Origin of the sequence: Arcicella sp. LKC2W (assembly GCF_034931005.1) — a bacterium.
Taxonomy (GTDB): Bacteria; Bacteroidota; Bacteroidia; order Cytophagales; family Spirosomataceae; genus Arcicella.
The window spans coordinates 1-57,671 of sequence record NZ_JAYGIN010000012.1 but is presented as its reverse complement, the minus strand read 5'-3'; the positions used below and the strand labels follow the sequence as shown (position 1 = coordinate 57,671).

The 57,671-nt window shown below is 36.2% G+C and carries 44 protein-coding genes (1 of these 44 running past the window's edge); 32 read left to right on the top strand and 12 right to left on the bottom strand.

Going from position 1 to position 57,671, the window contains the following annotated elements:
- The 14 genes from upp to VB796_RS11015 form a co-directional block, all read left to right on the top strand.
- On the top strand, positions 1-146 hold the end of the coding sequence (upp, locus tag VB796_RS11080) for a uracil phosphoribosyltransferase (RefSeq protein ID WP_323346609.1). It extends 499 nt beyond the left edge of the window; the window shows 146 of its 645 coding nt (coding positions 500-645); its start codon lies off the left edge, out of view; the stop codon is at positions 144-146.
- Between the two features lie 81 nt (positions 147-227).
- Entirely contained in the window at positions 228-2,672 is a 2,445-nt protein-coding gene (locus VB796_RS11075; protein WP_323346608.1) for a helix-turn-helix domain-containing protein, read from the top strand.
- Between the two features lie 50 nt (positions 2,673-2,722).
- On the top strand, positions 2,723-3,541 hold the full coding sequence (gene mazG, locus VB796_RS11070; RefSeq protein ID WP_323346607.1) for a nucleoside triphosphate pyrophosphohydrolase: 819 nt from the start codon (positions 2,723-2,725) through the stop codon (positions 3,539-3,541).
- 287 nt (positions 3,542-3,828) lie between these two features.
- Entirely contained in the window at positions 3,829-4,962 is a 1,134-nt protein-coding gene (tgt, locus tag VB796_RS11065) for a tRNA guanosine(34) transglycosylase Tgt (protein WP_323346606.1), read from the top strand.
- A 97-nt stretch (positions 4,963-5,059) separates the two neighbouring features.
- On the top strand, positions 5,060-7,426 hold the full coding sequence (locus tag VB796_RS11060) for an SLBB domain-containing protein (RefSeq protein ID WP_323346605.1): 2,367 nt from the start codon (positions 5,060-5,062) through the stop codon (positions 7,424-7,426).
- Between the two features lie 11 nt (positions 7,427-7,437).
- Positions 7,438-8,517: a Wzz/FepE/Etk N-terminal domain-containing protein gene (locus VB796_RS11055; RefSeq protein WP_323346604.1), complete on the top strand. Its 1,080-nt coding sequence runs from the start codon at positions 7,438-7,440 to the stop codon at positions 8,515-8,517.
- Positions 8,518-8,547: 30 nt separating this feature from the next.
- A complete protein-coding gene (locus VB796_RS11050) occupies positions 8,548-9,852 on the top strand; it encodes an oligosaccharide flippase family protein (protein ID WP_323346603.1) in 1,305 nt (434 codons plus the stop codon).
- Complete coding sequence (locus VB796_RS11045) at positions 9,849-11,057, top strand: glycosyltransferase (protein WP_323346602.1); 1,209 nt, start codon at positions 9,849-9,851, stop codon at positions 11,055-11,057. Before VB796_RS11050 ends, VB796_RS11045 begins: the two co-directional genes overlap by 4 nt.
- Positions 11,058-11,173: 116 nt before the next feature.
- Entirely contained in the window at positions 11,174-12,472 is a 1,299-nt protein-coding gene (locus tag VB796_RS11040) for an O-antigen polymerase (protein WP_323346601.1), read from the top strand.
- Between the two features lie 43 nt (positions 12,473-12,515).
- Positions 12,516-13,628 carry a glycosyltransferase family 4 protein gene (locus VB796_RS11035; RefSeq protein WP_323346600.1) on the top strand — a complete coding sequence of 371 codons (1,113 nt, stop codon included), beginning with the start codon at positions 12,516-12,518 and terminating at the stop codon, positions 13,626-13,628.
- Positions 13,625-15,460: a glycosyltransferase gene (locus VB796_RS11030; RefSeq protein ID WP_323346599.1), complete on the top strand. Its 1,836-nt coding sequence runs from the start codon at positions 13,625-13,627 to the stop codon at positions 15,458-15,460. The genes VB796_RS11035 and VB796_RS11030 overlap by 4 nt, the downstream gene beginning before the upstream one ends.
- Position 15,461: 1 nt before the next feature.
- A complete protein-coding gene (wecB, locus tag VB796_RS11025; RefSeq protein WP_323346598.1) occupies positions 15,462-16,565 on the top strand; it encodes a non-hydrolyzing UDP-N-acetylglucosamine 2-epimerase in 1,104 nt (367 codons plus the stop codon).
- 163 nt (positions 16,566-16,728) lie between these two features.
- Positions 16,729-18,846 carry a bi-domain-containing oxidoreductase gene (locus tag VB796_RS11020; protein ID WP_323346597.1) on the top strand — a complete coding sequence of 706 codons (2,118 nt, stop codon included), beginning with the start codon at positions 16,729-16,731 and terminating at the stop codon, positions 18,844-18,846.
- 107 nt (positions 18,847-18,953) lie between these two features.
- The gene (locus VB796_RS11015; protein ID WP_323346596.1) at positions 18,954-21,839 is read left to right on the top strand and encodes a S8 family serine peptidase; all 2,886 of its coding nucleotides are present in this window, start codon (positions 18,954-18,956) and stop codon (positions 21,837-21,839) included.
- 52 nt (positions 21,840-21,891) lie between these two features.
- Here the strand turns inward: VB796_RS11015 and ettA are convergent, their stop codons facing one another.
- Both ettA and VB796_RS11005 read right to left on the bottom strand, forming a co-directional pair.
- The gene (ettA, locus tag VB796_RS11010; RefSeq protein ID WP_323346595.1) at positions 21,892-23,562 is read right to left on the bottom strand and encodes an energy-dependent translational throttle protein EttA; all 1,671 of its coding nucleotides are present in this window, start codon (positions 23,560-23,562) and stop codon (positions 21,892-21,894) included.
- Between the two features lie 87 nt (positions 23,563-23,649).
- The gene (locus tag VB796_RS11005; protein WP_323346594.1) at positions 23,650-24,606 is read right to left on the bottom strand and encodes a bifunctional helix-turn-helix transcriptional regulator/GNAT family N-acetyltransferase; all 957 of its coding nucleotides are present in this window, start codon (positions 24,604-24,606) and stop codon (positions 23,650-23,652) included.
- Positions 24,607-24,801: 195 nt separating this feature from the next.
- Here VB796_RS11005 and VB796_RS11000 point away from each other — a divergent pair, with 195 nt between their 5' ends.
- Positions 24,802-26,211 (top strand): DEAD/DEAH box helicase, encoded by a 1,410-nt coding sequence (locus VB796_RS11000; RefSeq protein ID WP_323346593.1) that lies wholly within the window; start codon positions 24,802-24,804, stop codon positions 26,209-26,211.
- 301 nt (positions 26,212-26,512) lie between these two features.
- Positions 26,513-27,358 (top strand): hypothetical protein, encoded by an 846-nt coding sequence (locus VB796_RS10995; RefSeq protein WP_323346592.1) that lies wholly within the window; start codon positions 26,513-26,515, stop codon positions 27,356-27,358.
- Between the two features lie 198 nt (positions 27,359-27,556).
- Here VB796_RS10995 and VB796_RS10990 read toward each other — a convergent pair whose 3' ends face one another.
- A complete protein-coding gene (locus tag VB796_RS10990) occupies positions 27,557-28,216 on the bottom strand; it encodes a phosphatidylserine decarboxylase family protein (protein WP_323346591.1) in 660 nt (219 codons plus the stop codon).
- Between the two features lie 265 nt (positions 28,217-28,481).
- Here VB796_RS10990 and VB796_RS10985 point away from each other — a divergent pair, with 265 nt between their 5' ends.
- Positions 28,482-29,030, top strand: a complete 549-nt coding sequence (locus VB796_RS10985) for a sigma-70 family RNA polymerase sigma factor (protein WP_323346590.1) — start codon at positions 28,482-28,484, stop codon at positions 29,028-29,030.
- A 99-nt stretch (positions 29,031-29,129) separates the two neighbouring features.
- The gene (locus tag VB796_RS10980; RefSeq protein ID WP_323346589.1) at positions 29,130-30,686 is read left to right on the top strand and encodes an outer membrane beta-barrel protein; all 1,557 of its coding nucleotides are present in this window, start codon (positions 29,130-29,132) and stop codon (positions 30,684-30,686) included.
- Here VB796_RS10980 and VB796_RS10975 read toward each other — a convergent pair.
- The 3 genes from VB796_RS10975 to VB796_RS10965 all read right to left on the bottom strand — a co-directional run bounded on the left by VB796_RS10975 (position 30,683) and on the right by VB796_RS10965 (position 34,425).
- Complete coding sequence (locus tag VB796_RS10975) at positions 30,683-31,771, bottom strand: type III polyketide synthase (protein ID WP_323346588.1); 1,089 nt, start codon at positions 31,769-31,771, stop codon at positions 30,683-30,685. The genes VB796_RS10980 and VB796_RS10975 overlap by 4 nt on opposite strands.
- 214 nt (positions 31,772-31,985) lie before the next feature.
- Positions 31,986-32,756 (bottom strand): alpha/beta hydrolase, encoded by a 771-nt coding sequence (locus VB796_RS10970; protein WP_323346587.1) that lies wholly within the window; start codon positions 32,754-32,756, stop codon positions 31,986-31,988.
- 67 nt (positions 32,757-32,823) lie between these two features.
- Positions 32,824-34,425 (bottom strand): MFS transporter, encoded by a 1,602-nt coding sequence (locus VB796_RS10965; protein ID WP_323346586.1) that lies wholly within the window; start codon positions 34,423-34,425, stop codon positions 32,824-32,826.
- A 168-nt stretch (positions 34,426-34,593) separates the two neighbouring features.
- On the opposite strand from VB796_RS10965, the gene uxuA reads away from it, so the two are divergent.
- Entirely contained in the window at positions 34,594-35,781 is a 1,188-nt protein-coding gene (gene uxuA, locus VB796_RS10960) for a mannonate dehydratase (protein WP_323346585.1), read from the top strand.
- 323 nt (positions 35,782-36,104) lie between these two features.
- Here uxuA and uvrA read toward each other — a convergent pair whose 3' ends face one another.
- Positions 36,105-39,008, bottom strand: a complete 2,904-nt coding sequence (gene uvrA, locus VB796_RS10955; protein WP_323346584.1) for an excinuclease ABC subunit UvrA — start codon at positions 39,006-39,008, stop codon at positions 36,105-36,107.
- Positions 39,009-39,253: 245 nt separating this feature from the next.
- Here uvrA and VB796_RS10950 point away from each other — a divergent pair, with 245 nt between their 5' ends.
- The 10 genes from VB796_RS10950 (at position 39,254) to trpB (ending at position 49,003) form a co-directional block, all read left to right on the top strand.
- The gene (locus tag VB796_RS10950) at positions 39,254-39,823 is read left to right on the top strand and encodes a hypothetical protein (RefSeq protein ID WP_323346583.1); all 570 of its coding nucleotides are present in this window, start codon (positions 39,254-39,256) and stop codon (positions 39,821-39,823) included.
- Positions 39,824-39,828: 5 nt separating this feature from the next.
- The gene (locus VB796_RS10945; protein ID WP_323346582.1) at positions 39,829-40,071 is read left to right on the top strand and encodes a hypothetical protein; all 243 of its coding nucleotides are present in this window, start codon (positions 39,829-39,831) and stop codon (positions 40,069-40,071) included.
- A gap of 64 nt (positions 40,072-40,135) precedes the next feature.
- On the top strand, positions 40,136-42,133 hold the full coding sequence (locus tag VB796_RS10940; RefSeq protein ID WP_323346581.1) for an OmpA family protein: 1,998 nt from the start codon (positions 40,136-40,138) through the stop codon (positions 42,131-42,133).
- 252 nt (positions 42,134-42,385) lie between these two features.
- Positions 42,386-43,798, top strand: coding sequence for an anthranilate synthase component I family protein (locus tag VB796_RS10935; RefSeq protein WP_323346580.1), 1,413 nt, complete (start codon positions 42,386-42,388; stop codon positions 43,796-43,798).
- Positions 43,799-43,961: 163 nt separating this feature from the next.
- Positions 43,962-44,528, top strand: a complete 567-nt coding sequence (locus tag VB796_RS10930; RefSeq protein WP_323346579.1) for an aminodeoxychorismate/anthranilate synthase component II — start codon at positions 43,962-43,964, stop codon at positions 44,526-44,528.
- Positions 44,529-44,633: 105 nt separating this feature from the next.
- On the top strand, positions 44,634-45,623 hold the full coding sequence (gene trpD, locus VB796_RS10925) for an anthranilate phosphoribosyltransferase (RefSeq protein ID WP_323346578.1): 990 nt from the start codon (positions 44,634-44,636) through the stop codon (positions 45,621-45,623).
- Positions 45,620-46,201 (top strand): Uma2 family endonuclease, encoded by a 582-nt coding sequence (locus tag VB796_RS10920; protein WP_323346577.1) that lies wholly within the window; start codon positions 45,620-45,622, stop codon positions 46,199-46,201. The genes trpD and VB796_RS10920 overlap by 4 nt, the downstream gene beginning before the upstream one ends.
- 73 nt (positions 46,202-46,274) lie before the next feature.
- Positions 46,275-47,063 (top strand): indole-3-glycerol phosphate synthase TrpC, encoded by a 789-nt coding sequence (gene trpC, locus VB796_RS10915; protein WP_323346576.1) that lies wholly within the window; start codon positions 46,275-46,277, stop codon positions 47,061-47,063.
- A 93-nt stretch (positions 47,064-47,156) separates the two neighbouring features.
- A complete protein-coding gene (locus VB796_RS10910) occupies positions 47,157-47,795 on the top strand; it encodes a phosphoribosylanthranilate isomerase (protein WP_323346575.1) in 639 nt (212 codons plus the stop codon).
- Between the two features lie 14 nt (positions 47,796-47,809).
- Positions 47,810-49,003, top strand: coding sequence for a tryptophan synthase subunit beta (trpB, locus tag VB796_RS10905; protein ID WP_323346574.1), 1,194 nt, complete (start codon positions 47,810-47,812; stop codon positions 49,001-49,003).
- Between the two features lie 190 nt (positions 49,004-49,193).
- Here trpB and VB796_RS10900 read toward each other — a convergent pair whose 3' ends face one another.
- From VB796_RS10900 to uvrB, 4 genes are all read right to left on the bottom strand, one after another.
- Positions 49,194-49,799, bottom strand: coding sequence for an HAD-IA family hydrolase (locus VB796_RS10900; protein WP_323346573.1), 606 nt, complete (start codon positions 49,797-49,799; stop codon positions 49,194-49,196).
- A 41-nt stretch (positions 49,800-49,840) separates the two neighbouring features.
- Positions 49,841-50,632, bottom strand: a complete 792-nt coding sequence (locus VB796_RS10895; protein ID WP_323346572.1) for a Rossmann-like and DUF2520 domain-containing protein — start codon at positions 50,630-50,632, stop codon at positions 49,841-49,843.
- A gap of 86 nt (positions 50,633-50,718) precedes the next feature.
- A complete protein-coding gene (locus VB796_RS10890; protein ID WP_323346571.1) occupies positions 50,719-51,060 on the bottom strand; it encodes an ArsC family reductase in 342 nt (113 codons plus the stop codon).
- A gap of 149 nt (positions 51,061-51,209) precedes the next feature.
- Complete coding sequence (gene uvrB, locus VB796_RS10885; protein WP_323346570.1) at positions 51,210-53,243, bottom strand: excinuclease ABC subunit UvrB; 2,034 nt, start codon at positions 53,241-53,243, stop codon at positions 51,210-51,212.
- Positions 53,244-53,370: 127 nt separating this feature from the next.
- Here uvrB and VB796_RS10880 point away from each other — a divergent pair, with 127 nt between their 5' ends.
- On the top strand, positions 53,371-54,207 hold the full coding sequence (locus VB796_RS10880; RefSeq protein WP_323346569.1) for a glycoside hydrolase family 16 protein: 837 nt from the start codon (positions 53,371-53,373) through the stop codon (positions 54,205-54,207).
- Between the two features lie 100 nt (positions 54,208-54,307).
- Here the strand turns inward: VB796_RS10880 and purB are convergent, their stop codons facing one another.
- A complete protein-coding gene (gene purB, locus VB796_RS10875; protein ID WP_323346568.1) occupies positions 54,308-55,654 on the bottom strand; it encodes an adenylosuccinate lyase in 1,347 nt (448 codons plus the stop codon).
- 186 nt (positions 55,655-55,840) lie between these two features.
- Between purB and VB796_RS10870 the strand changes: the two genes are divergently transcribed.
- Both VB796_RS10870 and VB796_RS10865 read left to right on the top strand, forming a co-directional pair.
- Positions 55,841-56,881: a sensor histidine kinase gene (locus VB796_RS10870; protein WP_323346567.1), complete on the top strand. Its 1,041-nt coding sequence runs from the start codon at positions 55,841-55,843 to the stop codon at positions 56,879-56,881.
- 106 nt (positions 56,882-56,987) lie between these two features.
- The gene (locus VB796_RS10865; protein ID WP_323346566.1) at positions 56,988-57,482 is read left to right on the top strand and encodes a lipocalin family protein; all 495 of its coding nucleotides are present in this window, start codon (positions 56,988-56,990) and stop codon (positions 57,480-57,482) included.
- Positions 57,483-57,671: the final 189 nt, after the last annotated feature.

Genomic DNA, 57,671 nt, shown 5'->3' with positions numbered 1-57,671 from the left:
CTCCTGAAGGCGTTAAATTCCTACAAGAAAACTTGCCAAATACTGAGTTATTTCTTGGAACAATTGACGAAAAACTAAATAGTAAATACTACATTGTTCCAGGTTTGGGAGATGCTGGTGATTTGGCTTATGGAGAGAAATTATAAAGTAACACAGACTTCAGTCTGTAAGTATTAAAGTACAGACTGAAGTCTGTGTTACTTATTCACATACATCTAAAACAAAAAATGAAACCCACATTTCAATCAAATTCTCGCCTTGAACTTGCAGACCAGTACGTTCGTTTTACTAACAAAAATGTATTTCTGACGGGTAAAGCAGGAACTGGCAAAACGACTTTTCTCAAAAATATCAAGGCAAAATCGCCCAAACGCATTGTAATTGTTGCCCCAACGGGCGTAGCAGCCATTAATGCTGGAGGTGTGACGATTCACTCGTTTTTTCAACTTTCTTTTGGCCCTAATATTCCCGACAACAAACCCGCCGAGAGAAGAATTAGTAATGAAAAAATCAAAGCAATAAAAGCCATTGACCTTTTGGTAATTGATGAAATTAGTATGGTGCGAGCCGACGTTTTGGATGCCATTGATGAAGTGCTTCGTCGATACCGAAACCGTAATTTGCCCTTTGGCGGTGTTCAACTACTCATGATTGGCGACTTGCACCAACTTTCGCCTGTGATAAAAGAAGATGAATGGGACTTACTCCGCCCTTATTATCAAAGCGTATATTTCTTTGAAAGTAAGGCACTTGCACAGAGTCAGTTCATTACTATTGAGCTAACGCATATTTTCCGACAAGCCGATGAACAATTTATCGACCTCCTCAATAAAGTTCGTGATAAGAAATTGGATGCTGACAGTACACGCTTGTTGAACTCTCGGTACATTCCAAATTTTCAATACCCAGATGATGAAAAGTACATTACGCTGACCAGTCACAACCGAGCCGCAGCCAATATCAATGCGATAAAATTGAGTGAATTGAAGGGAAAAACATATACTTTCACGGCTGAAATTACCGACGATTTTCCAGAAAGTATGTATCCAAACGAACTGAATTTGGAGCTAAAAGTAGGTGCTCAAGTCATGTTTGTAAAAAACGATTCCAATCTTGAAAAACGATATTTTAACGGAAAATTAGGCGAAATAACCGATATTGACGAAGAGTTAATTTGGGTAAAATGCCCCAATGAAAAGGAATTAATCATTGTTTCAAAAGTCAGTTGGGACAATATCAAATACGTTTTGGACGATTCCAAAACCATGCAAGAACACACGATTGGTACATTTAGTCAATTTCCTATCAAAACCGCATGGGCAATTACCATTCATAAAAGTCAAGGCTTAACCTTTGATAGAGCCATTATTGATGCCGCTTCGTCATTCGCACACGGGCAAGTTTATGTGGCATTGAGTCGTTGCAAAACCTTTGAAGGTTTGGTTCTTAGCACGCCCATCACACCCGAAAGCGTAAAATCAGATAGTACCATTGCCGTTTTTGACCAAGAAGCGGACAAACAAGATTTATCAGATTTAGCTTTGGTAGAAGCCAAAAAACGCACGCAAAGCGACTGGATTTTGGATTTATTTGATTTCAAGGCTGTTAAAATTGGCTTGCATTATCTTCACCAAAATCTCGAACCAGTCAAAGACCAATTTGCCAATAGCACTTTTGAAAATGTTACATCTATTTTAGAAAATTACAACGTTGAAATTGATACCATAATTGAAAAATTCAGAAGGCAGTTAGAATTTTTGATGGCACAAACTGACTTGCCCGAAGAAAATGAAGAATTGCAAGAAAGAATCAAAAAAGGAAGCGTTTACATTGCCAATAAATTACAAGAATCGGCTTATAACACCCTCAAAAACATTGATTTAGCTTGCGACAACAAAGAAACAAGAAACAATGTTTCAAAGCTTTGGGAGCAGAGTTTAAAGAATACTTTTGAGAAATTAATGCTCTTAAAAAGCAATCAACAGGGCTTTGATTCAACCCTTTATTTAACCACAAAAGCCAATATTACCCTTGATTTTGAAGCAGAAAAAGCAAGATTATTTAGAAGTCAAAAAACAACTGAAACGAGTGGAAGCAGTACCGATTTATTCAATCTGTTGAGAGTTTGGCGAGATAGCGTTGCCAACGACAAAAACATTGAAAAATACATGGTTTTAGCACAAAAAGCCCTGCAAAGTTTAGCAGATGAAATGCCCAGAAATAAGGCTAATTTAGCTAAAATCAGCGGTTTAGGAAAAATAAAAGTACAACAATTTGGCGATGAAATTTTAGACATCATCAACGAGTTTTGTGAGACAAACGGCATTGAAACCAGTAACATTGTAAGAGAAAATAAACCAGTCAAGAAAGCTATCGTAAAAGGTTCGACGCATGAGTTGAGTTACAATTATTTCAAAGAAGGAAAAACCATTACACAAATTGCCGAAATACGGAATTTGTCCGCATCCACGATTGAAGGGCATCTTGGAGAATTCGTTAAAAAAGGACTTTTGGAAGTGAGTGATATTATGGATAATCAAAAAATTAAAACTATTCGAGAATTCATGTTGGAAAATCCCGACTTGAAAGGTTCTGCTTTAAAAGAGGCTTTAGGAGCAGATTATAGCTACGGAGAAATCCGTTTGGTGGGTGCTTCAATCGGTGCTGACTGAGTTAAAATGCTTGATTTTTAGCTTTATATTTGTGAAATAACAACAAGAAAATGAACGAAACTTTCAATAATTTACCCGAAAAACGCCAGTCACAATTAATGGCTTTTGACCGCCTTCTGACTATCATGGATGAACTCCGTGAGCAATGTCCGTGGGATAAAAAACAGACCATCGAAAGTCTAAGACACCTAACCATTGAAGAAACTTACGAGCTTTCGGATGCCATTATGGAAGGCGATATGCAGGAAATCAAGAAGGAAATTGGCGATATTATGCTCCATTTGGTGTTTTATTCAAAGATTGCTTCGGAGACAAATACTTTTGACGTTGCCGATGTGTTGAATGCCATTTGCGAAAAACTCATCCACCGTCACCCGCACATATACGGCGATGTGAAAGTTGAAAACGAGCAAGAAGTTAAGCAAAATTGGGAAGCCATTAAACTTAAAGAAGGTGGCGGGAATAAATCAGTTTTGGGAGGCGTGCCTGCTTCTTTGCCAGCTTTGGTAAAAGCCATGCGAATTCAAGAAAAAGCTCGTGGTGCGGGTTTTGACTGGGAAGAAAAATCGCAAGTTTGGGAGAAAGTAGAGGAAGAAATGGAGGAATTCAAAAATGAATTTAATGTTGTGGATAACGAAGCCATCAATGTGGAAAAAGCCGAAGGAGAATTTGGGGATTTACTGTTTTCATTGGTCAATTATGCCCGTTTTATCAACATCAACGTAGAAACGGCTTTAGAACGCACCAATAAAAAATTCATCAAACGCTTCAATCATTTAGAATCAAGAGCAAAAGAATTAGGCAAAACCCTACCCGAAATGACTTTGGCTGAAATGGATGTGTATTGGGAAGAGGCGAAGCGGTTGTAGTTTTTTATACAATAAGAGAATTACTACGACAACGATAATACATTGAAGAGCTATGCGTATGAAAACAATACAAAAATTACGACAAAACATTCTTAAATTAAAGAGGTAAGTAAGAATAACAAATTAATTAATAATATTAAATATTGTCATCATGACGTAGGGGCGTATCGCATACGCCCAAAAAGTCGAGATGTGGGCGTATGCGATACGCCCCTACACAATATCAATTTATTTATTCCAAATACTTAACAACCAATAACTGATAACCAATAACGAATAACTGAAGCATGACTTTCGATATACAAACAACTGACCCCAATTCTAAAGCAAGAGTAGGAGTTATCACTACCGACCACGGACAAATTCAAACACCAATCTTTATGCCTGTGGGAACAGCAGGTTCTGTAAAAGCGGTACATCAAAGAGAACTTAAAGAGGATATTAATGCCCAAATTATTTTAGGGAATACTTACCATTTATACCTTCGTCCGACACTGGATATTATTGAAAAAGCTGGTGGATTACATAAATTCAATGGTTGGGATAGACCCATTTTAACGGATTCGGGAGGTTATCAAGTTTATTCATTGGCAGGCACTGGGCGTAAGATTAAAGAAGAAGGCGTTACTTTCAAATCTCATATTGACGGCTCGACACACTTTTTTACTCCCGAAGGGGTTATGGATATTCAGCGAACCATTGGAGCTGATATTATGATGGCATTTGATGAATGTACACCTTATCCTTGTGAATATGGATACGCTCGTGAATCCATGGAAATGACTCACCGTTGGCTTAAGCGTTGTTGCGACCATTTCGATAAAACTGAACCTAAATACGGTTATAGCCAGACGCTCTTTCCAATTGTGCAAGGTAGTGTCTATAAGGACTTAAGAGTAAAATCGGCCGAAGTTATCGCCAGTTTTGAAAGAGAGGGAAATGCTATCGGAGGTTTATCCGTTGGTGAACCCGCCGAAATGATGTATGAAATGACCGATATGGTAACGGATATTTTACCGAAAGATAAACCACGCTATCTGATGGGCGTTGGTACACCTGCAAATATTTTAGAAGGAATTGCTTTAGGTATTGATATGTTTGACTGTGTAATGCCAACCCGTAATGCCCGTAATGGAATGTTGTTTACCACTGAAGGTACAATTAATATGAAAAACGAGAAATGGAAAGACGACTATTCTTCAATCGACTCAGGATTAAATAGTTACGTTAGCAATTTTTATACAAAAGCTTATGTAAGGCACCTGTTAAAAGCTGACGAAATGCTTGGAGCAATGATTTGTAGTGTTCATAATTTAACTTTTTATCTATGGTTAGTTCAACAAGCAAGAGAACAAATTATAGCAGGTACTTTCAGAGTTTGGAAAGACAAAATGGTTATAAAGCTGATGCAAAGACTGTAACCGCTTGATAACTCAATATTGTATAAAACCAAGAATTATCCCTACTTTTGCATATAATTTTTAACAAACTTAATCATTCAGAAAATTAAACCTGAAAATGACCCGTTTCAAAAAAAATACTCCGAAGATATTTTTATCTTTCCCCAAATTAGCATTCTTCCTATTATTGTCATTAACTACAATAAATGCTTTCTCACAGAAAACAAAAGTTGACGATTTAACTGACGAACAAGTTTCTGCATTTTTACAAAAGGCAAAAGATAGCGGCATGAGCGAAGCTCAAATAGAAAAAGCTGCCATTATGCAAGGATATACTCCTGCCGACGTAGCCAAAATGCGAGAAAGACTCAGTACTGTTCTCACAAACAAAGGTAAAATGACAAACGAGTCTGATATTTCGGTTGCTCGTAAAACTACTAAAACAAATGTTTATTCAGATAGTACCAATGCAGATAGCTTAAAAGTTATTCATAAAGCATCAAAAGTATTTGGTATGTCTATGTTTGCTGCTGGAAGTTTATCGTTTGAACCCGATTTAAGAATTGCAACTCCACGCAACTATCAATTAGGTCCAGATGATGAATTGAATATTGATATTTTCGGTAATGCCTTAGATAACTATAAAGTAAAAGTTAGTCCAGAAGGTACTGTAAGAATTCTGAATTTAAGTCCAATTTATGTCAATGGATTAACCATTGAATCGGCATCTGAAAGAATAGTGGGAAGACTTCGTCAACTTTATCAAGGTATCAATATGCCTGGAAGTGGCGTTTCTGCTCAAATTACATTAGGAAATGTTAGAAGTATTAAGGTAACGATTACTGGAGAAGTAGTCAAACCTGGCACATACACTGTTTCTTCTTTAGCGACCGTATTTAATGCTCTTTATGCTGCTGGTGGACCTTCCGAAAATGGTTCATTTCGTAATATTAGAGTGATTAGAGATAATAAAGTAGTTAGGATTTTAGATTTGTATGATTTTCTTCTACGTGCTGACCAAAAAGATAATATTCGTCTTCAAGACCAAGACATAATCAGAATTGCAGATTATGAAACTCGTGTTGAAATAGTAGGAGAAGTTAAACGTCCAATGATTTTTGAGGTTGAAAAAACAGAAACACTAAAAGACGTTTTACGTTTTGCAGGAGGTTTTACTGATAAAGCATATACCTACACAATTGGTTTGAGAAGAAATACAGCCAAAGAATTGAAGCTACTTAATATTACACAAGACGAAGTTGCAACCTTCATCCCTCAAAGAGGAGACAAATATACTATTGGTGAAATTTTGGAACGTTTTGAAAACAGAGTTCAAATTAATGGAGCGATTTTTAGAAGTGGAGAGTATGCTTTAGAATCAGGAGTTACTACAGTGAAGGAGCTTATCAAAAAAGCAGAAGGGCTAAAAGAAGATGCTTTCATGAATCGTGCAACGATAAATCGTCAAAAAGGAGATAGTGACCCACTTATCATCGCATTTGATTTAGGAAAACTTATGAAAGGCGAAATTGATGATATTCCATTAAAAAGAGAAGATGTAATTTTCATCAAAAGTATTAAAAACTTACGTGAAAAAAGACTAATCTCTATCAGTGGAGAAGTAAATAAACAAGGTAAATATGACTACGTTGATGGACTAACGCTTGCCGATGTAATTGTATTAGCTAATGGTTTTAATGATGGAGCAAGCTATGCAAAAATAGAATTAGCTCGCAGAGTAAAAGATGACACGTTAGGACTTGAACCCAATCAAGATGTAATCATAAAGTCATTTGATATTGATAAAGACCTTAAAATTAGCCCTTTAGATGCACAAACTATCATTCAGCCTTTTGATAAAATTTACGTCAGAAAAGCACCAAGATATGTAAATCAAAAAACAGTAGTTGTCGAGGGAGAAGTGAAGTTTCCTGGAGCTTTTACGATTAAAGATAAGAAACAAAGAATTACTGACTTAATCGAATTGGCGGGTGGACTAAAAGATGGTGCATTTGCTAAAGGAGCGAGTTTTAGTAGAGATAGCACAAAAATTGCCATCGACTTATCTATAATTCTAAAAAACCCAGAGGTTAAAGAAAATTTATTATTAATACAAGGTGATAAACTCTTTATCCCAAGAGAGTTAGAAACAATAAAACTTACAGGGGAATTATTAAATCCAGTATCAGTCCCTTTTCGTTCTAATTTAAGTATTCGAGATTATGTATCACAAGCAGGAGGTTTTACAGAGAATGCAGCCAAACGTAGAGTATTTGTAAAATATGCCAATGGATTTTCAGATAGAACAAAGACATTTTTATTTTTCACTACTTATCCAAAAGTAGAGCAAGGAGCAGAAATCATCGTTCCTTCTGTTGATAAAAGCGTTAATGAAAAACTATCTACCGCAGAAAAAGTAGCCATTTTAGGAGGAATATCTTCTATTTCTTTAATTGTCATCAACATTCTTAATGCTTTAAAATAATTACTAATCAATTGGAAACGAATCAACTACAAAATAATGACGCTGAAATGACCATTGATATTAGTAAAATATTCAATGTCATTTCAAGGAAAAAGTGGACAATTTTAATTGTCACAATTATATCCGCATTACTCGGAATATTTATTGCCATTAATATTCCAAATGAATATTCTTCGCAGGTACAAATACTTCCAGAATTGGAGTCTAAAGATGGTGCTGGTGGACTTAGCAAATTTAAGTCTTTGGCAGGTTTAGCAGGCGTTGATTTAGGTAGTTTAAGCTCAACAGAAGCTGTTCGTCCAGATTTATATCCAAATATTATCCAAAGTACACCTTTTCTAATGGATGTATTAAATCTTGAGATTTTCGTTTCAAAATATAAACGAAAAATGACAATGAGTGCCTTCTTGGAAGAGAATAAAAAACAGGAATTGGCAACTAAAATCTTTGGAGAATCCGAAGATAGCGATAAAGATATGCCAGTGATTAATTCAAAAAACATTCCTCTCGAAACAATTCACCTTAATAAAAAACAAGATAATCTTATTAAGGATTTACAAAAACGAGTAGGTGCTACTTTAGACAAAAAAACAGGTGTAATCAGTATTTCTGCGAAAATGCAAGACCCAGTTATTGCAGCTACTATTGTTCGTTATTGCCAAGATTATTTGACTGATTATGTGGTGAATTATCGTACAGAGAAGACGTTAAAAGATATTAAGTTTTTAGAAGAAAGGTTAAATGAAGCTAAAAGAAGATATGACAATGCTCTATTCTCTTACTCAAGTTATCAAGACCGCAATAAAAGTTTGTTCTTGAATATTGCTAAAGACGAAGGGAAAAAGCTTCAATATGAAGTAGATTTATCGTATAATCTTTACTCTGAACTGGCAAAACAGTTGGAAGAAGCAAAAATTAAAGTTCATCGTGAAACACCAATCTTTAAAGTACTTGAACCAGCCCAAATCCCAGTAAAGAAGAGCGAACCTAAGCGTTCGGTTATGGTTTTAGGATTTGCGTTTTTAGGATTAATTCTTTCTATATTTGTTGTTTTGGCAAGAAATTATAAGGAATTAGGTTTCTTAGGATAATTCAAAAGAAAGCGTTTTCTACCACCTTTCGTGAAGTTTAAAAATATCATACAAAATATTGGAGCCAACCTTCTGACTGCTATACTCGGACTGGTTGGCTCTATTATTTTAGCCCGTTGGTTAGGTCCAAGCCAACGTGGAGTCTTTGCAGCAATCATTCTCATTCCAGCTATCTTACAGTATTTTGTTAATTTCGGACTTTCATCAGCTACGGTATATTTCTCGGCAAAACCCAACATCAACAAACATAGTCTTTGGAATAGTCTCATCATTATTGGCTCAGTTCAGAGTCTTATCGGGATGTTACTGGGTTGGGAAATTATTGAAATTTATCTTCAAAAATATCCTCCCAACATCATTCAATTAGGACATCTGTATTTACTAACAATTCCATTGGGCTTGGTGGGAATGTATGCCAACTATATGCTTCAAGGAGGAGCGTTTTTTAGGATAACCAATATGTTGAAATGTATTGTTCCAACAGGATATTGTTTGGGCATTATTGTCTTAAAAATTGGCAATGTATTGTCTATTACAAATCTCGTTTATCTACAAATCTTATTCCAATCTTGTTTTTTCGTCATTACTTTTTACTTTCTGTATCGGTTAATTCTTCATCATTTCTCGGTTCAATACGAATCTCAACATACTCGTGAATTACTAAAATATGGTGCAAAAGTCTGGTTTGGTGATGTGGCCCAATTAGCCAACTCCAGAATTGACCAGTTCTTAATTGGTGGTTTTTTCAACAGCCATGATTTAGGTATTTACACCGTAGCATCAAGCGTAGCAGGTTTTACAGGAGTTTTTGCCAATGCAGTCAGAACGATTATTGTTCCAACAGTAACAGGAAAAGAAACGCTAAAAGAACAAATTAAAAGTACACTTATCTTATTTAAACCATACTGGATTTTTAGTCTAACTTTTCACATCCTATTTGCTTTGAGCCTCGACGTTGTAATACCTTTTGTCTTTGGTTCTGTATATGCTGAATCAATCACTATTTGTCAACTATTAATTATTGGCAGTATATTTATTAATGCCAAAACTGTTTTGGCAGGAGGTATTCAGGGCATGGGATTTCCAGAAGTCATTAGCATTGTAGAACTTTCAGGAATGCTTATTTCTTTGATTTCAAGCTACTTACTCATAGAATCAATGAGGTTAATTGGTATATCAATCGCTATCTCTTTTGCCTATTTTGGGCAATTTATAGGGCTTGTTTTCTTCTGTAATAAAAAAGGAATTCATTATAAAAATTTATTATTTACTTCTAAAAAGGAAATAAACTATTATCTTAGAAGATTGAAAAATATCATTCTACGAATACAATGAAAACTTTATTATTAGCTCGACCAGACCATTCTATTAATTTATATAGCCGTCTTAGTCAACAATCTGACCTTCATATACAATATCATACCTTTGGCGTTTTCAAAAAGAATTCCTTGCTCAACAAATGGAAGCCTTACGTAAAAACGGTTGATTCCAGCGTTGATATTTCATACCAATTTACAGCTTTTCATAGGCTTTTACATTTCCTTCAAAAACGTTTTCCATTTGATTATTACAAAATAGAAAACCAAATCTCTGAATATTTTTATCGTAATATCCTTGAAAAACAAACGGATAAAGTTGACATCATTCATTATTGGCCTGTTTACTGTTATAGAGCTATTGAATCCTTCAAAACGTCAAACCCGCAAACGAAACTACTTGCTGACGTGTATGCCACTCACCCTGACTATGCTTGTGAACTTCTTGAACCTGAGTATAATCAACTGGGATTATCATTCAAACAATCACATTTTTACAAGAGTAGAGAACGAGATATAGCCTCTCTCGAAACTGCCGAAAACATTGTTGTTCCATCTGAATATTTGGCTCAAATTTATAGGCAATATTTACCTCAAGCAAATGTTTTTATAGCAAGTTTTGGACTTCAAATTACTCCTCAAACAAAAGAAAGAAGAGGATATTTCAGGGCATTTGGCGAACCACTAAAACTTGTTTTTACAGGAAAAATTTCTATTGAAAAGGGCTGTACATACCTTTTTGAAGCAATGAAACAATTACCTTCAAAGAATTTTTCATTGGATGTAATCGGTGAAATAGAGCCTTCTCAATATTCGATTTTCAAGAAATATCGACACGTTTCCAATATCCGTTTTTTAGGAAAAATCCCAAATACAGAACTATTAGCTATTTTGTCGAGCTACCATGTTTTTATAATGCCAAGCCTCAGCGATGCTTACTCATTGGCGGTTTCAGAAGCATTGTCAAGCAATATTCCAGTTATTGTGACAGAAAATGTGGGCAATAAAGATGATGTTCTAAAATATAAAGTTGGAGAAGTTTGTAAAGCAAAGTGTACCGAGTCTCTTTTAAAATCCATCATTTCAATGTGTTATGAAGAATACAGACAATTATTAAAGTCGAATATTAAACACTTTTTACAAGAAAATGAAAGATATGGATATGCTCAACAAGTCTTGAATATTTACCAAACACTTGTTTCAAACACGCAAATCATGTCTTGAAAATCAAAGTTTTAGCATAAAACACGTTTAAAATTTACGTTTTAGTTCTCTCCTACAATTATTACTTTTTTCTAATAATTGCCTTTAAAAATTATCCACTACGCAATTAACCACTAATGAAAGAGAGTTTATTTTTTGCTTTTAGCATAGATATAACCGTACTGTTGGTATGCTCATTTTTGCTTTTCCGATATGCAAAATTGTCGATATATCACCCCGCTCCTACCTATTTAGTTTTTCATTTCTTTACTTTTTCTGCTCGACTTTTCTTTCTAATTAATGGTGCAAACGTATTTTTAGGCGAACAAAGCGACTATTTCTCTGTCATAGAAAGTCATGAAATTGTGAGAGCAACTATATTAGCAGATATTGGTTTTGTGTCTATGACTGTCGCTTGGATTATAGAAGCCAATCGCATCCCAAAGGGTTTTTCTGAGAAATCTGCCATTTTAATAGATAAACTTGTCTTAAAAACTATACTAAGTTTTACCATTCCAATAGGTATTTGGGGGATTTTCTCCCAACTCTACATTCCATTTTTAGGCAAAGCTCAATTAGATTTTGGGCTTTGGCAAGACTCTTCGTATATCGCTAATACCCAAAATTGGGTAATTTTAAGTTGCTTGATTTTAGTGTTTTATTACGGTTTTCAGAAGCCATTTTTGTACATAATTGGCGTTTGTTTATTTATTCTTGCTTTCCAAGGACAACATCGTTATCGAATTTTAACACCTTGTATATTTCTCCTTTTTTTGTATTTATATCGTCAAAAACGAAATTGGATTTCTCTAAGATTCGCCATTTTGATTTTAGTTGGAGTTGTCATTTTCTTACCCCTCAAATACGTTGGCAAACTCATTCAACAAGGAGCAAATCTGAGCGACTTAATCGAGTTTTCTTTGGAATATCAGGAGAGTTTTGGCATTGGAGCAAATGCTGACTTTTCGTTTTTAGATATGTATTCGTCTATTCTGACATTGATAGACCAGCACGATAGTTTTTATTATGGCTCAACGTATTTTACGCTATTATTAGCTCCAATTCCACGACCATTTTGGGAAGATAAACCGTCTTTAATGCAATGGATGACAGATATTTCTACACCATCCAGAAATCTTAGAGAATTAGGAGCTGTCGCTACCATTTATGGCGAATCTTACGCAAATTTTGGGTATTTAGGCATTCTTATCATTCCATTTTTATTCGCCAAATGCTCTGCTCGTTGGTACAATAGTATTAAAAAAGCTCATTATCAATCAGTTAGCTTATTCCTCTATTTATATTTCATGGCAATTTTAGTTCAAGTTTATCGAGACGGAATAAACGCCATTTTCATGTTTTTATCAGTCTATAATATGCCTGGATTTTTTGTTTGTGCTTTAAGTTTCACTAAAAAGATTTCTATAACCACCTAATTATTAAACAACCGCTATTATCAAAACGTCTCTACATATTTGGATGAATATGCCAAGCCATTATCAAAATGATTTATTCACTGAGCTATCAAAATACTATGATGAGTTCGAGGTTATTTATGCTGATACACATGATGATTCACGCAAAAATCTCGGCTGGAATTTTGAAAATGAACAGATTTTTAACTCAAAAACCATCGGGCGAGATTTAGCCATTTGGCAAATTATTCCATATATTTTCAAAAATCGTAAATCAACACATATCGTAAATGGCATTTGGGCAGAAAGTCTTTTCTTCTTTGTTATTATCCTACTGAATCTGTTTCAAGCCAATTTTTTGATATATTCCGAAGCTCCCAATCCTTTTAAAAGTCGAAGTTTTTTGAAGAAAATCATTCTCTGCTTTGGGTTCATTCCAATTTCTAAACGCTTGATTTTTAAAGCAAAAGGAATTTTAGCCATTTCCATTTTTGCCTCAAACTATTATAAAAATTTGGGAATTAATGACCCAAGAATATATCGTTTTGGATATTTTCAGAAACACAAAACGTCGCTAAAATTAAACGCCAAAAAGTCTTATTTCTCATTGATTTTTATAGGACAATTAATTGAAAGAAAAGGTATTTTCACTTTGTTAGAAGCAATTGAAAAGCTTTTTGAAACACACCAATCGTTTCATCTTTCAATAATTGGAAGTGGGATTTTGAAAGGCGATATTCAGCATTTCATCAAGACAAAAAACTTACAAAATGTAGTTGAACTTTTGGGCGTAATTGACTACCAAAATGTACCAAAACACATTGCTAAAGCAGATTTATTGATTCTTCCATCTATTTTTGACGGTTGGGGAATTGTGGTAAATGAAGCATTGCAAAGCGGCATTCCAGCATTAGTTTCTGACCAATGTGGAGCTAAAGAATTAATTATAAATGAGAAAAATGGACTAATCTTCGAGGCAAATAATGTGAATGACCTTGCAGAAAAATTGGCAAGATTCTTCGAATTATCTGCTCTCAAAAAGTTGGAAATGACAGAAGAAGTACGAAAAATAAATCAAAATATTAACATTCAAATCGTCACGAAATATTTAGTTACGTGTATCGCCCATTCTTTAAATCAAAATTCTATAAAACCTACTGCACCTTGGCTCAAATGAATGATAAAGAAATTTTATTAATTGGTATTCTTCCGCCACCCATCAATGGACAAACTATTGCTTTTCAGAGTCTTAGCAGTCAATTACCTTGCGAAATTTTAACATTAAGTGGCAAAAGACATGAAAATTTCATTGGCGTTTTAGGCAAAATTTGGATTTATATTGGGCTTTTAGCAAGGTTATTTTTAAAACTTATTCAGAAAAAGTATGTGGTTTATCATACCATTTCACAGTCGAAAGAAGGTTTTTTAAGAGATTTTCCCATCGTGATTTTATCAAAAATATTTGGAAGTAAGGTTGTATTACACATTCACGGAGGGAATTATGATAATTTTTACAACACTCAAAATATTATTATTCAAAAGCTGATTCTTAAAATGTTGGATTCGGCAAACTGTATTATTGTCCTCTCGGAAGGACTCAGAAAAATGCTTGACTTCGCTCCAACTTTAAATTCTAAAATCAAAGTTGTATTGAATGGATTATCATGGAGTACCAAAGGCAAACACCTGAATATCAAAACTTTGCCTTCAAATCCTAAAACACCCATTAAAATTTTATTTCTATCCAATCTTATCGAATCAAAAGGATATTGGAGTGTTTTAGAAACCATTGAAATCTTAATAAATCAATTCAAAATCAACATTCATGCTGATTTTTGTGGTGAATTTATCCATTATGACGATGCCATTCGCTTTGAAAATGCAAGCGATGCTGAACGCCATTTTTTTGATTTTATTTCAAAACATAAATTAACTAATCATGTAAAATATCATGGTATTGTTGGGGAGAAAACTAAAAAAGAATTACTCAAAAATGCTCATTTTTTCATTCTTCCAACTCACTATAAAAATGAAGGACAACCCATTGCAATCATTGAAGCGATGGCGTATAGTTGTGTGGTTTTAACGACAAATTATCGTGGAATTTCTGAAATGATTGAGCATAATGAATCGGGCGTTTTTGTAGCATATAACGACCCAAACTCTATCGTAAAGCAATTAAAAAACTTGATTGATTCTCCAAAAAAATTTAAAGAAATATCCTGTAATTCTTTACAAAATTTTCAAGAAAGATATACAAAAGAACATCATTTGAAACTACTCATTGATGTGATAAAACGCTATGCAAAACCCCAAAATGCCATTGACTTTCACTCTGAAACGGCTTTACAATTCCAAGAAAAGTACAAAAAGTCAGCACAATTCAAAGAGCGTTATAAAGTCTGGACAAAACTCTTTAACAAGTATATTCACCCTGATATGAGCGTATTAGATGTGGGTTGTGGCTCAGGGATTTTTAGTCATTATTTAGCCACTAAAAATTGTATAGTAACTGGAATTGATGGCTCTGAAAAAATGGTTAAAATATGCCGAAACAATTACGGTCAAGAGAATTACACACTTTCATTTCTACAAGATAATTTACCTTTTCAAAACCATTTAAAATATGCTAAAAAAGAGGTAATTATTTGCTCAAGTGTATTAGAATATTTATGTGATTATAAGAACGTTATCGCTCAATTTCCTCAAATATTAAACGACAATGGCATTCTGATTATATCCATGCCAAATCAAGATTGTTGGTATCGAAAAATTGAAAAATATATCTTTAAAACTACGGGGAAACCAGACTATTTCCCACATCTCAAACAGGTTGTCAAGGCAGATATTTTCTCAAAAGAATTACTTGAATTAGGCTTTGAATTAAAAGAATTGCAATATTATCCAAACACCCATTTTTACACCAAACTCTTCCATTATATAGGCATACACAAAAAATATACGCACACCATTTTTGTGGGAGTATATCAATTAAACTCAAATCACTAATATGATAAAAATCCTAAACATTGTCGGTGTCAGACCCAATTTCATGAAGGTTGCTCCGCTACATCGTGCTTTTGAAAACTACCCCAAAATAATTTCCAAAATCGTTCACACAGGTCAGCATTATGACAACAATATGAGCGATGTCTTTTTTGAACAATTACAAATTCCTAAACCCGACTATTATTTGGGCATCGGCAGCGGTTCACATACGGAAGTTACAGCTAAAACCATGCTCGAATTTGAAAAGGTAATCTTAAGTGAAAAACCTGATTTGGTGGTAGTTGTGGGCGATGTAAGTGCAACGCTTGCCTGTGCATTGGTGGCTAAAAAATCACATATCCCAGTAGCTCATGTTGAGGCTGGTTTACGTAGTGGAGACAGTCTTATGCCTGAGGAAGTTAATAGAATGGTGGTGGACAAAATGGCTGATTATTTGTTTGTTACTGAAAAATCGGGGCTTGAAAATCTGAAACGTGATGGAATTTGCGACAAGAAAGTATTTTTTGTGGGCAATGTCATGATTGATTCTCTAAAATATTACCTCAAAAAAGCGAATCAAACTTCCATTTTGCAAGATTTAGGCATTCTGCGAAACAATTTCGTAATCGTAACCATGCACCGACCCACTAATGTAGATTCTGAAAAAGGACTAAATGCCATTTTGACAATCCTTGAAAATACGGTAAAACATCAAAAAGTCGTCTTCCCTATTCACCCAAGAACGGCTAAAAACATCAAAACTTTTGGACTTGAAACACGCCTAAATGCTATCAAAAACCTCATTTTAACCAAACCACAGGGATATTTAGAGTTTTTGCAGTTAATGAAAAATGCTTCGTTAATCATCACAGATTCGGGTGGAGTACAGGAAGAAACTACTTTTTTGCAAGTGCCATGTTTGACTTTTAGAGATACGACAGAACGCCCTGTAACCGTAGAAATGGGTACAAATCAGCTTTTGGATGACTTAAATCCACAGACGGTTCATGAAAAATTGATGGATATTTTGAAAGGAAAAACCTCAAAAGGACAAATTCCACCGCTTTGGGACGGTAAAACGGCTGAACGAATCGCTGAGATTTTAGTATCGAAATTTACGAAATAATAATTGGCACGCAGATAACGCAGATACCTTCGGCAACGCAGATTTTAATAGATTTTTTCTCAGAAATTTATTTTTTGAAGTTTTGAAAATCTGCAAAAATCTGCGTTGCCGAAGGCATCTGCGTCATCTGCGTGCTATTATCCTCCACTAACCAAATCATAAAATGAAACAACTCATTCAAAACCTAAGAACTGGCGAAACGAGTTTAGAAGAAATACCGATTCCGCAAGTAAAAAAAGGTTGTGTGTTGATAAAAACGCATCGAAGTTTGGTTTCATTAGGGACTGAAAAAATGCTTGTGGAGTTTGGAAAAGCTAATTTTATCAAAAAAGCACGCCAACAACCCGAGAAAGTCAAACAGGTTTTCGATAAAATAAAAACCGATGGTTTTCGTCCAACGGCTGAGTCAATTTTTAGAAAATTATCCGAACCTTTGCCTTTGGGATATTGTAACGTTGGTGAAATTATTGCTATTGGCGAAGGTGTAAATGAGTTCAATATTGGCGACCGTGTGGCTTCAAACGGGCATCATGCGGAAGTCGTTTGTGTGCCTAAAAATTTGGTTGCTAAAATTCCTCAAAATGTTACGGACGACGAAGCCACTTTTACCGTTGTCGGGGCAATTGCTTTGCAAGGAATTCGGCTCGTAAACCCAACTTTTGGCGAAACTGTTGCCGTAATTGGCTTAGGGTTAATCGGGCAACTCACCGCCGAATTATTACAAGCCAATGGTTGTGAGGTCATTGCGTTTGATATTGACCTCGAAAAGGTAGCTATCGCAACCGCCAGAGGAATCCAGGCTTTTATAGTTTCTGATGAAATCAATTCTGTAAAAATTACTCAAGAATTTACACAAAATATAGGGGTTGATGCCGTCATTATCACTGCTTCAACGCCTTCAAATGAGCTTATTTCTCAAGCCGCACAAATGTCTCGCAAACGTGGGCGTATTGTGCTGGTAGGCGTAGTTGGTTTAAATCTTCAACGAGCAGATTTTTACCAAAAAGAACTTTCATTTCAAGTTTCATGCTCGTATGGAGCAGGACGTTATGATGATAATTATGAGCAAAATGGGCAAGATTATCCCATTGGTTTTGTACGTTGGACGGTGAAACGAAATTTTGAAACCGTTTTAAATGCCATTTCAAAAAGAAGTTTAAATGTCAAATCATTGATTTCAGAAGCAATTGATTTTCAAGACTATAAACAAATTTACAACCATATTAGCAAGTCAAAATCTATTGCTTCAATTTTGAAATATCCAGAAAATATTGACCTTTCACAAACCAGTATTTGTTTACAAAACCACTCATTTCAACCTACTCAAAATGTTTTAGCAATTATCGGTTCTGGAAATTTCACAAAGGCGACAATTCTACCCAATTTAACCAAACTCAAAGCTAATATTAAGTATCTATCTTCCGCTTCGGGATTGTCGGGAACGTTGTTGGCGAAGAAATTTAGCGTTCATTATTCCACGACCAATAACAAAGATATTTTTAGAGATTCAGAAGTTTCTGCCGTCATCATCGCTACTCGCCACGATATGCACGCTCGTATGTGTATTGACGCTCTACGAGCAGAAAAACACGTTTTTGTCGAGAAACCTTTGGCTCTAAATCACGCAGAATTAGAAGAAATTATTGAGGCTTATCAACTATCTAACAAGACTTTAACGGTTGGTTTTAATCGTAGATTTTCGCCATTTTCTGTGGATTTAAAGACACAATTGGGCAATTCAAATATGCCAATAAACGTGATTATTACGGTGAATGCGGGGGAAATTCCAAAAAATCATTGGACACAAAATATGGGCGTTGGCGGTGGCAGAATCATCGGAGAAGCCTGCCATTTTATTGACTTAATCACTTATTTTTCAGGCAGTTTAGTGGAAAGTGTTATGATAAATTCAATGGGACAAAATCCTAAAGAAAATACCGATAATGCTACCATTTTGTTGAAATACAGCAACGGTTCAACAGGGGCAATTAACTATTTTGCAAATGGAAATAAGGCTTATTCCAAAGAAAGAATTGAGGTTTACTCGCAAGGAAAAACGTTGATTATTGATAATTTTCGGAAGTCAGAATACTTCGGAACAAAGGCTTCGGGAATGTCTCGCAGTCAAGATAAAGGTCATTTCAGCCAATTTGAGCTATTTTTAGAGCGAATTAACAACGGAGGCAAAGCCATTATTCCTATCGAAGAAATCATTAATACCTCAAAGGCAAGTCTGGCGGCAATAGAATCACTCAAACTTGGGACATGGGTAAAAATTTAATTTTTGACAAATACCGTTCACGCAATAAACTCTTCAAAATAAGCTACTAAGGCACATTTTTTGCTATAAATACGGGACAAGTATTTTAAAATCTAAATCAAATAGAAATGAATATCTTTCCGCCAAAGGATTGTTCATGGATTAAAGATTCTTTTAGGAAAAAAGCCGTGATTTTCGCCTCTTTTTTAGTGCTAATCAATCTTTCTGACATTGTAGCCCAATCATCAAACGAAGCAACATCGTTTGAAAAATCACTTATTTCAACTTCCGAAAAAAAATCAGAGAAGGCTCTTCGCAAATTGACAAAAGTCCTCAAATCTGATGCCAAAAGCAATTTCAATAAAACTTTACTTTTGGCAACAAAAAATAATTGGACTTTGCAGAAAACATTATCCGATGGCAGAACAATGGCTTTGCAGGGAATTGACGATGCTGAAAACCCCATTTATTATATCACACACGGACAAATTTCACCCTCCGCTTGTACTCGGACAAATTCACTTTACGCAGGCGGAAGTTTGGGCGTAAGTTTGAGTGGTGCAACTTCGGTAGTCAAAAATAAATTAGGGCTTTGGGATGGCGGATTGGTCAGAAGCACTCACCAAGAATTAGGTTTTAGCAGAATAACCCAAGTTGATTCACCTCCGTATTTAAACGAACACACAACCCATCTTGCGGGTATTCTTATCGGGACGGGCGTAAATAAACAAGCACGGGGCATGGCTTATGGTGGTAGCTTGAAAGTGTGGGACTTTGGCGATGATGTTTCAGAAATGGCTTTTGCTGCTAAAAGTCTATTGGTTTCAAATCATTCTTATGGCGTTTTGGCGGGATGGGTTTTTAATCCCGACCGCAACGGTATTGTTTTTAGAGACGACAATCTAAAATGGGAATGGTGGGGAGACACAACTATCTCAAAAACAGAGGATTATCGTTTTGGATTTTATGATAAAAAATCAAGCGACATTGATAAAATTGCATACAATGCTCCTTATTATCTCATCGTGAAATCGGCAGATAATAAACGAACAGAAAATGGCCCTCCCGCAGGAACGCCCTATTATTTCAGAAATACGAATGTAAAAAGTACCGTTTCGAGAAATAAAAATGACAGTTTTGATACCATTCCGATGGATGGAAATGCGAAAAATATCATTACCGTTGGAGCAATTGATGGGGGCGATGTTGTGCCAACCAAACCGACGGACATCAAAATGTCGGCATATAGTAGTTGGGGGCCAACCGACGACGGACGAATAAAACCCGATATTGTGGGTACAGGCGATGGGATTTTGTCAGCCTCTTCCAACAGTGACGATGCTTATACAACACTAAGTGGCACGTCGGTAGCCGCACCAAATGTTGCGGGTTCTTTGTTGCTTTTACAAGAATTTTACGCTCGTAAAAACTACGGATTTACGATGCGTTCTTCTACTTTGAAAGGTTTGGCTTTACATTCTGCTAATGAAGCAGGAACAACACAAGGCCCTGATTATCAATTTGGTTGGGGACTTTTAAATACTGAAAGAGCAGCTCAAATCATTGATAACAAAGACCAAAATCATTTTATTTCTGAAAGTCTTTTATATCAAAATTCTACAAATACCGTTCAAGTGATTGCTTCTGGAAAAAGTCCAATTACGGCTACTATTTGTTGGACAGACCCCGAAGCAACCGCAACAGAAGCCAAAGCTATAAATCTTAACAATCGTAAACCTAAGTTAATCAATGATTTAGATATTAGAATAAGTGATGGAACGACAATAAGTTACCCTTGGGTTTTGAATCCCGATGCACCGAGTCTGGGAGCAACACAAGGCGATAATTTTAGAGATAATATTGAGCAAATCTATATTGAAAAACCAGTAATTGGCAAAATTTATACTATTACCGTCAATCATAAAGGCTCATTACTAAAAGGTGACATTCAATATTATGCCCTGATTATCAGCGGAGTAAGCAGTACACCTTGTCAACTTTCAGCCTCAATTGCCTCCGCAGGTAATACTTCATTGTGTAAAGGTGCTGTAAAATTATTAACCAATTCTGGAACAAACCTTTCTTATGTTTGGAGTTGGAATGGACAAAAAATTCCTTTATCCAATGCCAATTCTTATCATCCAAAGGTGGCAGGAAACTATACGGTCACTATTACGCAAGGAAAATGTTCGGCAACATCACCTGCTATGATTGTGGAAAATGCCCAAACGCCAATTATATCCTCAGATAATGGCTCTAATATTTGTAATGCCAACATTAATCTAAGCGTAAAAAACCTTACGGGTACAGGCATCAAATATCAATGGTTACGCAATAATACAAACATTTCAAAAGCAACAAACGCAACATTAAATATCTCAGAAACGGGAAATTATACCATAAAAACAACACAAAATAGCTGTACGGCTACTTCGCTCCCATTCACAACTACAAGCTTGGGAAGTAGTATTGTAACTAAACCTTCCACAGGAAGGTATTTACTTATCAGTGGGCGTTCAACAATCATTCAGGCAGTTGTAACGGACAATTTACCCTATACTTTTCAATGGTTTAAAGATGGCGTGAAAATTCCAAATGCAACTCAAGCAAGCGTAAATACAAGCCAAGCAGGAAAATATACTGTTCAAATGACTTTGGGAAAATGTACCTCGACATCTGGTGCCGTGGAGTTCGTAAAAATAAATAATGCAAGAGTAATGACTTTTGATGACTTCATGCAAGATGCCGACCTCGAAGCCCTAACACTCTCACCCAATCCAACAAATGAGTGGTTAAAAATTCAGTATTCATCGAAACAAAACCTCTCGACTGAACCTTCGATAGAAATCATTAACCCATTAGGAATGAATATCTTATCTGATAAATTAGAAAAAATACAAGAGAATACCTTTACGAAAGAAATTAACGTAAAAAGTCTATCCACAGGAATGTATTTTGTGAGAATTATTGATGGAGAAAGGGTTTTGGTGAAGAAGTTTATTCGGGGAGAATAAATACGATATAAAAATAGCCAACGTTAAAACTTTGGCTATTTTTATATGATTCCTAATCACCCAATTTCTTATAACGAATACGTTTTGGCGTGGCATCGTTACCCAAACGTTTTCTACGGTTTTCTTCGTAATCAGAGAAATTACCTTCAAACCAATAAACTTGCGAATCACCTTCAAACGCTAAAATATGCGTGGCAATTCTATCCAAAAACCATCTATCATGGGAAATAACAACGGCACAACCACCAAAGTTTTCTAAAGCTTCTTCTAAAGCACGGAGCGTGTTTACGTCCAAGTCGTTGGTAGGTTCATCTAAAAGCAAAAGGTTTGCCCCTTCTTTCAACATCATCGCTAAATGCACACGGTTTCTTTCTCCACCCGATAGATTACCAATTTTCTTTTCTTGGTCGGCTCCGTTAAAATTGAATTTACTCACATACGCACGAGCATTCACTTGTCGCCCACCCAAAAGCGTCATTTCTGTTCCGCCCGAAACCAATTCAAAGACCGATTTATCAGCCGCTAATTGATTATGTTCTTGGTCAACATACGCCATTTGTACGGTTTCACCGACTTCAAATGTTCCTGCATCGGGTTGAACTTGCCCCGTAATGAGTTTGAAAAGCGTCGATTTACCCGCACCATTTGGCCCCACAATTCCCACAATTCCCGCAGGAGGTAATGAGAAATTCAGGTTTTCAAATAATAATTTATCTCCGTAAGCTTTAGTAACTCCTTGTACCTCAATTACTTTATTTCCTAATCTTGGCCCTGCTGGAATAAACAATTCTAATTTATCTTCTTTCTGACGGTTTTCTTCCGACATCAATTTATCATAAGCCTCTAAACGAGCTTTTGATTTCGACTGACGAGCTTTTGGCGACATTCTCACCCATTCCAATTCTCGTTGTAACGTTTTCTGACGACGTGATTCAGTCTTTTCTTCTTTCGCTAAACGATTTTGTTTCTGCTCCAACCATGAAGAATAATTTCCTTTCCACGGAATACCTTCGCCTCTATCCAATTCTAAAATCCAACCTGCTACGTTATCCAAAAAGTATCTATCGTGGGTTACGGCAATCACCGTTCCTTTGTATTGACGTAAATGTTCTTCTAACCAAAGTACCGACTCGGCATCCAAGTGGTTGGTAGGTTCATCCAATAAAAGTACGTCTGGTTCTTGCAACAATAAGCGACAAAGAGCCACACGACGTTTTTCACCACCCGAAAGATTGGCTACATTTTGGTCGGACGGAGGACAACGCAAAGCATCCATTGCACGCTCCAAACGAGTATCCAGTTCCCAAGCATTATGATGGTCAAGTTTCTCTTGAACAGTTCCTTGACGTTCTAATAGTTTATCAAAATCTGCATCTGGGTCGCCAAAAGCTTCGTTGATTTCATCAAATTCTTTCAACAAAGCAACCACTTCCGCAACGCCTTCTTCTACAATTTCTCTTACCGTTTTTGTTGGGTCAAGTTCTGGTTCTTGTTCCAACATTCCCACAGAATATCCCTGCGAAAATACAATATCACCCGTATAGCTTTTGTCTTTACCTGCGATGATGCGTAAAAGTGACGATTTACCCGAACCGTTCAAACCCAACACACCAATTTTTGCTCCGTAGAAGAAAGACAGGTAAATATTTTTTAAGATTTGTTTTTGAGGTGGAACGGTTTTAGAAACACGCTCCATCGAAAATATGATGGTTTCTTGACTCATTTGATTTTAAATATTTGTGTAGTTCAAAGATAGTACAAACATTAATGTACCCCAAATTTTGGGAAGAATCAAAGCCAGAGAAAATAACTAATTATTTAAACTCAGTCCCATTTGAATATTGCAACGTTCATAAGGAGTAGAATGTCCTACCACTTTTTGGAAACCCAATTTTTGATAAAGATTAATGGCAGGTTTTAAGATGGTATTGCTCTCTAAATAAATTTTGGAAGCTCCTAAGAATTTTGCCTTTTCGATAATGGCTTGCCCTAATAAAAAACCAATATTTTTTCCTTGTACGGTAGGAGAAACCGCCATTTTTGCCAATTCATAATCGTATTCGTGGTCGTCCATTTTAATCAAAGCACATACTCCTACGGGTTCATTTTTATACAGAGCAACTAAAATATGTCCTCCTTTTTCAAGAATGTACTCCTTTGGATTATCCAAAGCTTTATAGTCAGCTTCTTCCATTTTGAAATACTGAGCAATCCATTCTATGTTTAATGAACGAAAAGCATTGAGATATTTCGCTTCATAATCAACAAGCTGAACGTCTTTTGATTCTCTTATTTTTTTCTGTTCTTGAACTCTACGAAGCAACGTTTTTTGATTCAAAAGATATTCCCATTCTTCAATTGCTTTCCATAAATCGTGCGTTGTTTGGGCAAAAGTTTCTTCTATGGCACTGGTAACATCCAAATATTGATGTTCTATTTTTTCTGTAATAGCAATTCCTTCGGCAGAAAGACTAACCATATTTTTACGTCCATCTTTTTTATCTTTTGTCTCCAATATCAAACCCACCTTTACCATTTCAGAAATAATTTTACTTACGGAAGGCTGAGAATGACCAATTTCTTCGGCAATGTCTGTAATCGTTTTTTCTTGCCCTTTCGACAAAACATAAAACACAGGAAACCATTTAGGTTGAAAATCAATATCGTATAGTTTATAGACCTGTAAGGCATTTTCAGTTATTTGCTCGCTCAATCGGCGAAGCCTACTACCCAAAACCATTTTGCCAGTTTGATTGAAAAAATCCATATATTTCATTAGTTATATAATCAGTTATGTAAATTTATAAATAATTTTCTACTTAAAAAATTTCATACCTAAAAATTAAGACAAGCCTATTTTGAATGATGTCGCCAAATCCTGTGTTACTTCATAATCAAAACCATTCAAACGGGACTGAGGTTTTTTCCGTACCTTTGTGGTTAAATTAAGCGAATAAAATTTATGACTTTCGAGGATTTTGAACTCAACAGACAATTACTAAACGCCATCGAAGAGGCTGGTTATCAATCACCTACGCCAATTCAAGAACAAGCCATTCCCTTAGTTTTGGGAGGGCATGATGTGTTGGGTATTGCACAGACGGGTACGGGCAAAACTGCCGCTTACCTCCTCCCTATTTTGATGAAGGTCAAATACGCACAAGGAACGGATATGCGAGTGTTGATTCTCGCTCCTACTCGTGAGTTGGTGATGCAAATTGATGAGGCAATCAAGGCTTTAGCCAAATATACCGACCTACGCCACGTGGCTTTATACGGCGGTTTGGGACCAAAAACACAAATAGAAACGCTCCAAAAAGGTATTGATATAATTGTAGCAACACCAGGGCGATTCATGGATATTTATCTCAAAGGGGAAATTGGCGTAAAAGAACTAAAAACCCTCATTTTGGACGAAGCCGACAAAATGATGGATATGGGCTTTATGCCACAGATTCGGAAGATTTTAGAAGTAATTCCTTCTAAAAAACGCCAGAATTTGTTGTTTTCAGCAACCTTTCCTTTACGTGTTGAAAACCTCTCGCATGAGTTTTTGGAATTTCCACATAAAGTTGAAGTTTCGCCCCAAGCTACCACCGCCAGTATGGTAAAACAAAGTTTGTATCAAGTACCCAATTTCATGACAAAAATTAATCTTTTGGGAATGCTCATGCGTGACCACGAGCGATTTAATCGAACGATTATTTTTTGTAGAAGTAAGGAATATGCCGATAATATTTTTAAGTTTTTAGGACGAAAAGTCGTTGGTGAAAATAAGATTCGGGTGATTCATGCAAACAAAGGGCAAAATACTCGTATCAATTCAATGGAAGATTTCAAAGAAGGTAATATCCAAGTATTAGTTGCAACTGATGTAGCTTCAAGAGGCATTGATATTCAGATGGTTAGCCACGTAATCAACTTTGATGTTCCACTGATTTATGAAGACTATGTTCACAGAATTGGTCGTACTGGACGAGCAAATCAAACAGGAGAAGCCATCACTTTTATGACCGAGGCGGAAGAATATCACATCGGAAAAATTGAGAAAATCATCAAAATGACCATTCCACGTGAGCCACTTCCTGCTGATTTAGACGTTTTACAAACGCCATTTATTGAGCAACAAATCATGCTTCGTGAAATTGACGAACAACGCAAACGTGAAGACCCCACTTTTAAAGGTGCTTTCCATGAGAAAAAGGACTTCAAAGTAAAAGCAAAAGAGAAAGAGGTAAAAAATAAAAAACAGATTATTGCAGGCGGAAAAGAATCTCGAAAAGGGACTTTTGGCAAATCATCAAGTAGTAGCGGAGAAAGGAAAAACAGAGGTGCAAAAAAAGGTGGAAATAGTAGAAAAGGACGACAATAAGTTTAGTGGTGATTTAGTTAATTTATTGTAGTGGCTAATTGAACTGGTTAGTTATATTGTACCCAATTAATGATTTCACAATCCCTGTAAATCTATGTGTTCTATCTTCTCTACATGGTTTATTTTATTAACATTGAGGTAGGATAGAAAACATAGAATTTTAAACGTTTCGTTTTAGCAAAGCATTTTGTTGCAATAGTTAACACTAATATGAGTACAATTTAACTAACCAATTCAGCTCATAGCATTAGCTTAATCACGAATTAAAACAGGCTAATGCTATTAGCCACTACAAATTCTTATGACTTTAAAAAATATATTCCTTTTCATCTGCTTATTTCCAAGTGTGATTTTTGCTCAAGACGCAAAACAAAAAGATGCGTTACAAGAAGTCACTAAAACGGAAAAAGCTTTTGCCCAAATGTCTATCGACAAAGGCACAAAAAATGCTTTCTTGGAATTTTTGACGAAAGAATCTATCGTTTTTGAAAAAGGAATGCCTACAAATGGTTTAGAACATTGGCAAAAAACGGATTTCAAAGGCATTATCACTTGGCAACCAACCGTAGCTGAAATTTCGGGTTCGATGGATTTGGCTTATACGGTTGGCAATTGGCAATTTCATAATGAATTGGCGACTGATAAACCTGTTTCATTCGGGAGTTTTGTTACGCTTTGGAAAAAACAAATGGATAATTCATGGAAAGTTGCAATTGATGCAGGTCTTTCAAATCCAGAAATGAATGCAGAGAATACCACAGAATTGTATCCAACATTTAAACCAACGGAACTCAAAAATCAAATGGTTTTAGCCGAACGAATGGTTTTTATGAATGACCATTTTTATTGGAAAAATGCCAAATCATCACTTAATCCATTTGAGCCACATCTTGCCCAAAACGTAAGAATTTACCGCAAAAATCAGAAGCCAATCATCGGTAAGGAATTAGGAAAAGCTTTTTTGAAAAAGTCTTACGATAAAAATATTGTTTACACAGGTTTGAAAGCAATTTCTTCCAGTGCGGGCGACTTAGTTTGTGTTTACGGAGTAATTTCAGGAGCAGGAAAATTAGGAAATTATGTAAGAATTTGGAAGCAAGAAGCGAAGGATTCTTGGAAAATTGTAGTGGAAATGGTGGATATGTAATGTTGGTCTGCACCACGATTTTTTGGATTAATAGATTTTAAGACAAAAGGTTTCACTTAATATCAATCCTAAAATCCACCAATCTTTTAATCTTAATGTAAAAGAAAATGGGGTAAAAAGTTTTGATACTTTTTACCCCATTTTTATACTCATGAATTGTTAAATCACAACTCAGTCATTCACAAATCATTAAATAAACTACGCTAATTCAGCAATAACAGTTTCTCCACCCACAGGTCTATCTTCAAGATTTACTAAAATTTTCGCATCTAAAGGCAAGAAAATATCAATTCTTGAACCAAATTTGATAAAACCGAACTCTTTTCCTTGCTCAACAGCTTGTCCTTCCTTCACATACCAGCAAATTCTACGAGCCAAAGCACCTGCAATTTGACGGAAAAGAACCTCTGTTCCATTGGCGTGTTTGGTCACGATAGTCGTTCTTTCATTGTCTGTACTCGACTTTGGATGCCAAGCTACCAAGAACTTTCCTGGGTGATATTTGAAATAAGAAACAATTCCAGAAATTGGGTTGAAATTGATATGCACATTGATTGGTGACATAAAAATCGATACCTGACGACGTGGACCTTTGAAATATTCTGTTTCTACAACTTCCTCAATTACAACCACTTTACCATCGGCAGGAGCAATAATATGTTTGGGATTCTGAACCGTAGTACGTTTTGGAACACGGAAAAATTGAAGCACAATTATTGCTAAAATAACACTAAGAACTACGAAAATTTTACGAAGTGTATCATTATCAGGGAAAAAATAGGCAATTGCACTATTCAAAACTATCAAAAAAATAGTAGTAACCAAGATAGTTCCTTTGCTTTCTCTATGGATTGTCATTGTTTTTAGGGAATGTTTGATTTGCAAAGTTACAGAAAATCTCTGGATTTTGAGAATTAGCTCAGCGGATTCAGCAGTAGGGCATAATTAAAATGGAATGCAAATAGATTTGGTATTGAGAAATTCATCTTTGAAAACATTATTTTTGTTTTTTTTAGAAAAGATAGTATCGCTACGCAACTCAATAAATCAAACGTTCGTACTTGTTAAATACATTGATAGCTTTAACGTTTGAGAAATATTTTTTCGCAGCAATGCCATCAAAATGCCCATTACCATAGACCGAAATCATACACTCAAAGACCTGCTTGACGGATGCCTAATTGGTAATCCCAAGTGTCAGGAATTGCTTTATAAGCAGTTCTATGGCTATGCTATGAGTGTTTGTTTACGCTATACACGCACTCACGACGAAGCTATCGAGATTGTAAATGATGGGTTTATAAAGATTTTTAATAATGCTGACAAGGTAGATTTAACAAAGTCTTTTAAAAATTGGCTAAGGAAAATAATGGTAAATACGGCGTTGGATTATTATCGACACAATCATAAACATTATAATCATGACGATATACAGGAAGGCGAGTATCATTTGACCGACAATACGGATGCTTCATCTGATGTATCCTATGAAGAACTCTTAGGATTTGTTCAAAAACTATCGCCTGCTTACCGAACTGTTTTTAGCTTATTTGCTATTGATGGTTATTCGCACGAAGAAATCGCTGAAATGTTGAGTATTTCAGTTGGAACATCTAAGTCAAACTTGGCAAGAGCCAGAATAAATCTAAGAGAAATTTTAAGTAAAGTTTAATTGTATGCTTCGTATTAGGTACTTTTTACTCTACCACAAATCACTCAATTATCATTCAGTATCACTAATAACAATTGTCAGACGACAATTATCAACAAAATGTCAGATAAGTGGTGGGATATACCCGATGATGAACTGGACGACCTTTTCAGAGAAGCCTCTGATAAGGTAGAAATCCCGTTTGATTCGTCGGCATTCGACAAACTGAGACATAAAATTGACAATCAACCCGAAGTTGTTACTCCCAAAAGTATTACCAAAAGGAGATTGTTGCCGCTTGCCCTTCTATTATTAGTTGGGGTGGGAATGGTATATTATTTTGTGAATAGAAAAACTGAAATAAACACGCCTAACCACACAATTACAAACAATATCAATAATCAGTCAAATAAATTATCGTCTGAATCTTCTGAAAAAAATAAAGAAGATAAGAAAAATCTATCTTCAGCAACTACTGAAAATAAAAATATTGAATCCTCAAAAAATCGCAATACTTCAAACTTAAAACAAGGTAATGAGAAGAATACGCAGTCATCTCAGACGAAAGTGAATAATAATGATAGTGATTTATTAGAAAAGAATTTAGCAATAAAAGAAGAGACTACGACTCAAAATGACAAACAATTACAAATATTTACAGAAAATAGGAATACCGAAAAAATCAAAACTTCGTCAGAAACGAAATCTGTAAAAACAGTAAAAGAAGAAACTTCAACGATGGATAATTTAACGAACAGTCCAGTATTTTCTTCAAAATCAATCGAAAGTTATTCTGAAACAGAAAATGTAAAAAACAATTTCAAGAATCAGGGAAAAGCTAAAAACAAGCAAGAATCATCTCATAAAAACCAATTTCATAAGTTAATTACCTCAAATAAAAGTGAAAATATTGGTCTTGAAACCCTTAACATAATTCCTCAAAAAACTGAAATAGAAGAAGTGTTTACTCGAACAAATTTCTTCGGAATTGATGATTTAGCGAGCAAAAAAACCAAATCACTTTTGACAGCTTTACCAATTGACTTACCACCTTTTATTGATAGTCTTCCCAGACCAAAACCAACACCCAAGATGGCTCGTTTTGGAGTAAGATTAGCTCTATCTCCTGATATTAACTCTATTGAAAAGTTAGAGACATCGGCATTAAGCAGCTCTTTGGGGCTTTTATTTGAATATCATCTTAGTAAAAAATGGATTTTGCAAACAGGTCTTACGTATTCGAGCAAAAAATATGGTGGAGAATTTGACTATTATCATAGTTGGGCAAATACTTGGCAAAAGTATCACCCATCAAAGCCTCTGGAAGTTGATGGAGGTTGCAAAATGATTGATATTCCACTGAATTTACGCTTTAATTCTTTTCAGCACGCTAAACAAACTTGGTTTGTAAGTGCTGGCATTTCGTCCTATCTAATGCTAAACGAATCATATACGTACAATTATAAATATGGGCCTCAAAAAACAGTTGATTGGCAGGAAAAAACCTCATATTATTGGAGTACCTTAAATCTATCAATTGGTTTAGAAAAACAACTAACCAAACATCTTACCATTCAGGCTGAACCCTATCTCAAAACACCACTAATAGGTGTTGGGCGTGGTTCTGTCAATTTGTATAGTAGTGGTATTTTATTTTCAACCAAGTATAGTTTCTAATTCACCCTCAAAATCATAGATTCTAAAGTCAATCCCGGTCCAAAAGCACAACTCAAAATGTTTTTACCTTTGTCTGAATCCGACGTATTTTTCAGAATTTCATTCAAGACAAATAGAACAGTACACGACGACATATTTCCATAATCTCTTAAAACTTCATACGCATATTTATTGTCCTCTTTGGTTATTTCCAAAGACGATTCTATCGCCTCTAAAATCGCTTTTCCTCCTGGGTGCATAGCGTACAAATCAATATCATCATTCGCTATTCCAGACTTATCCAATAACCTATCAATCAAAGACTTAATGCCATTTTTTACTAATTTAGGAATATAAGAAGTCAAGGTCATTTCAAAACCAAAATCTGCTACTTTCCAAGCCATATCTTGTTTTCCTTCAAAGTATAAATCACAAAAAAAAGAGCGTAATTCAAGGCTTTTCTCTTGACCTTTACTTTCAATCAAAACGGCAGCAGCACCGTCCGCAAAAAGAGCATTCGAAAGCAAAAAATCTTCATCCATTTTCTTCTGGAAATGAAGTGTACACAATTCAACACAAACTACCAAAACCTTCGCTTCGGGGTTAGCTTTACAAATAGTATCTGCCATTTTCAAGCCGTTAAAAGCACCATAACAACCCATAAAATTGATGGCGGTTCGTTGAATAGTTGTGTCTAAATTCAAGAATGCAATAATTTCAATATCTAAACCTGGAGCGTACATTCCTGTACAACTAACCGTGATGATATGGGTAATTCCTTGATGGGTAATATCTTGATTGAGGTTTGTAATTGCCTTCAAACATAGCGGTAAAGCAAACGTTTGATAAGCAATCATTCGCTGAGAAATGGTTGGAAATGGCTCTAAATCTGGGCTTTGTGGATAAAATTGATATTCAGAATAAGGCTTTCCATAATCAGTCAAAACCGAATGCCGTTGAGCAATTTTTGTAGTTCGGTACAATGCTTTGAGTTTTCGTTGGTTGTATTCGTCCATTTGCAAAGCAGAAGCCATAAACTCAGCAATTTGCATTTGGGGGAAACAATTTTCGGGAACAGCCGTGCCGATGGCAGTGATAAAACTCATTTTAGCTTTGGATTGGATGAAGTTATTAGGTAAATGTAGATGATAACCTAAACACCTAACAACATTTAATATACGAAGTAACAACGACTATTGTTTGAATATTGTCAGTTAAATGTCAAATACGGATATTTTTTTAGAGATTTATCAATTCTACAAAACATAAGAATCTGATAATAAACTCCTTACCAATGAACCATTTTCTAATTACCAATAACTAATTACCTTTCCCTAAATATCTTAAAGTTTTATCAACCAATCGTCCGTGAGTAGCTTCTAAAATGACAAATTGAGTAGGTTTGATGCGTTTTGAAAGTGGTAAAACTTTATGAATAGGCATCACTTTATCGTATTTTCCCATAAAAATCTTTACCTCAATATGCTGTAAATTAATCAGATTGGCAATTTTTTTTATGTCAAACCTTAACTGATAAAATCCAATCCAAGCCTGATAAAGTTGCTTTTGTTTTTGGGGAGTATCGACCATCATTTTGGCAAATTTCAAGACACTTTCATGTACCAAACCTACTTTTACTAACATTTCAGCAGGAGTGTAAAGTTTATGATTATGTTTTAATACTGTATGAAAAATCTTGCGTGAAAAGCCAAATCGAGTTGCTAAAGTATAGACAGGGTCTTCAGAAACGCCATCGGGGGCTAATAGGTAAAGTTCTTTTATTCTCTCTGAAAAAAATTCAACGGTTGCTAAGGCAAATCGTCCACCCATACTAAAAGCGATAACTGAGAAATGACTGATTTCATTTTCTTGTAGGAAATCAGTCATGAAATTTTCCCAAACCTCCTTCGTAATCATGCTATTTTCAGTACCTTCATTTTTTCCATGAAAAGGCAAATCAAACAAATAGGTAGTGTATTGATTTTCAAAGGTTTCGGCAAATTTCAGGAAACACGAAAAATCCTGCCCCATTCCATGAAAGGCGAGCAGGATTTTTTGACCATTTCCTATTTTTTGATAGTGTAAGTTCATGGTGTAAGCCGATATTTCACATCGGACTGATGATATTTTATTCCGATGTAAAACATCGGCTTACATTTTAGTGTCCTGATTTTCCACCAGTAACCACTTCTTTGTCAAAGTCAATTCCTTGTTTACGAAGCACTCCTTGAACGATTATTCCAAAAACAAACAAATATGCAAAACAAGCTGCCGCTAATAAATATGAAGTCTGGATTCCGAATGAATCGGCAATTTTTCCTTGAACAACTGGAATAATTGAACCTCCCAAAATCATCATAATTAAAAATGCTGCTCCTTGATTGGTAAATTTACCCAAACCTGCCGTTCCCAATGAGAAAATACTTGGCCATAAAACCGAGCAGAATAATCCACCAGAAATCAAAGCAAATAAAGCAACTTTCCCTTCCGTCATTACGCCGATAATCGTCATAATTGCACCCAATGCCGTGAAAAGTAACAACAACCGAACGGGCTTTTCATTACTGGCAAAGTATGCTAAAATCAATACCGTAATACAAACTGCATACGGTAATAAATCGGTTACATCTCCACTATAAAGGGCATTTACCAACAAAACAATGGCAAAAGCTACAAAAGGTACGACAATGGTTAAAATCTTTTTCATTGAAGCTGAAGGATTGAAATTACTGATAGAAGCCGTCCAACGACCAATCATCATACTTCCCCAAAACAATGAAATATATTTAGAAATTTGAGACGAATCTAAGTTTTGAGTATGCTTCAAATATTCTCCCAAATTTGACCCAATCGTTACCTCCACTCCTACATAAACAAAGATGGCAGTCATACCCAAAATAGCTTGTGGATATTGTAAAACTGAACCTGCATTTTGAATTGCTCCAGACTTCGTAACAACTGCATAAACCAAGTAACCAATCATTAAAACAACCATTAAAATAAAGGTAAAAATGATAGCCGTTTCAATTGAAAAAGCAACTGCTACTCCTACACAAATTACCAAAAATGCCATCGGCAAACCAATTACAACATTACTCACTTGCACGTCTTCGTCATTCTTGATACGTGGTAAATTTGAACGCCAAAAGAATAAAGCCATCAAAGCAAATAATGCTCCCAAACATAAATAAGGCAATTTCACATCTTCAATTGAAGCATTGGCTGCGGCATCTTTTGAGATTGAACCAAAAATGGCATAAGATACCAAAGCAGGGCCAATTGTTCCACCTAAGTTATTAACAGCACCACCTAAATTGATGCGTTGAGCACCTGTTTCTGGAGGCCCTAAAGCAATCATAAATGGCTGTGTGGCAGTTTGTTGCAACGAAAACCCAAGTCCAACAATAAATAAACCAGCAAGTAATAAAGGATAAGAAGCCGTTTGAGCAGCAGGATAGAACAATAACGTTCCAATTGCCGAAATCAAAAGACCAATGACAATTCCATTTTTGTAACCAATTTTATTAAGAATATCCCCTCCCATAATTCGAGAGAAAATTAAATAAAGCACTGAACCAATAAAATATGCTGCATAAAAAGCAAAGTCAACCAATTGTGCTTGGGTCTGACTTAAAGCAAATTTTTCTTTGAATAAGGGTATTAATATTCCATTTGATGCAGCCACAAAACTCCAAAAAAACCAAACGGTCATTAAGGTGTACAGGGCTGATTGATTACTTTTTGTTGATTGTTGTGTCATGAAATTTAAAGTTTTGGGATAATTGATTAGAATTGAATCCAAATCTACTATTTTTCAAAGTAAAATTTGTGCTTCTTTGTATCTATAATGAATATATTTTTAGGTTTTTGGGTAAAAACCAAAGAAAATTCTCTTTTATAATCATAAAACAAGTAATAAATTACATATATGCCCTTAGAACAAACTTTTCGTTGGTTTGGGACGAAAGACCCAGTGCCATTAGCTCATATTCGTCAGGCAGGAGCAACAGGAATTGTAACCGCCCTTCACCACCTTCCAAACGGTGTTATTTGGGGTATTGATGAGATACAAAATCGTAAGGCTGAAATTGAAGCGGCAGGTTTAAAGTTTTCGGTTGTGGAAAGTGTTCCTGTACACGAAGACATCAAAAAACGTTCGGGGAATTATCGTCAATATATTGACAATTATAAGCAATCACTTATCAATTTGGGAAAAGCTGGTATTGATACGGTTTGTTATAATTTCATGCCCGTTCTCGACTGGACTCGTACTGATTTGGACTACGCTTTACCAGACGGCTCAACAGCTCTTCGTTTTGATGCAACAGAATTTGCCGCTTTTGAAATCTATATTTTGAAAAGACCAAATGCCGAAGCCAATTATACCGAACCACAGTTAGCAAAAGCAAGCGAATGGTTTGCCAAAGCATCACAAGCTCAAAAAGATAAATTGATTCGTAATATCATTGCAGGCTTACCAGGAAGTGAAGAAAGTTTTACGGTAGAAGAATTTGCTCAAGTTTTGAAAACTTACGACGAAGTTGGCGACAAAGAATTGAGAAATAACTTGTATGACTTCCTTCGTGAAATTACACCAGTTGCTGAAGAAGCAGGAATTAATTTGGCGATTCACCCAGACGACCCTCCTTTTCCAATTTTGGGACTTCCACGAGTAGTAAGTACAGAGGCTGATGCACAACAAATTTTACAAGCCTATGAAAGTCCAAGTAACGGATTGTGTTTCTGTACAGGAAGTTATGGGGTACGTCCCGATAACGATTTAGTGGGCATGGTTGAACGCATGGGAAACAGAATCAATTTTGTGCATTTAAGAGCTACGAAAAGAGATATTGAAGGAAATTTCCACGAAGCTGACCACTTAGACGGTGATGTAGATATGTATGGCGTAATGAGAGCTTTGGTTTTGGAACAAAAAAGCAGAATTGAGGCAGGAAGAAAAGATTACCGTTTACCATTTCGCCCCGACCATGGACATAGAATGTTGGACGACCTTAATCCAGAAAAACGTACCAATCCAGGTTACACAGCCATTGGTCGCTTACGTGGATTAGCAGAATTAAGAGGTTTGGAATTGGGGATTTTGAGAGGTTTGTAATAGATAACTCATGGAACGCTGATGACGCAGATACTTCGTAACACTGATTTAAAGGTTTTTTTTAGAAGCCGTTTGAAAATAGAATTGAGAAAATGAGATTACACAGAGAACCACAAAGAAAAGAAGAGAACCACAGAGAAAACCTCTTGACTTTCTCTGTGGTTCTCTTTTTCAACTCTGTGGTTCTCTGTGTAATCTCATCGACGAATAAAAAGTCTCTTCTGAAACTAATTTAAAACAGCTTTTAGTGAATAATTTTATAAAATCCCTTAAATCTGCGTTGTTTTACATCTGCGTTATCGGCGTGCTATAAATTCTAAGTCTCATATCTTCCCTTTCAAAAAGTCAGCCGTATAATTTCCCTCAATTTTCACCATTGCTTCGGGTGTTCCTTCAAAGGTAATGAAACCTCCTTTATCTCCGCCTTCTGGGCCGATGTCGATAATATGGTCAGCCGATTTGATGACTTCCATGTTGTGTTCAATAATAATGACCGAATCGCCTTGTTCTACCAAAGCATTGATGGCTTTCAGGAGTTTTTTGATGTCGTGAAAATGTAAACCTGTCGTCGGTTCGTCAAAAATGAATAAGGTTTTCCCTTTATTCGGATTTCCTTTACCCAAGAAACTCGCCAATTTTACCCTTTGTGCTTCTCCTCCCGAAAGAGAGTTAGATGATTGCCCTAATTTCACATAACCCAAACCAACTTCTTGCAAGGGCAATAATTTTTCCACTAATTTAGGCTGGTCTTTTCTGAATAAATCAATGGCATCATCCACCGTCATATCCAAAATATCCGCAATGTCATTTTCGTGATACTTTACATCCAAAACCTCTTGTTTAAACCGTTTTCCTCCGCAAGATTCACATTTGAGCTTTACGTCCGCCATGAATTGCATTTCGATGGTTACAAAACCTTCACCCTGGCAAGTTTCGCAACGTCCACCCTCCACATTAAATGAAAAATGAGCGGGTTTATAGCCTCTTGATTTGGCAACAGGTTGTTCAGAATACAACAAACGAATTTGGTCATACGCCTTCACGTATGTAACTGGATTTGAGCGTGACGATTTCCCAATCGGATTTTGGTCAACCATTTCTACGGCTTCAATTTTGCCGATACTCCCCGTCATTTCCGTAAATTTCCCTGATTCATCGGTATAAGTTCCTAAATGTCTTCCGATGGCAGGATACAGAATTTTACGTACCAAAGTTGATTTCCCTGAGCCACTCACACCCGTAACAACCGTCAAAATTCCCAAAGGAAATTTCACTGAAACGTCTTTTAAATTATTTTCGTAAGCTCCTTTAATCTCAATAAAACTGGTTGATTTTCTACGGAATTTTGGCACATCAATTTTATCCGTTCCGTTCAAAAAGTTAATAGTATGAGAATTATGAGGTGAACGGGGTGCGTAACCTTGTGAATTGTGAATTGTGGCTTCTAACTCGGCATTTTCAAAACTTCCTTGAAAGACCAATTCTCCCCCATTTCTTCCTGCATCTGGCCCAATATCAATAATTTGGTCGGCAGCTCGCATGACTTCTTCTTCGTGTTCAACTACGATAACGGTATTTCCCATGTCTCGCAAAGATTCCAAAACCGAAACCAAACGTAAAGTATCTCTTGGATGCAAGCCAATGCTCGGTTCGTCCAAAATATACATTGAACCCACCAAAGCACTCCCCAAAGAAGTAGCCAATTTTATCCGTTGAAACTCCCCACCCGAAAGCGAAGATGCCAAACGATTGAGCGTTAAATAACCCAAACCAACTTTGTTCATGTATTCCAAGCGAGTTTCAATTTCTTGCAAAATTCTTTTAGAAACGCCGTATTGAAAATCAGGCAATTTCAAGTTTTCAAAGAAATTCATCACATCAGAAATGGGCAATAAAACCAATTCAATGATAGATTTTCCGCCTATTTTCACATAACCTGCATCTTGACGTAAGCGAGAACCTTTGCACTCAGGGCAGTTTGTACGCCCACGATAGCGAGAAAGCATTACCCGAAATTGAATTTTATGGGTTTCGGCTTCCAACATTTTGAAAAAAGTATCTAACCCAATAAAATATTCATTTCCAGTCCATAAAACTGCTTTTTGAACATCTGTCAATTCTTTATAAGGACGATGAATTGGGAAGTCAAACTTGGTAGCATTTTTAATAAGCGGAATCAAATACTCGCTCATTTTTTCGGTTCGCCAAGGAGCAATTGCCCCTTCGTAAACGGAAAGGCTTTTATCAGGAATGACCAAGTCAGGGTCAAGCCCCAAAATACGCCCGAAACCTTCGCAACGCTTACAAGCTCCATAAGGATTATTAAAGCTAAAAAGATTCAGCGATGGTTCTTCAAAAGGAATTCCGTCGGCCTCAAAGCGGTCGGAAAAGACTTTTGTTTCAGCCCCAACAATTTCTACAAAACAGATACCATCACCTTCAAAAAATGCCGTTTGGACAGAATCCGAAAGTCGAAACTGTGTTTCTTCATCTGGCTGACCGTCTGCTTCTTTTTTAACCGCCACACGGTCAATCAAGATTTTATAATTATTGGTGAATAGATTTATTGGTGGAAGATTCTTCAATTCTTCTTTATTATCAAGAAGTTCTTCCAAGAATTTTATTTCACCGTCAATAACAATTCTGGTATAACCTTTTTGTAACAAAACCTTCATTTCTTCCGCAAGGCTACGTTCTTGTTTCAGAAATAATGGAGACAAAATCATCACTCTTTGCGATTCTTCTAAAGTGAAAATAAAATCCACCACATCCGAAATCGTGTCTTTACTTACCTCTTTTCCAGAAATTGGCGAATATGTTATTCCAATTCGTGCGAAAAGCAGTTTTAGATAATCATAAATTTCGGTAGTTGTCCCAACCGTTGAACGAGGGTTTTTCGTCGAAACTTTTTGTTCAATGGCAATGGCAGGAGAAATCCCTTTGATGTAGTCAACATCGGGTTTTTCCATTCTTCCCAAAAATTGACGAGTGTATGAACTCAAACTTTCCACGTACATACGTTGTCCTTCCGCAAAGAGCGTATCAAAGGCCAAAGACGACTTTCCCGAACCCGATAAACCCGTGATTACCACCAATTTATTGCGTGGAATGGCAACATCAATATTTTTGAGATTATTTACTCTCGCCCCTTTGATAAGGATAAAACGCTTTGGGTCGAGGTCTTCTATGGAAGTATAATTTTGATTCTTGATTTCAGTAATGTTCATGAATTTAGGGGGTAGTGATTCGGTTTTAGGGTTCATAATTTAGCCCGATAAATCACTGATAAATGAATTTAACAAAGATAATAAATTTTGACTTTGTTTTCTCAGAAGAATGAGGGCTTACCACATTGAAATGTCCTTACCTTATTATGACACTTTTTCAGAAAAGAATGTTTCGTATCTTGCAAGAAATTATGAAATCATTCGTTAATTGAGAAATGTTTTAACGACTAATAATAACCAAAATCATGAAAAAACTATTTTTCTTTTTATTTCTATTAATCATCTCATACACAACAGCTTACGCCCAAGACCCAATCGTTATCAAACAAGATAGTTCTGTTAGAGACTTAGACGTAGAACAAGATGTACGTGAGTTACCTTTCCGTCAAAGACTTAAATTTGGTGGGGGCGTTGGCGGTTTACAGTTTGGTTCGCCTACTGTCATTAGCGTTTCACCAATGGCTGGTTATCAGGTAACAAATGATTTTATAGTCGGTTTAGCTCTTGATTATCAATATTACAGAGATAGTAGATTTAATTTTACACAGAATCAATATGGTCCGAGATTATTTGGTCAATACCGTCTTAATTTATTAGAAAACATCCTCTCTGGTTCATTTTTACAGGTTGAAGCTCAAAAATATTATTTCTCATCAAACGGACAATCAAGTAGTTATGACATACAAGCCTTAGCTGGTGGAGGAATAGGTTTTGGAGGATTCAACTTATCCGTTTTGTATAATTTAACTTATAAGGAAGGTTTTTCTCCTTATGGTAGTCCATTAGTTATCAGAGTTGGCGGATTCTTTTTCTAAGAACGATGTATAATAAATCGAATCCATTTGATAATCTTCGTCCAATGTTACTTTCGGTAACGGTCGGCATTCTCCAAGTGTTCATTTCGGTAGAAATTTTGATTATCCTCGTGATGCTTTACGCTTGGCAAAAAGATGCTATTTTATTTATCCAAAATAGTACAGATAAAGGGCTAATTATCTTGGTTATTGTTTTGATTTTGACGTATTTAGTAAAACGAAAAATTCATAAATTGTTGAAAAATTAGAGCAAGGAAGCCTTCGCTTTGAGCGAAGGCTTCCTTAAAATTCGGAAAATAACACAAAACTTTCATGCAAAAACTGCGTACTTCTATATCAATATTGTCCGCAATTATTTTATTAAATAGTTGTAATTCCGCCTTGCAGTCCTTCAAAAAAGGTCAGAAAAAATTTGATAATGGCGAATATGAATTGGCTATCAAAGAATTGCAAAAGGCTTCGGGAGCAGGATACGAATTGGGCAAAACCAATTATCTCATTGCAGAATCTTATCGTTTATCAAACCGCCCTTTGCAAGCAGGCGACTATTACGAAAAAGCATTGACAAGCAATAGTCGTGAAAATGATTTGCGTTATCATTTAGCCATGACTCAAAAAATGCAAGGCAAATACAAAGAAGCGGGCGAAAATTTAGAAAAATATCTTTCGGGAATACCAAGTAAAGAGTTAAAAAACAAAGCTCAAACTGAAATAGATTTATTGCCAGAAGTTGAAGAATTAGCCAATAAAAAAACCTACATTGAAGTAAAACCTTTGAGTTTAAACTCATCAGGAACGGAATTCGCCCCCATTCCACAAGGTAATGAATTGATTTTTACGGCTTCACGAAAAGACGTAATCTATAAAAATAACGGTTTGCCATTTTTGGGTTTGTATCGTGCTGCTTTAAATACGCCAACCGAAGCAGGTACACCAACGCTTTTTAGTGCAACCATTTTTAAAGACAATGCTAACGAAGGAACGCCAACGTTTTCAAAAGATGGAAAGATGATGGTTTTCGCTCGTGGAAATACAGGAAAACGCTCTGACGCTTCGCCTGACGTTGATTTGTATATTTCTCGAAATATTGATGGCGAATGGTCTGAACCCGAAATGGTTTCGGTTTCTGATTCTTTGGCTTGGGACGGTTGTCCATCTTTTTCTGCCGACAATAAAACCTTGTATTTTGGCTCAAATCGTGCGGGAGGAAAAGGAGGAATTGATATTTACCGAGCCAATATTGATAATGCAGGAAGATTCGGGCGTGCTATCAACATGGGGTCTGATATTAATACCGCTGGTGATGAAATGTTTCCGTATGTTTCTAAAGATGGAAAATTGTACTTTTCTTCTGACGGACACGCTGGCATTGGTGGTTTAGATTTATATTCAGCAACTCGTGTAAACGGTGAAATCAAAGTAGAACATTTGGGTATTCCTTTAAATTCTCGCTTTGATGATTTTGGTTTAGTAGCCATTGATTCAACAAAAGGATATTTTGCATCAAATCGTGACTCTGGCAAAGGTGACGATGATATTTATTACTATGAAAACACACAACCTGGCAAAAAGTACGAGAATGTACCGCCAGTAGTAGCCAAAAAAGAAGAGCCAAAAAAGAAAATTATTCGTTATTTCTTAGCAGGAAATATTACAGACATTAACAATAAAGCCCTCGACTCAGTAAAAGTTGCCATTTTGGATAATTCCACGAATCAAGCCATTGAAGAAGCTTATACAAAAGGCGAAGGAACATTTGGCAAAGTGAAAATGGAGGAAGAAAAAACGTACACCATTGTTACTGAAAAGAAAGGCTATTTTACCAAACGTGAACCATTTACGATGGTTGGAAAGTCGGTGTCTTTAGATAAATTAACTAAAGTCGAAACAGATACTGTTTTCTATGCAAGTATTAAAATGGAGAAACCAGAAGTAGGCAAAGAAATTACAAAAACGTTCAATATCGCTCCCATTTATTATAACTTAGATAAATCTGACATTAGAAGTGATGCGTCTTCGGAATTGGATAGAATTGTGCAAGTTTTAGTCGATAATCCAAACATAAAATTAGAATTAGGCTCACATACCGACTCAAGAGCAACAACTGAGTACAACTTAAAATTATCTCAAAGAAGAGCAGATTCGGCAGTTTCTTACATCATTTCCAAAGGAATTTCACCAGCTCGTATCGTGGCAAAAGGCTACGGAGAAAGCCAATTAGTAAATAAATGTGCCGACGGCGTTCCATGTTCAGAAGAAGAACACCAAGCCAACCGTCGTACAGAATTTAAAGTATTGGAAGTAAAGTAGGTCAAATTTCTAATCTGACATATTGTAAAGAATAAATTTTGACAAAATTTTTGATTTTAAATTTTAAACACTAAGTTTGCAACATCAAAACGACAAAATGACAACAAATTTCAAAAATACAGCATGGTGGTGGCAATTGACAAACGTCGGTTGAACAGTCCCATTGTGTATTTTCGATAAAGATATATTTATCAGAAAAAGGCTTACTGTTCAACCAGTAAGCCTTTTTTGTTTTCCAATAATTGAAAAAACATGAATTTTAAAGTTACAACAACCTCAAAAAAACGACTTGCCGATACGGTTACTCCCGTTGGAATATTCCTTAAACTCAGAAATCAGTTTAAGAATACTGTCATGTTGGAAAGTGCTGATTATCACGGAAAAGAACACGGATATTCGCACATTGCCTGTGACCCTGTGGCGAGCATTATTATCAACAACGACATCGTTACGCAGACTTTTCCAGACGGAACAACGGAATCATTCAAATTAGAAAAACGTAAAGATGCGGTTCAGGCATTAATGAACTTTGCCAAAAGATTTGAATGGACTCGTGAGTCAAACGATGCACCGATGGCAAACGGAATGTTCGGACACATCAGTTATGATGCAGTTGAATATTTTGAGGATATTGAAATTCAAGATAAAAATGAAAATACAGAAATTCCGTCTATCATTTATCATGTTTATCGTTATGTAATTGCCATCAATCATTTCAAAGATGAAATGTCGATTTATGAACATCAATTTGGCGATGAAAAATCAACGGAAAAACCCTTTGAGAAACTTGATTTCTTGATGAATTTGCCACATTACTCAACCAAGCCATTCAAACTTACCAGCGAAGAAACCACCAATTACACCGATGACGAAATGCGTGTAATCATCAACGAATGTATTAAGCATTGTTTAAGAGGTGATGTTTTCCAAATTGTGCCTTCACGCCGTTTTAGTCGTACATTTGAAGGTGATGATTTCCAGATTTATCGTGCTTTACGTTCCGTAAATCCGTCGCCCTATATGTTTTATTATGATTATGAAAACTATCATATCTTTGGAGCATCACCCGAAAAGCAAATTGCGATAAAAGGAAATATGGCAGAGATTCACCCAATTGCAGGGACATTCAGACGTACTGGTGACGACGAAAAAGATGCAGAATTAGCTCGTGAATTATTAGCTGACCCCAAAGAATCTGCTGAACATGTCATGTTGGTGGACTTAGCCAGAAACGATTTATCAAGAAGTTCGGACGTGGTGAAAGTGGAGACTTTTAAGGAAGTTCAGTTTTATTCGCACGTTATTCACTTGGTTTCAAAAGTAACGGGACAAATGACAGCAGGAACAAATCCGTTACAATTAGTGGCAGATACTTTCCCTGCGGGAACGCTTTCTGGTTCGCCAAAACACAATGCCATGAGTATCATTAATCGCTTAGAAAATGTAAATCGACACATTTACGGCGGAGCAATTGGCTACATGGATTTTGACGGTAATTTTAACCATGCCATTGCCATTCGTACTTTTATGAGTAAAAATAATACACTTTTTTATCAAGCAGGCATGGGCGTCGTAGCGAAATCGGTGGTAGAAACGGAAATGAATGAGATAAAATTGAAATTGGGAGCTTTGAGAAAAGCTTTGGAATTGGCGGTGGAGATTTAGTTTTTTGTCACAAAGTCTCTAAAATTTAGGTTTGCCACCAAGACACGAAGACCCTAAGGTTTAGATTAACAAGATTCGTGACTTTGAGACTTCGTGGCTAAAATAAACTCTTAAAGACTTTGAGCCTTCGTGGCTAAAATCACAGTAAAATAAAGATACAAACATGAAAATATTAGTCTTAGATAATTACGATTCATTTGTTTATAATTTGGTGTATATCCTCAAAGAATTAGGCAATGATGTGGACGTTTTTCGTAACGATAAAATTGCGTTGGAAGAAGTCAAAAAATACGATAAAATTCTTCTTTCTCCAGGGCCAGGAATTCCAGAAGAAGCGGGTATTTTATTAGATGTTATCCGTGAATATGCTCCGACGATTCCAATGTTAGGTGTATGTTTGGGGCATCAAGCCATTGGCGAAGCTTTTGGGGCAAAATTGCACAATATGGGCGACGTACTTCACGGGGTAACTACCAAATGTATCATCACCGAACCATCGGAAGTTCTTTTTCAAGGTATTCCGAAAGAATTTGACGTTTGTCGCTATCACTCGTGGACAGTCGTAGCTGATACAATGCCCGAAGATTTAAAAATTACGGCTATCGACGAAAATAATTTTGTGATGGCAGAAGCTCACACTCGTTATGATGTGCGTGGGGTACAATTTCACCCAGAAGCATATTTGACACAATACGGCGTGAAAATGGTGGAGAATTGGGTGAAAATGTAACTCGATTCTCCTGAATCGAAAGAGAGAAAAAATGTAACTCGATTCTCCTGAATCGAAAGAGAGAAAAAATGTAAAACGATTCTCCTGAATCGAAAGTAATAACAAATGAAACAATACTTACAAAAACGAATCTCAGGTGAAATCCTCAGCAAAATTGAAGCTAAAGAAGCCCTTTCAATTATTGGAAAGGGCGAAGCAAACGTTAGCCAAATTGCTGCATTTTTAACCACTTACATGATAAAATCTATCACGGCAGATGAATTAGAAGGTTTCCGTGATGCCATGTTAGATTTAGCAGTTACGGTAAATCTTTCTGAATTTTCGCCGATGGACGTTTGCGGAACGGGTGGCGATGGCAAAGACACTTTTAACATTTCAACGACTTCCTCTTTCATCGTTGCGGGTGCGGGTCAGTTCGTAGCAAAACACGGGAATCATGGGGTTTCGTCGTCGGTGGGTTCGTCAACCGTTTTAGAATATTTAGGCGTGAAATTCACGAATGACGAAAACTATCTAAAAGACAAAATTGAAGATGCCGGGATTTGCTTTTTACACGCTCCGCTATTTCACCCAGCCATGCGTTTTGTAGGCCCAGTTCGCAAGGAATTAGGCATGAAAACTTTTTTCAATATGCTCGGACCAATTTTGAATCCCGCACAAGTAAAAAAACAAGTTACAGGTGTTTATAATCAAGAGATTTTAGGAATTTATGGTCAATTATTCCAAAAAGCAGAAGGTAATTTTGGCGTTTTATTCGGTTTAGACGGTTACGACGAAATTTCATTAACCTCTGACTTTGAATTAATTACGAAAAGAGGAAAAGAAACGTTTTCGCCTGAACAATTAGGTTTCACAAAATGTAAACAAGAAGATTTACACGGAGGAAACAACGTAGAAGAATCAGCAAAAATTTTAGTTTCTATTTTGGAAAATAAAGGAACAAAAGCCCAAACAGAAGTAGTTTTGGCCAATGCTGCCACCGCATTATATTGTGCCGATGAGAATTTAAGTTTGTCAGACGCAGTTTTGAAAGCAAAAGAATCTTTAGAAAGTGGAAAAGCCTTAACTTCGTTTAAAAAATTTGTAATGCCATGACATTTGCAGAATTAGACCTTAACGGCACTTATACGTATGCCGATTATTTGAAGTGGACTTTTGAAGAACGCCTTGAAATTATTAAAGGTAAAATCTTTCCTATGTCTGCACCTGCGAGAATTCACCAACGAATTTCTTGGAAATTTACTGAAGCTATCGTGAAGTTTTTGGAAGGGAAAAAGTGTGAAGCATACGCTGCTCCTTTTGATGTAAGACTAACTCCTCTAAAAAGGGACAATTCAAATAAAGTTCATACTGTTGTTCAACCTGACCTTTGTGTTATTTGTGATTTAGATAAATTAGACGATAAAGGCTGTGTGGGAGCTCCTGACCTCATCATTGAAATTCTTTCTCCAGGCAACTCCCGCAAGGAGATGAGAGAAAAGTATGAAGTTTATGAGGAAAATGGTGTAAAAGAATATTGGTTAGTTGAGCCACAAGATAAATGCGTTTTTGTCTATGTATTGAATGAAGCTGGCAAATACATTGGTTTACAACCCGTTACAGATGAAGACATTTTAACTTCCACAACATTCCCTGATTTACAAATAGATTTAGCAAGAGTTTTTGATAATTAATCCGTAGGAGTTGGGATTTTAAAATGTACTAATGATTCAAACCCCTAAAACCCAACCCCTAACCCCAAGATAAATGACCATTTTAGATAAAATAATTGCCCGAAAGCAACAAGAAGTAGCCGAAAGAAAAGCACAAGTTTCGGTAAAGGAATTAGAAATGAAAGGCTATTTTGCCAAAACGACTAATTCACTAAAAACAAGTTTATTAAACCCGTCTTCGAGCGGAATCATTTCGGAATTTAAGCGAAAATCTCCTTCAAAAGGAATTATCAATGCCAACGTTACGCCCGAAGATGTTACGCTTGGGTACGTGCAAGCAGGTGCAGCTTGTTTGTCGGTTTTGACCGATATTGACTTTTTTGGTGGTTCAGATGATGATTTTTTGAGAGCCAGAAAAGCCAATCCAAGTATTCCGATGATTCGCAAAGATTTTATGATTGATGAATACCAAATCATCGAAGCGAAATCTTTGGGAGCTGATGTTATCTTGTTAATTGCTGCTAATTTGAGTCCTCAAAGAGTCAAAGAATTAGGCAAATTGACGAAAGATTTAGGCATGGAAACACTCTTAGAAATTCATGATGAAGAAGAACTAAATCGTAGCCTTTGCGAGTATATTGATGTTGTAGGCGTAAACAATCGTAACCTCAAAAACTTCTCGGAACAAAATGTAAATGCGTCGCTTGAATTAGCTGAAAAAATTCCAGCTAATTGTATTAAAATTTCGGAAAGTTGTATCTCTCAAGCCGAAACCATAAAACTTTTAAAATCAGTTGGTTATCGTGGCTTCTTAATGGGGGAAACATTTATGAAAACTGAAAATCCTCCTAAAGCTTTAGCCGATTTAATTGCTCAGCTTTAAGAAAATTACCCATTAATAGCCACTATAATTGATTTTATGATAATTGACTGATTTTCAGTAAATTTGCTCAATTGTTATTAGCCCTTTAATATTATGCGACTAAAAGTTTGTGGTATGCGTGAGGCGGAAAATATTCGCCAATTATTAGCCCTTCAACCAGATTTTATGGGCTTTATTTTTTACGAAAAATCAAGCCGATTTGTAGGTGAAGAATTAGATGAGGAATTATTAAAATCGTTCCCTCATACAACTCGTAAAGTAGGTGTTTTTGTCAATGCTACGGCTTCGTACATCTTAGAAAATTACAAGAAATACAACCTCGACTACGTTCAGTTACACGGAGAGGAATTACCTGATTTTTGTAGAAATTTAAAACTAAAGGGAGTCAATATCATCAAAGCGTTTTCGGTAGATGAAAATTTCTATTTTGGAAAACTCCAAAATTATAAACCTTACTGCGACTTCTTTTTATTTGATACCAAAGGTCAAGAAAGAGGTGGAAATGGTACAACTTTCGACTGGCGTATTTTGAATAAATATGATAATGAAAAACCGTTTTTCTTAGCAGGAGGAATTGATTTAGAAAATGCTCACAAAGCTCTTGAAATCCAAAATTTAAAGGTTTATGCGTTAGATGTAAACAGTAAATTTGAAATTAGTCCAGCTCTGAAAGATATTCAAAAATTAGACAAATTGATAAAAATAATCAAACCAGAATTGGTAGAAGTATAAAATATAACACCAAAATGACTATTACAGAATCAGCATATAACGTAAACGAAAAAGGATATTACGGACAATTTGGCGGAGCTTTCATTCCAGAAATGCTTTATCCAAATGTAGAAGAATTACGAGTTTCGTATCTTAGTATTATTGAAGAGCCTTCATTCCAAGAAGAATATAATGCTTTATTGAAAGACTACGTTGGTCGCCCGACACCCCTTTTCTTAGCAAAACGTTTATCGGAAAAGTACAACACAACTGTTTATCTGAAAAGAGAAGACTTGTGTCATACAGGAGCCCATAAGGTAAACAATACCATTGGGCAAATATTAGTAGCAAAACGTCTCGGCAAGAAGAAAATTGTTGCAGAAACAGGTGCTGGTCAACATGGCGTGGCAACTGCTACAGTTTGTGCGTTGATGGGCTTAGAATGTATCGTGTATATGGGTGAAATTGACATTCAACGTCAAGCCCCTAATGTGGCACGTATGAAAATGTTGGGTGCGGAAGTTCGTCCTGCGATGAGTGGTTCAAAAACGTTAAAAGATGCGACTAACGAAGCGATGCGTCACTGGATAAATAACCCTGTGGATACGCATTATATCATTGGTTCGGTGGTTGGTCCTCACCCCTATCCTGATATGGTTGCCAAATTTCAGTCGGTTATTTCGGCAGAAATGAAAAGTCAATTATTAGAAAAAACAGGAAAAGAAACCCCTGATTACGTGATTGCTTGCGTGGGTGGTGGTTCAAATGCAGCAGGTGCATTTTATCATTTTTTGGACGATACCGAAACTCGTTTGATTGCAGCCGAAGCAGGTGGACATGGAGTTACTTCTGGACTTTCTGCCGCTACTACCTTTTTAGGAAAAATGGGCGTGCTTCACGGAAGTAAAAGCTTATTAATGCAAACGCCTGACGGACAAGTAGTTGAGCCTCATTCTATTTCAGCGGGTTTAGATTATCCTGGAATTGGACCTATGCACGCTCATCTTTGGGAAACGAAAAGAGCAGAATTTTATGCAATTACGGATGAAGAAGCATTAGAATCAGCGATGGAACTTTCAAAATTAGAAGGAATTATTCCTGCTCTTGAATCATCTCATGCTTTGGCGGTGCTAAAATATTTGAAGGCAAAACCTGATGAAACGATTGTGATTAATCTTTCGGGACGTGGCGATAAAGATTTGGATACTTATATGAAATATGTTTTGTAGAGGATTTATGGCACGCAGATGACGTAGATATTTTATGGATTTCTTTTATCCATCTGAGATTGAAAATTTACGTTATCTACATACTTCAACTATAAAATATCAATCCTGCGTACAAAATTAATGCCTACATAGATTGTTACGGAAGTTGTCCTTTTGAAGGACGACTTCCGTGAATTATCTAAACAGCTTCTTAAAAAAACTTCAACCACTCTCCTTTTCCTCTCATTACTTGCTCAATTACATCACGAACGGCTCCTTTTCCTCCATTTTTAGGCGAAATATAATTGGCTATTTCCAAAATTTCATCGCAAGAATCAGCGGGACAAGTGGCAAATAAATCTGGTCGAGACATCACTTCATAATCGGGCAAATCGTCACCCATGTATAAAATATGCTCTTCCGCAACGCCCGATTCTGCCAACCAGCCTTTATAAATTTCCAACTTGCTTTTCCCTCCAGAACCCATAAAAACATCATGTATTTTAAGGTTTTGCAGACGCTTACGCACGCCTTCGTGCTTTCCACCCGTAATTACGCATATTCTGTAACCTGCTTGCACGGCACGCTCAATGGCGTATCCATCACGAATATGAAATACACGATAATGCTCACCAGTTTCTAACACGTGAACTGAACCATCCGTCATAACGCCATCAATATCGAAGACGAAAGTGGTAATATTTTTAAATTTTTCTTGAGACATTTTTGTAGGACAGGTTTCCAACCTGTCACGGTTTAAAACAGGTTGGAAATATTCGATAGCCGTTTGATAGTCGCCTTTAAGATTAGTTTCCAACCTGTCACGGTTTAAAACAGGTTGGAAACCTGTCCTACTTATTACTTCTTCTTCAAAATTCCTTCCGATAAAACCCGATAAATTTGTTGATAATCAGGTTGTTGTTTTAAGAAAAGAAGATGTTGATTAATTATTTTATTGTCGCCACGACGAGCAGGGCCTGTTTGTGCTTTGAAAATATTTTCGGAAGACATTGCCTTTCTGAACGTTTCATTAATCAAAGGTTTTAGCAAATCGAATTCCAATTCGTTATCTTCCACGATTTCCTGAGCAACCGCCCAAAGATGATTGGTGAAATTACAGGCAAAAACCGCCGCCACGTGCAGGACTCTTCTTTCTTCCGAATTTATCAGATAAGTAATGTCTGAAATATCTTGACCTAAGTTTATCAACACCTTTTCCACATCTTCTTCCTCCGACTCAATGCAAATGGGAATTTCGGTAAAATTAACCTTAAAGTTTTTTGTGAAGGTTTGTAAAGGATAAAATACACCCGTTTTTATTGTGACATCGCTATTGAGTCTGAGTAATTCATCCAACTCAGCCAAGGACTTACTACCCGAAGTGTGGATAAGCATGGAATCCTCTGGAAGCACTAATTGCTTGGCAACTTCCAACATAGAATCATCAGTTACACACAGGAAAAAGATTTTGGCTTGAGAATTCGCAAAATTAAGGTCACGCTGGACTTTAGCGTCGTACAGATATTTGGTAAGTTCTTCGGCATTTTTGGTATTGCGACTAAAAACTTCCGCTACATTATGCCCTACATTTTCGAGTGCTTGTGCCAAATGCCATGAGACATTGCCCGCACCAATAAAAGATATTTTCAACTGATTATAAGATTTAGTTATTCGCAAAGGCATCAGTCGGAACGCCTTTACATTTATTTAGATTTTTGATGGATTTAGGAGAATTTTTATTTAAAAATTTGCTCGTAATTATCTGAATTAAAACCCATTACCACTATTTTGTCTTTTTCTACAATGGGTCTTTTTATCATCGAAGGTTTTTCCATCATCAATTTTAATGCTCCAATTTCATCCGTCGCTTTTTCTTCGTCTGACAATTTCTTCCAAGTTGTTCCTGCTTTGTTGATAAGGACATCCCAAGGTTTTTGAGTTAGCCATTCTTGGATTTTTTCCGCTGAAATTCCTTCTTTTTTGTAATCATGAAATTCAAAAGGAATATTATTGTCAGTCAGCCAAGTGGTGGCTTTTTTCATGGTGTCACAATTTTTGATACCGTAAACTTTGTACATTTTTTCTAATTTTAAGAAGATTGGGTAAATTTTAACATTTGCCAAATCTCATCATTTTATTTTTTCAAATATTTATATTTACTAAATTATGCAAGAAAACGCTCAAAATGGTCTTTTGGGAAACTTGACTTAGTGATTCCGTTAAATTCCTACCCCTTTCCCTCCATCAACTTCTTCAAGCCCAACATTTCATCACGCAGACGAGCAGCAACGATAAAGTCTAATTCTTTAGCGGCTTTTTCCATATCGGTTTGTACTTTTTTGATTTGTTTTGCCAATTCGTCTTTGCTCATATACGCCACCACAGGGTCAGCGGCCATTTGAATTTCTTGTGGCTCGGTATAGTATTTTAGATTTTTAATTGGCTTGCCCATCACGTCCGCAATAGACGTTTGTTCCATAATTTTTTCTTTCGATTTCAAAATGGTTCGTGGCGTAATTCCGTTTGCCTGATTATATTCTAACTGAATTGCTCTACGGCGGTTTGTTTCATCAATTGCCTTTTCCATCGAGCCTGTCATGCGGTCGGCGTACATTAACACTTTTCCGTGGTCGTTACGTGCAGCACGCCCAATCGTTTGAATTAATGAGCGAATATCACGCAAGAAACCTTCTTTGTCGGCATCCATAATTGCTACCAAAGACACTTCGGGTAAATCCAAGCCTTCACGCAAGAGATTCACGCCCACGAGTACGTCAAACACCCCCAAACGTAATTCACGCAAGATTTCGATACGGTCTAAAGTTTTTACTTCTGAGTGAATATAGCGACATTTCACGCCAACTCTTTCCAAATATTTTGACAATTCTTCCGCCATTCTTTTGGTTAAAGTCGTTATCAAAACCCGTTCTTCACTCGCAATTCTTTTGTGAACTTCTTCCAATAAATCATCAATTTGGTTGAGACTTGGACGTACTTCAATTTCGGGGTCAAGTAATCCCGTTGGGCGAATAATTTGCTCAACCACAACGCCTTCCGAACGCCTTAGTTCATAATCGGCAGGAGTTGCCGAAACAAAAACGGTTTGTCCCGTAATATTTTCAAATTCTTGGAAAGTCAGCGGACGATTATCCATCGCCGAAGGCAAACGGAAACCATAATCCACCAAAGCCTCTTTACGAGAACGGTCGCCTCCCCACATCGCTCTAATTTGGGGCATCGTGGCGTGGCTTTCATCGACAACCAACACAAAATCTTCAGGGAAAAAATCCAATAAACAGAAAGGTCTTTGCCCAGGTTTTCGTTGGTCAAAATAGCGTGAATAGTTCTCAATTCCAGAGCAGTAGCCCAATTCTCGCATCATTTCCAAATCAAATTCAGTACGTTGTTTAATACGGTCGGCTTCCAATAATCGGCTTTCAGATTCAAAGAATTTTATCTGCGAAACCAAGTCATCTTGAATAAGATTAATAGAATTATTCAGCACATCACGCCCCGTTACGAAAAGGTTGGCAGGGAAAATAGCAATCATTTTTTCATCAGAAATCTTCTTACCATTTTGTGGATTGATGCGTTGAATCGTCTCAATTTCATCGCCAAAAAACATAATCCGATAGCCAAAATCTGCGTAAGGTAAATTTATATCAACGGTATCTCCTTTCACTCTAAATGTTCCCCGTGTAAATTCTACTTCAGTTCTTGAATAAAGAATTTCCACCAAACGGAAAAGGAATTGATTACGAGAAATGGTTTCACCAACACCAAATCGTAAAATGCTTTTACGATATTCTTCTGGATTCCCCATACCATAAATACATGAAACAGACGCAATTACAATAATATCTCGCCTTCCCGACATCAATGCAGAGGTTGTTGAAAGTCTTAACTTATCAATCTCTTCATTAATCATGAGGTCTTTTTCAATGTAGGTATTCGTGGAAGCGATGAAGGCTTCGGGTTGATAATAATCGTAGTAAGAAACGAAATACTCAACGGCATTTTCAGGAAAAAACTGTTTGAATTCACCGTACAATTGGGCGGCAAGGGTTTTATTATGACTCAAAATCAGCGTTGGACGATTGATTTGCGTAATCATATTGGCAACGGTAAAAGTCTTTCCCGAACCTGTAACTCCCAATAACGTTTGTGATTCTTCTCCGTTTTGAACGCCCTCCACAAGTTTAGCAATTGCCTGCGGTTGGTCGCCAGTTGGGCTATATTCTGAAATAAGTTTGAAGTCCATTTTTGAAGATTTTGTAAAGAGTAAAGATACAAAAAATTAAGCTGAATTCACAGTACCCTACTTGGCAAGAAAGTATAGTATTCTCATCAAATTTCCATAGCTTTATTGCATCAAATCAATAAAAAACATGAAAATACCTTTTATCTCAGCTACGTTTGGCGTAGTGATGATTACGACGGCTTTTAAAATGGATATTACCATTCATAACACTCCGTCAAAAGCTTCTCAATTTGAATATAAACCATTTTGGGCAGATGAATTTAATAAAAATGGCTTACCAGATGCCAAAAAATGGGGTTATGATGTCGGCGGAAGCGGTTGGGGAAACCACGAATTGGAATATTACACAAAGGACAATTTGAAAAATGCTCGGGTAGAAAATGGCAAATTGATTATTGAGGCTATCAAAGAGCCATTTGAAGATAAAAATTACACTTCTGCTCGTCTGACAAGCAAAGGGAAAGCTGATTTTCTGTACGGTCGCTTTGAGGTAAAAGCAAAACTACCCAAAGGTTTAGGTACTTGGCCAGCCATTTGGATGTTGGCAACGGAACATTCTTATGGACAAAATTATTGGCCTGATAACGGCGAAATTGACATTATGGAACACGTTGGTTATGACCCGAATGTGATTCATGCTTCGGTACACACAAAATCTTATTATCACAGTATCGGAACGCAAAAAACGGCAGTGAAAACGATTCCAACTTCTATGACAGAATTTCACGTTTACCGCATAGATTGGACTCCTGAGAAAATTGATTCTTATATTGATGGAGAATTATATTTTACTTTCAAGAATGAAAAAACAGGTTGGAAAGAATGGCCTTTCGACAAAAAACAACATATTTTGTTGAACCTTGCCGTTGGTGGTGATTGGGGCGGGCAAAAAGGCGTAGATGATTCTATTTTTCCTCAAAAGTTTGAAATTGACTATGTGAGGGTTTATAAAATGAAGAAATAGTGAGGTAGAATTGGTTAGTAGTGGCGAATAGCATTCGCCTATTTCAATTGTAACGCAGGCAGCGTTTTGAACACTGCCTGCGTTACAATTTTAATTAAATTTACTCAACTACACCCACATAATTAAATGGTGTGATGCGTTTCAATTCGTATTTAATTTTATCGCCAACTTCCAAGTTATCAATAAATACCATAATCGTTTTTTCAGTGATTTTATCATTTTTACGAGTCAATGCTTTTAAGGCTTCGTAAGGCTGTGGATAATTTTCACGTCTCAAAATCGTCTGAATTGCTTCGGCAACTACCGCCCAATTATCTTCCAAATCAGCGTTGATAGCATCTTGATTCAATTCTAATTTATTTAAACCACGCATTAATGCCGTCAAAGCAATTACTTGGTGAGCAATTGGCACGCCCAAATTTCTAAGTACCGTTGAGTCTGTTAAATCTCTTTGAAGTCTTGAAACTGGCAATTTTGCGGCTAAAAACTCGTACAAAGCATTGGCAATTCCAACGTTTCCTTCTGAGTTTTCAAAATCAATTGGATTTACTTTATGTGGCATTGCCGACGACCCAACTTCTCCCGCTTTGATTTTTTGTTTGAAATAACCCATTGAAATATAAGTCCAAATATCTCTATCAAGGTCTAACACAATGGTATTCAAGCGTTTGAGGTTATCCATCAAAGCCGCCATATTATCGTAATGTTCAATTTGCGTAGTAAATTTACTACGAACCAAACCCAAAGATTTTACGAAATTATTACCAAAATCAATCCAAGAAATTTCTGGATAAGCCACCGTATGAGCATTAAAATTACCCGTAGCTCCACCAAATTTAGCTGAATAAGGAATCGTTTTCAACAAATCCATTTGGCGTTCCATTCTTTCCACAAAAACCTGAAATTCTTTACCCAAACGAGTTGGAGACGCAGGTTGTCCGTGTGTGTGTGCAAGTAAAGAAATATCCTTCCATTCCACTGCCAACGAAGCAAGTTTAGCAATGACTTCATTCAATTTTGGAATCAAAATATCGTTCATCGCTTCCATCAACGACAATGGGATTGCGGTGTTGTTAATGTCTTGAGAAGTTAATCCAAAGTGGATAAATTCTAAATACTGCTCAATTCCGAACTTCTCTAATTTATATTTTATAAAATATTCAACCGCCTTTACATCGTGATTGGTTTCACGCTCTTTTTCCTTAATCCAAAGAGCATCTTCTTCCGAAAAATTACGGTAAATATCTCTTAATGAATCAAATATGCTTTTTTTTACTCCTTCCAATTGTGGCAAAGGAATTTCGCAAAGAGCAATAAAGTATTCTATTTCGATTTGGACACGATATTTGATAAGTCCAAATTCTGAAAAATATGGGGCAAGACTTTCTACCTGCTTGCGATAACGCCCGTCGATTGGCGAAATGGCGGTTAATTGATTTAATTGCATACTTCTTTCAATATTTGAATGAGAGAACGAATGAGTGAGGGAAGTAAATAAAACAAGACTCTCAAACATAAAACACAAATTTACGAAAGAATAATTTGGGATAAGCTACTGATGACTTTAACTATTGTAAATTTGTATATTATTTAACGTTTTTATTTTCTTATTTCCCCATACGTTCGTTGTAAAATGCTCTTAAATCCCAGACTTTTAGCCTTTTTGCTGGCAATTTCAACCGCCATTTTCACTACGGCATTTCTTTCGTTTGTGCCAGAAGCAAACGTTAATATCCTGTTTATCAGCTTTGTAGCCTGTTTGGTGATTAGTGGAGTCTTAATTTATTTTGTACTGGACTACTTAGTTTTTCAAGAAATCAATAAAATGTATGATACTATTAATCGCTTGAAAATGAAAGATTTTGGAGTTTCGAGAAAGAAATTGCAAAAAGATAATAATCCACTTCGCAAACTAAATGACGAGCTTTTTGTCTATGTTTCTAAAAAAGAACAGGAGGTTACAGAACTAAAACGCTTGGAAAAGTATCGTCGGGAGTTTTTAGCGAATGTTTCGCACGAATTAAAAACGCCCATTTTTGCGGCTCAAGGTTTTGTGCATACACTTTTAGATGGTGCGATGGACGATGAAAATGTTCGGGAGAAATTCTTGAATAAAGCTGCCAAAAGTTTAGACGGTTTAGATATTTTGGTAAAAGACCTTCTGACACTTTCACAAATGGAAACGGGCGATATTAAAATGAATCCCGCCCGAATTGATGTTAAGCAAATTACGAAGGAGGTTTTTGAGCAATTAGAAAACAAAGCACAATCTAAAAATGTAACGATACAAATTAAATCTCCACTTCCTAATATTTGGGTACGTGCAGACGCTCAAAGAATCGGTCAAGTAATGACAAATTTGGTAGAAAATGCCATTAAATACGGTAATGAAAACGGCAATGTTTGGGTAATTTTTGAAGAAGATAAAAAGGACTGGAAAATTTCAATCAAAGACGATGGGCCAGGAATTGCCTCTGAACATTTAAATAGAATTTTTGAAAGATTTTACCGAGTAGATAAAGCCCGTAGTCGCTCTGATGGTTCTTCTGGATTGGGTTTAGCCATTGTAAAGCATATTTTACAAGCTCATAGAACTAAAATTTCGGTAATTTCAAAGCCTGAAAAGGGAACGACTTTTTCATTTAGATTGGAAAAGTCTTTGAATGAAGCATAAAGAAAACAGGTTTTATTATTACTATTTCATAAAGCAAAACGAAGATTTCGGTATAAATACGCCGTTTATTATCTTTGTAGCTTAACATTTAAAAAACTATACTTTTATGAAACACTTAAACAAATTATTTTTATTAATCTTCGTTCTTGCTTTCGCTATTGGATGTAGCAAGTCTTCAGACCCTTCACCTGCTGCTACTATCGTTGGAAAATGGAAAGCGTCAACTATTAAAGGTAGTGCCACTGTATTGGGACAAACTCAGTCTATCAGTGAAGCAATTGATGCTACTTTTGAATTTAAAGCAGATAATACTTTTACTGGTACTGGAACAATTAACGCTTTAGATACCGATGTTGTTAACAATACAAGTGTATCTGGGAAATATACGTTTTCGGGTTCTGAAGTAACCATGACTTACACAGACCCAAGCACTAAAAAAGAAACGGTTGAGACTTACAAAGTAACTATCTCTGGTTCAACCATGACTTGGAACATTAATCTTGATGCTTATAAAAAATTGGTAGCGAATGACCCAAGTGCAGCTCTTGCTTTAGCTTTCATTAGTGCCTTAGATTTGAATATTACTTTACAGAAACAATAAGATTTCATAGGAAAATAAAAAAGGCAACTCGAATGAGTTGCCTTTTTTATTTTCGGAATTATGTACTTAAAAATGCAAATTTGACCCAAATTAACCGCTGACGGGGTGAAAAACCGCCGTCAGGGTCTTCTTCCGTAACCCTGACGGCGGTTTATCACCCCGTCAGCGGTTTTGCATTAATAAGTATAT

Coding starts and splice junctions, on each gene's coding strand:
- VB796_RS11075 (WP_323346608.1), top strand. CDS start 228: ATGAAACCCACATTTCAATCAAATTCTCGCCTTGAACTTGCAGACCAG.
- mazG (WP_323346607.1), top strand. CDS start 2,723: ATGAACGAAACTTTCAATAATTTACCCGAAAAACGCCAGTCACAATTA.
- tgt (WP_323346606.1), top strand. CDS start 3,829: ATGACTTTCGATATACAAACAACTGACCCCAATTCTAAAGCAAGAGTA.
- VB796_RS11060 (WP_323346605.1), top strand. CDS start 5,060: ATGACCCGTTTCAAAAAAAATACTCCGAAGATATTTTTATCTTTCCCC.
- VB796_RS11045 (WP_323346602.1), top strand. CDS start 9,849: ATGAAAACTTTATTATTAGCTCGACCAGACCATTCTATTAATTTATAT.
- VB796_RS11040 (WP_323346601.1), top strand. CDS start 11,174: ATGAAAGAGAGTTTATTTTTTGCTTTTAGCATAGATATAACCGTACTG.
- VB796_RS11035 (WP_323346600.1), top strand. CDS start 12,516: ATGAATATGCCAAGCCATTATCAAAATGATTTATTCACTGAGCTATCA.
- VB796_RS11030 (WP_323346599.1), top strand. CDS start 13,625: ATGAATGATAAAGAAATTTTATTAATTGGTATTCTTCCGCCACCCATC.
- wecB (WP_323346598.1), top strand. CDS start 15,462: ATGATAAAAATCCTAAACATTGTCGGTGTCAGACCCAATTTCATGAAG.
- VB796_RS11020 (WP_323346597.1), top strand. CDS start 16,729: ATGAAACAACTCATTCAAAACCTAAGAACTGGCGAAACGAGTTTAGAA.
- VB796_RS11015 (WP_323346596.1), top strand. CDS start 18,954: ATGAATATCTTTCCGCCAAAGGATTGTTCATGGATTAAAGATTCTTTT.
- ettA (WP_323346595.1), bottom strand. CDS start 23,562: ATGAGTCAAGAAACCATCATATTTTCGATGGAGCGTGTTTCTAAAACC.
- VB796_RS11005 (WP_323346594.1), bottom strand. CDS start 24,606: ATGGATTTTTTCAATCAAACTGGCAAAATGGTTTTGGGTAGTAGGCTT.
- VB796_RS11000 (WP_323346593.1), top strand. CDS start 24,802: ATGACTTTCGAGGATTTTGAACTCAACAGACAATTACTAAACGCCATC.
- VB796_RS10995 (WP_323346592.1), top strand. CDS start 26,513: ATGACTTTAAAAAATATATTCCTTTTCATCTGCTTATTTCCAAGTGTG.
- VB796_RS10990 (WP_323346591.1), bottom strand. CDS start 28,216: ATGACAATCCATAGAGAAAGCAAAGGAACTATCTTGGTTACTACTATT.
- VB796_RS10985 (WP_323346590.1), top strand. CDS start 28,482: ATGCCCATTACCATAGACCGAAATCATACACTCAAAGACCTGCTTGAC.
- VB796_RS10980 (WP_323346589.1), top strand. CDS start 29,130: ATGTCAGATAAGTGGTGGGATATACCCGATGATGAACTGGACGACCTT.
- VB796_RS10975 (WP_323346588.1), bottom strand. CDS start 31,771: ATGAGTTTTATCACTGCCATCGGCACGGCTGTTCCCGAAAATTGTTTC.
- VB796_RS10970 (WP_323346587.1), bottom strand. CDS start 32,756: ATGAACTTACACTATCAAAAAATAGGAAATGGTCAAAAAATCCTGCTC.
- VB796_RS10965 (WP_323346586.1), bottom strand. CDS start 34,425: ATGACACAACAATCAACAAAAAGTAATCAATCAGCCCTGTACACCTTA.
- uxuA (WP_323346585.1), top strand. CDS start 34,594: ATGCCCTTAGAACAAACTTTTCGTTGGTTTGGGACGAAAGACCCAGTG.
- uvrA (WP_323346584.1), bottom strand. CDS start 39,008: ATGAACATTACTGAAATCAAGAATCAAAATTATACTTCCATAGAAGAC.
- VB796_RS10950 (WP_323346583.1), top strand. CDS start 39,254: ATGAAAAAACTATTTTTCTTTTTATTTCTATTAATCATCTCATACACA.
- VB796_RS10945 (WP_323346582.1), top strand. CDS start 39,829: ATGTATAATAAATCGAATCCATTTGATAATCTTCGTCCAATGTTACTT.
- VB796_RS10940 (WP_323346581.1), top strand. CDS start 40,136: ATGCAAAAACTGCGTACTTCTATATCAATATTGTCCGCAATTATTTTA.
- VB796_RS10935 (WP_323346580.1), top strand. CDS start 42,386: ATGAATTTTAAAGTTACAACAACCTCAAAAAAACGACTTGCCGATACG.
- VB796_RS10930 (WP_323346579.1), top strand. CDS start 43,962: ATGAAAATATTAGTCTTAGATAATTACGATTCATTTGTTTATAATTTG.
- trpD (WP_323346578.1), top strand. CDS start 44,634: ATGAAACAATACTTACAAAAACGAATCTCAGGTGAAATCCTCAGCAAA.
- VB796_RS10920 (WP_323346577.1), top strand. CDS start 45,620: ATGACATTTGCAGAATTAGACCTTAACGGCACTTATACGTATGCCGAT.
- trpC (WP_323346576.1), top strand. CDS start 46,275: ATGACCATTTTAGATAAAATAATTGCCCGAAAGCAACAAGAAGTAGCC.
- VB796_RS10910 (WP_323346575.1), top strand. CDS start 47,157: ATGCGACTAAAAGTTTGTGGTATGCGTGAGGCGGAAAATATTCGCCAA.
- trpB (WP_323346574.1), top strand. CDS start 47,810: ATGACTATTACAGAATCAGCATATAACGTAAACGAAAAAGGATATTAC.
- VB796_RS10890 (WP_323346571.1), bottom strand. CDS start 51,060: ATGTACAAAGTTTACGGTATCAAAAATTGTGACACCATGAAAAAAGCC.
- uvrB (WP_323346570.1), bottom strand. CDS start 53,243: ATGGACTTCAAACTTATTTCAGAATATAGCCCAACTGGCGACCAACCG.
- VB796_RS10880 (WP_323346569.1), top strand. CDS start 53,371: ATGAAAATACCTTTTATCTCAGCTACGTTTGGCGTAGTGATGATTACG.
- purB (WP_323346568.1), bottom strand. CDS start 55,654: ATGCAATTAAATCAATTAACCGCCATTTCGCCAATCGACGGGCGTTAT.
- VB796_RS10870 (WP_323346567.1), top strand. CDS start 55,841: ATGCTCTTAAATCCCAGACTTTTAGCCTTTTTGCTGGCAATTTCAACC.
- VB796_RS10865 (WP_323346566.1), top strand. CDS start 56,988: ATGAAACACTTAAACAAATTATTTTTATTAATCTTCGTTCTTGCTTTC.